Annotated in this window: 46 protein-coding genes (2 of these 46 only partly in view); 18 read left to right on the top strand and 28 right to left on the bottom strand. The window is 70.8% G+C overall.

All coding sequences use genetic code 11. From position 1 onward, the window contains the following. On the bottom strand, window positions 1-25 hold the beginning of the coding sequence (locus tag ACZ4EG_RS01585; protein ID WP_390706687.1) for a chaplin. Its footprint begins 203 nt before the window's first position; the window shows 25 of its 228 coding nt (coding positions 1-25); the start codon lies at window positions 23-25; its stop codon lies off the left edge, out of view. Window positions 26-234: 209 nt separating this feature from the next. Then, window positions 235-645 (bottom strand): rodlin, encoded by a 411-nt coding sequence (locus tag ACZ4EG_RS01580; protein WP_363295252.1) that lies wholly within the window; start codon window positions 643-645, stop codon window positions 235-237. Window positions 646-866: 221 nt separating this feature from the next. Here ACZ4EG_RS01580 and ACZ4EG_RS01575 point away from each other — a divergent pair, with 221 nt between their 5' ends. Both ACZ4EG_RS01575 and ACZ4EG_RS01570 read left to right on the top strand, forming a co-directional pair. Further along, on the top strand, window positions 867-1,277 hold the full coding sequence (locus tag ACZ4EG_RS01575; RefSeq protein ID WP_363295253.1) for a rodlin: 411 nt from the start codon (window positions 867-869) through the stop codon (window positions 1,275-1,277). 224 nt (window positions 1,278-1,501) lie between these two features. Beyond that, window positions 1,502-1,909, top strand: a complete 408-nt coding sequence (locus ACZ4EG_RS01570) for a rodlin (protein ID WP_363295254.1) — start codon at window positions 1,502-1,504, stop codon at window positions 1,907-1,909. Window positions 1,910-1,980: 71 nt separating this feature from the next. Here the strand turns inward: ACZ4EG_RS01570 and ACZ4EG_RS01565 are convergent, their stop codons facing one another. From ACZ4EG_RS01565 to ACZ4EG_RS01550, 4 genes are all read right to left on the bottom strand, one after another. Further along, window positions 1,981-3,900, bottom strand: a complete 1,920-nt coding sequence (locus ACZ4EG_RS01565) for an AMP-dependent synthetase/ligase (RefSeq protein WP_467789152.1) — start codon at window positions 3,898-3,900, stop codon at window positions 1,981-1,983. A 114-nt stretch (window positions 3,901-4,014) separates the two neighbouring features. Beyond that, window positions 4,015-5,556 (bottom strand): vWA domain-containing protein, encoded by a 1,542-nt coding sequence (locus ACZ4EG_RS01560; RefSeq protein ID WP_467789151.1) that lies wholly within the window; start codon window positions 5,554-5,556, stop codon window positions 4,015-4,017. Between the two features lie 147 nt (window positions 5,557-5,703). After that, on the bottom strand, window positions 5,704-6,576 hold the full coding sequence (locus tag ACZ4EG_RS01555; RefSeq protein WP_467789150.1) for an ABC transporter permease: 873 nt from the start codon (window positions 6,574-6,576) through the stop codon (window positions 5,704-5,706). Then, window positions 6,573-9,227: a CocE/NonD family hydrolase gene (locus tag ACZ4EG_RS01550; RefSeq protein ID WP_467789149.1), complete on the bottom strand. Its 2,655-nt coding sequence runs from the start codon at window positions 9,225-9,227 to the stop codon at window positions 6,573-6,575. The genes ACZ4EG_RS01555 and ACZ4EG_RS01550 overlap by 4 nt, the downstream gene beginning before the upstream one ends. A gap of 115 nt (window positions 9,228-9,342) precedes the next feature. Between ACZ4EG_RS01550 and ACZ4EG_RS01545 the strand changes: the two genes are divergently transcribed. Next, on the top strand, window positions 9,343-9,804 hold the full coding sequence (locus tag ACZ4EG_RS01545; RefSeq protein ID WP_467789148.1) for a GNAT family N-acetyltransferase: 462 nt from the start codon (window positions 9,343-9,345) through the stop codon (window positions 9,802-9,804). A gap of 7 nt (window positions 9,805-9,811) precedes the next feature. Here ACZ4EG_RS01545 and ACZ4EG_RS01540 read toward each other — a convergent pair whose 3' ends face one another. Then, on the bottom strand, window positions 9,812-11,212 hold the full coding sequence (locus ACZ4EG_RS01540) for an APC family permease (protein WP_467789147.1): 1,401 nt from the start codon (window positions 11,210-11,212) through the stop codon (window positions 9,812-9,814). Window positions 11,213-11,574: 362 nt separating this feature from the next. Here ACZ4EG_RS01540 and ACZ4EG_RS01535 point away from each other — a divergent pair, with 362 nt between their 5' ends. Next, window positions 11,575-12,420, top strand: a complete 846-nt coding sequence (locus ACZ4EG_RS01535) for an SCO4651 family lipoprotein (protein ID WP_453552537.1) — start codon at window positions 11,575-11,577, stop codon at window positions 12,418-12,420. 66 nt (window positions 12,421-12,486) lie between these two features. Here the strand turns inward: ACZ4EG_RS01535 and mmsA are convergent, their stop codons facing one another. Genes mmsA through iolC form a run of 5 tightly spaced genes read right to left on the bottom strand, consistent with a single transcriptional unit; the run spans window position 12,487 to window position 18,603 of the window. Then, entirely contained in the window at window positions 12,487-13,989 is a 1,503-nt protein-coding gene (mmsA, locus tag ACZ4EG_RS01530; RefSeq protein ID WP_467789146.1) for a CoA-acylating methylmalonate-semialdehyde dehydrogenase, read from the bottom strand. Window positions 13,990-14,003: 14 nt separating this feature from the next. Next, window positions 14,004-15,887 carry a 3D-(3,5/4)-trihydroxycyclohexane-1,2-dione acylhydrolase (decyclizing) gene (gene iolD / locus ACZ4EG_RS01525; protein ID WP_467789145.1) on the bottom strand — a complete coding sequence of 628 codons (1,884 nt, stop codon included), beginning with the start codon at window positions 15,885-15,887 and terminating at the stop codon, window positions 14,004-14,006. After that, window positions 15,884-16,708 carry a 5-deoxy-glucuronate isomerase gene (gene iolB, locus ACZ4EG_RS01520; RefSeq protein ID WP_467789144.1) on the bottom strand — a complete coding sequence of 275 codons (825 nt, stop codon included), beginning with the start codon at window positions 16,706-16,708 and terminating at the stop codon, window positions 15,884-15,886. Before iolB ends, iolD begins: the two co-directional genes overlap by 4 nt. A gap of 9 nt (window positions 16,709-16,717) precedes the next feature. Continuing rightward, window positions 16,718-17,593, bottom strand: coding sequence for a Cgl0159 family (beta/alpha)8-fold protein (locus tag ACZ4EG_RS01515; protein WP_467789458.1), 876 nt, complete (start codon window positions 17,591-17,593; stop codon window positions 16,718-16,720). A 59-nt stretch (window positions 17,594-17,652) separates the two neighbouring features. After that, the gene (gene iolC, locus ACZ4EG_RS01510) at window positions 17,653-18,603 is read right to left on the bottom strand and encodes a 5-dehydro-2-deoxygluconokinase (RefSeq protein WP_467789143.1); all 951 of its coding nucleotides are present in this window, start codon (window positions 18,601-18,603) and stop codon (window positions 17,653-17,655) included. A gap of 307 nt (window positions 18,604-18,910) precedes the next feature. Between iolC and ACZ4EG_RS01505 the strand changes: the two genes are divergently transcribed. Then, the gene (locus tag ACZ4EG_RS01505; protein ID WP_263208920.1) at window positions 18,911-19,111 is read left to right on the top strand and encodes a helix-turn-helix transcriptional regulator; all 201 of its coding nucleotides are present in this window, start codon (window positions 18,911-18,913) and stop codon (window positions 19,109-19,111) included. Between the two features lie 65 nt (window positions 19,112-19,176). Here the strand turns inward: ACZ4EG_RS01505 and ACZ4EG_RS01500 are convergent, their stop codons facing one another. Continuing rightward, window positions 19,177-20,220 carry a zinc-dependent alcohol dehydrogenase family protein gene (locus ACZ4EG_RS01500; RefSeq protein WP_467789142.1) on the bottom strand — a complete coding sequence of 348 codons (1,044 nt, stop codon included), beginning with the start codon at window positions 20,218-20,220 and terminating at the stop codon, window positions 19,177-19,179. Window positions 20,221-20,251: 31 nt separating this feature from the next. Then, a complete protein-coding gene (locus ACZ4EG_RS01495; RefSeq protein ID WP_467789141.1) occupies window positions 20,252-22,462 on the bottom strand; it encodes an MMPL family transporter in 2,211 nt (736 codons plus the stop codon). Window positions 22,463-22,622: 160 nt separating this feature from the next. Between ACZ4EG_RS01495 and ACZ4EG_RS01490 the strand changes: the two genes are divergently transcribed. The 4 genes from ACZ4EG_RS01490 to ACZ4EG_RS01475 all read left to right on the top strand — a co-directional run bounded on the left by ACZ4EG_RS01490 (window position 22,623) and on the right by ACZ4EG_RS01475 (window position 27,124). Then, window positions 22,623-23,294, top strand: coding sequence for a TetR/AcrR family transcriptional regulator (locus tag ACZ4EG_RS01490; RefSeq protein WP_467789140.1), 672 nt, complete (start codon window positions 22,623-22,625; stop codon window positions 23,292-23,294). 178 nt (window positions 23,295-23,472) lie between these two features. Continuing rightward, window positions 23,473-24,423: a PrsW family intramembrane metalloprotease gene (locus ACZ4EG_RS01485; RefSeq protein ID WP_467789139.1), complete on the top strand. Its 951-nt coding sequence runs from the start codon at window positions 23,473-23,475 to the stop codon at window positions 24,421-24,423. Window positions 24,424-24,496: 73 nt separating this feature from the next. Beyond that, window positions 24,497-24,736, top strand: coding sequence for a heavy-metal-associated domain-containing protein (locus ACZ4EG_RS01480; protein WP_453552555.1), 240 nt, complete (start codon window positions 24,497-24,499; stop codon window positions 24,734-24,736). Window positions 24,737-24,850: 114 nt separating this feature from the next. Further along, the gene (locus ACZ4EG_RS01475) at window positions 24,851-27,124 is read left to right on the top strand and encodes a heavy metal translocating P-type ATPase (protein WP_467789138.1); all 2,274 of its coding nucleotides are present in this window, start codon (window positions 24,851-24,853) and stop codon (window positions 27,122-27,124) included. Between the two features lie 598 nt (window positions 27,125-27,722). On the opposite strand, the gene ACZ4EG_RS01470 is transcribed toward ACZ4EG_RS01475, so the two are convergent. Beyond that, window positions 27,723-29,012 carry a citrate synthase gene (locus ACZ4EG_RS01470; protein WP_390730372.1) on the bottom strand — a complete coding sequence of 430 codons (1,290 nt, stop codon included), beginning with the start codon at window positions 29,010-29,012 and terminating at the stop codon, window positions 27,723-27,725. A 197-nt stretch (window positions 29,013-29,209) separates the two neighbouring features. Further along, window positions 29,210-31,468 carry an SF1B family DNA helicase RecD2 gene (gene recD2, locus ACZ4EG_RS01465; protein WP_467789137.1) on the bottom strand — a complete coding sequence of 753 codons (2,259 nt, stop codon included), beginning with the start codon at window positions 31,466-31,468 and terminating at the stop codon, window positions 29,210-29,212. Between the two features lie 164 nt (window positions 31,469-31,632). Between recD2 and ACZ4EG_RS01460 the strand changes: the two genes are divergently transcribed. After that, window positions 31,633-32,535, top strand: coding sequence for a ribokinase (locus tag ACZ4EG_RS01460; RefSeq protein ID WP_467789136.1), 903 nt, complete (start codon window positions 31,633-31,635; stop codon window positions 32,533-32,535). 190 nt (window positions 32,536-32,725) lie between these two features. Here ACZ4EG_RS01460 and ACZ4EG_RS01455 read toward each other — a convergent pair whose 3' ends face one another. From ACZ4EG_RS01455 to ACZ4EG_RS01445, 3 genes are read right to left on the bottom strand one after another with little or no spacing between them, the layout of a single operon-like run. Next, a complete protein-coding gene (locus ACZ4EG_RS01455; RefSeq protein WP_467789135.1) occupies window positions 32,726-33,559 on the bottom strand; it encodes a sugar phosphate isomerase/epimerase family protein in 834 nt (277 codons plus the stop codon). 29 nt (window positions 33,560-33,588) lie between these two features. After that, window positions 33,589-34,740 carry a dihydrodipicolinate synthase family protein gene (locus tag ACZ4EG_RS01450; RefSeq protein WP_467789134.1) on the bottom strand — a complete coding sequence of 384 codons (1,152 nt, stop codon included), beginning with the start codon at window positions 34,738-34,740 and terminating at the stop codon, window positions 33,589-33,591. Continuing rightward, window positions 34,737-35,888 (bottom strand): Gfo/Idh/MocA family protein, encoded by a 1,152-nt coding sequence (locus tag ACZ4EG_RS01445; RefSeq protein WP_467789133.1) that lies wholly within the window; start codon window positions 35,886-35,888, stop codon window positions 34,737-34,739. Before ACZ4EG_RS01445 ends, ACZ4EG_RS01450 begins: the two co-directional genes overlap by 4 nt. Before the next feature lie 306 nt (window positions 35,889-36,194). Between ACZ4EG_RS01445 and ACZ4EG_RS01440 the strand changes: the two genes are divergently transcribed. The 5 genes from ACZ4EG_RS01440 (at window position 36,195) to ACZ4EG_RS01420 (ending at window position 41,470) form a co-directional block, all read left to right on the top strand. Beyond that, complete coding sequence (locus tag ACZ4EG_RS01440; protein ID WP_467789132.1) at window positions 36,195-37,241, top strand: LacI family DNA-binding transcriptional regulator; 1,047 nt, start codon at window positions 36,195-36,197, stop codon at window positions 37,239-37,241. A gap of 552 nt (window positions 37,242-37,793) precedes the next feature. After that, window positions 37,794-38,225, top strand: a complete 432-nt coding sequence (locus ACZ4EG_RS01435; protein ID WP_467789131.1) for a hypothetical protein — start codon at window positions 37,794-37,796, stop codon at window positions 38,223-38,225. A gap of 89 nt (window positions 38,226-38,314) precedes the next feature. Then, window positions 38,315-39,274, top strand: coding sequence for a bifunctional helix-turn-helix transcriptional regulator/GNAT family N-acetyltransferase (locus ACZ4EG_RS01430; RefSeq protein WP_467789130.1), 960 nt, complete (start codon window positions 38,315-38,317; stop codon window positions 39,272-39,274). Window positions 39,275-39,290: 16 nt separating this feature from the next. Beyond that, window positions 39,291-40,091 (top strand): sugar phosphate isomerase/epimerase family protein, encoded by an 801-nt coding sequence (locus ACZ4EG_RS01425; protein ID WP_467789129.1) that lies wholly within the window; start codon window positions 39,291-39,293, stop codon window positions 40,089-40,091. A 128-nt stretch (window positions 40,092-40,219) separates the two neighbouring features. Further along, window positions 40,220-41,470 carry an MFS transporter gene (locus ACZ4EG_RS01420; protein WP_453552574.1) on the top strand — a complete coding sequence of 417 codons (1,251 nt, stop codon included), beginning with the start codon at window positions 40,220-40,222 and terminating at the stop codon, window positions 41,468-41,470. Here the strand turns inward: ACZ4EG_RS01420 and ACZ4EG_RS01415 are convergent. Both ACZ4EG_RS01415 and aroA read right to left on the bottom strand, forming a co-directional pair. Further along, window positions 41,445-42,047: an RBBP9/YdeN family alpha/beta hydrolase gene (locus ACZ4EG_RS01415; RefSeq protein ID WP_467789128.1), complete on the bottom strand. Its 603-nt coding sequence runs from the start codon at window positions 42,045-42,047 to the stop codon at window positions 41,445-41,447. The two genes, ACZ4EG_RS01420 and ACZ4EG_RS01415, sit on opposite strands and share 26 nt — an antisense overlap. Further along, window positions 42,044-43,294: a 3-phosphoshikimate 1-carboxyvinyltransferase gene (gene aroA, locus ACZ4EG_RS01410; RefSeq protein WP_467789127.1), complete on the bottom strand. Its 1,251-nt coding sequence runs from the start codon at window positions 43,292-43,294 to the stop codon at window positions 42,044-42,046. Before aroA ends, ACZ4EG_RS01415 begins: the two co-directional genes overlap by 4 nt. A 409-nt stretch (window positions 43,295-43,703) precedes the next feature. On the opposite strand from aroA, the gene ACZ4EG_RS01405 reads away from it, so the two are divergent. Further along, window positions 43,704-45,536: a glycoside hydrolase family 3 protein gene (locus ACZ4EG_RS01405; protein WP_467789126.1), complete on the top strand. Its 1,833-nt coding sequence runs from the start codon at window positions 43,704-43,706 to the stop codon at window positions 45,534-45,536. A 113-nt stretch (window positions 45,537-45,649) separates the two neighbouring features. After that, entirely contained in the window at window positions 45,650-46,270 is a 621-nt protein-coding gene (locus ACZ4EG_RS01400) for a hypothetical protein (RefSeq protein ID WP_467789125.1), read from the top strand. 30 nt (window positions 46,271-46,300) lie between these two features. Here the strand turns inward: ACZ4EG_RS01400 and ACZ4EG_RS01395 are convergent, their stop codons facing one another. From ACZ4EG_RS01395 to ACZ4EG_RS01375, 5 genes are all read right to left on the bottom strand, one after another. Then, the gene (locus ACZ4EG_RS01395) at window positions 46,301-47,734 is read right to left on the bottom strand and encodes an aminopeptidase (RefSeq protein WP_467789124.1); all 1,434 of its coding nucleotides are present in this window, start codon (window positions 47,732-47,734) and stop codon (window positions 46,301-46,303) included. 84 nt (window positions 47,735-47,818) lie between these two features. Beyond that, complete coding sequence (locus ACZ4EG_RS01390; RefSeq protein WP_363295287.1) at window positions 47,819-48,208, bottom strand: hypothetical protein; 390 nt, start codon at window positions 48,206-48,208, stop codon at window positions 47,819-47,821. Between the two features lie 112 nt (window positions 48,209-48,320). Further along, window positions 48,321-52,064 (bottom strand): ABC transporter ATP-binding protein, encoded by a 3,744-nt coding sequence (locus ACZ4EG_RS01385; RefSeq protein ID WP_467789123.1) that lies wholly within the window; start codon window positions 52,062-52,064, stop codon window positions 48,321-48,323. Window positions 52,065-52,174: 110 nt separating this feature from the next. Further along, window positions 52,175-53,200: an esterase-like activity of phytase family protein gene (locus ACZ4EG_RS01380; RefSeq protein ID WP_453552588.1), complete on the bottom strand. Its 1,026-nt coding sequence runs from the start codon at window positions 53,198-53,200 to the stop codon at window positions 52,175-52,177. A 53-nt stretch (window positions 53,201-53,253) separates the two neighbouring features. Next, a complete protein-coding gene (locus ACZ4EG_RS01375; protein WP_467789122.1) occupies window positions 53,254-54,177 on the bottom strand; it encodes a serine hydrolase in 924 nt (307 codons plus the stop codon). A gap of 240 nt (window positions 54,178-54,417) precedes the next feature. Here ACZ4EG_RS01375 and ACZ4EG_RS01370 point away from each other — a divergent pair, with 240 nt between their 5' ends. Then, window positions 54,418-54,669 (top strand): hypothetical protein, encoded by a 252-nt coding sequence (locus ACZ4EG_RS01370; protein WP_467789121.1) that lies wholly within the window; start codon window positions 54,418-54,420, stop codon window positions 54,667-54,669. Here ACZ4EG_RS01370 and ACZ4EG_RS01365 read toward each other — a convergent pair. After that, on the bottom strand, window positions 54,601-56,286 hold the full coding sequence (locus ACZ4EG_RS01365; protein ID WP_467789120.1) for a thiamine pyrophosphate-binding protein: 1,686 nt from the start codon (window positions 56,284-56,286) through the stop codon (window positions 54,601-54,603). The genes ACZ4EG_RS01370 and ACZ4EG_RS01365 overlap by 69 nt on opposite strands. Window positions 56,287-56,309: 23 nt before the next feature. Then, window positions 56,310-56,989, bottom strand: partial view of an agmatinase gene (gene speB / locus ACZ4EG_RS01360; RefSeq protein ID WP_467789119.1) — the 3' portion only. It continues 289 nt past the right edge of the window; 680 of the gene's 969 nt are visible here — the last part of the coding sequence; its start codon lies beyond the right edge, outside the window; the stop codon is at window positions 56,310-56,312.

Raw genomic sequence — 56,989 nt, 5'->3', positions numbered from 1 at the left:
CGGCGACGACAGTGGTCTTCTTCATGAACTTTCCCTTCTCTGCGGTCATGCCTATGACGGCCGAAACCGAGCGAGCACAACTTGTACGGCTCGCACCATGACCGACAGGCTGTAGAACGAGGGATAGACGGTCGAAGAAACTGCGGAACGCGCGGCACCCAGGAATTCACCCTAACGCCCTTACAGAATTGACAAAGCGTTAGTGAAACGCTCTTCCTGGGCGGCGGGAAATTCTCAGCTGTTGCCGGTGCCGTTGGCGGACAGCGCCGAGATGTCGTCCGCGATGTGCGACAGCGCCTCGTCGCCCTTGGCCTGCGTCGAGTTCTCGGCGCACTGCTGGTTCTGGGGCGTCGCCAGGACGTTGACGTCCTGGACGGCGACCGGGACGAGGCCGACGAGCGAGCCCGCGTTGGCCTTGGCCGGCAGGCCGACACAGAGCTTGTTCAGCGACCCCTGGACCGCCGAGAGCTGCGGGCTCATGGCGCCGCCGGTGGCCGAGTTGCCGAACGACTGCGTGGCGCCGACGCCGCTGGCGGAGGTGGTGCCCGTGTCGTTGCCGGTGGCAAGCGCCTCGGGAGCCGCTGCCGCCGACGCACCGACGACGGATGCGGCGACAGCCGCCGCGGCCATTGCCTTCTTGAGCATTTCGCTTTCCTTTCCTGTCCTGGCTCCTCGCCAAGACGCACGTTCCTGCCTCCACTTCAACCGGGAGCGCCGTGAATGGTTGCGGCCCGTCACCCGAACGGACCTGTTTGGCGCATTGAATTCGTTTGGGCCGACCGGGTGAATTGCAGCAACCATGCGACCCGGTGCCAGTTGAAGCAGGGCGCTCCGGTGGACGGGGTTTCTCCAGAAGGGAACTGCAAGTGATCAAGAAGGTTCTGGCCTCCGCAGCGGTCGCCGCTTCCGTCGTGGGTGCCTCGGCCGCCGCCGCCTCACCCGCGCTCGCGACCGGCAACGACACGGGCACCACCTCCGCCAGCGGCGTCGGGGCCGCCCAGTCGTTCGGCAATTCGGCCACGTACGGCAACATGAGCCCCCAGATGGCGCTCATCCAGGGCTCCCTCAACAAGCCCTGCGTCGGTCTGCCCGCCAAGGCGAACGTCGGCTCGCTCGTCGGCCTCGTCCCGGTCGCGGTTCAGGACGTCAACGTCCTGTCGTCCCCGCAGAACCAGCAGTGTGTCGAGAACTCGACCCAGGCCAAGGGCGACGAGCCGCTGTCGCACATCCTGGACGACATCTCGGCGCTGTCCGCCAACGGCACGGGCAACAGCTGATCGGACGCTTCCCGGACCCCCTTCCGGGTTGTCACCAGCGGGCCGCCGAGTTTTCGGCGGCCCGCTGGCTTACGTTGCGTCACGCCCAGGGGACACGGGGGCGCCTTTTCCCATGATCGGACTGAGCTGGGCCGATCGGAGCAGCCCCCGCAACCTCAACCGCTCCGAACAGTTGACGATCATGCAGCTCCTCCCCGGAGTCCGCTTTTTCGAAGGGAACGAACATGAAGAAGCTGTGGGCAACCGCGGCTGTCGCCGCCTCCGTCGCCGGTCTCGCGGGCGCGGCCGCCCCGCAGGCGCTCGCCATCGGCAACGACAACGGCACCACGTCCGCCAGCGGCACCGACGCCACGTCGATGTTCGGCAACTCGGCCACCGCCGGCGACATGAGCCCGCAGCTGTCGCTGGTCCAGGGATCGCTGAACAAGCCCTGCGTCGGTCTGCCCGCCAAGGTGAACGCGGGTTCCCTGGTCGGCGCCATCCCGGTCGCCGTGCAGGACATCAACGTCCTTTCCTCCCCGCAGAACCAGCAGTGCGTCGAGAACTCGACCCAGGCCAAGGGCGACGAGCCGCTGTCGCACGTCCTGGACGACATCTCGGCCCTGTCCGGCAACGGCACCAGCAACGGCTGAGCCTGCGCTCCGCCTCGGCGGGTCACCGGTCCCTTCCGGTGGCCCGCCGTTCGCGTGTCACGGGCGGCGTGTCACGGGCGGTAGATCGACTCGATCTGCTCCGCGAACGCGGCCGTCACCGCGTGCCGTTTGACCTTGAGGGACGGTGTCAGCATCCCGTTGTCCTCGCTGAACTCCCCCTCGACCAGGGCGAAGGCGCGGATGGACTCGGCGCGCGAGACGGCCTCGTTGGCGTAGTCGACGGCCTTTTGCACATCGTCGCGCAGCCGTGGGTCCCGGACCAGTTCGGACAGCGGGGTGTCCGCGGGCAGCTTCCGTACGGACAGCCAGTGGGCGACCGCCTCGGGGTCGAGGGTGATCAGGGCGGCGACGAAGGGACGGTTGTCGCCGACGACCAGGCACTGGCCGACCGGGGAGCGGCTGCGCAGCCGGTCCTCCAGGACGGCCGGGGAGACGTTCTTGCCGCCGGAGGTGACGAGGATGTCCTTCTTGCGGCCGGTGATGGTGAGGTAGCCGTCGTCGTCGAGGGAGCCGAGGTCGCCGGTGGCGAACCAGCCCTCCCGCAGCACCGCCTCGGTCGCGGCCGGGTCGTTCCAGTACGCCCCGAAGACCAGCCCGCCCTTGATCAGCACCTCGCCGTCCTGAGCGATGCGGACGGCCGCTCCGGGTACCGGCTGGCCGACCGTGCCGGGGCGGGGCCCCAGCGGGGGCACGATGGTGGCGGCGGCGGTGGTCTCGGTGAGGCCGTAGCCCTCGTAGACGATGATTCCGGCCGCGGAGAAGAACAGGTTGAGGTTGCGGTCGAGCGGGGAGCCGCCGCTGATGGCGTACCGCAGGCGGCCGCCGAGCTCCTTGCGGATACGGCGGTAGACCAGCAGGTCGTACAGTGCCCAGGCGGCGTACAGGCCGGGGCCGGGGCCCTTGCCGGTGCCCAGGAATCTGCGCAGATACGCCTCCCCGAAGCGCACGGCGATCCGGTCGGCGCGGTCGAAGGACGCGCCCCGGCCGATCCGCTCGGCGGTCGCGCGCCCGGCGTCGTGGATCTTCTCGAAGAGGTACGGCACCCCGACCAGGAAGGTGGGGCGGAACTCCCGCAGCGCCGGGCGGAGTTCGTCGGGCTTGACGCTGGGGAAGTGGCCGATCTCGATACGGGCCATCAGACAGGCGATCTGCAGGGTGCGGCCCATGATGTGGGCGAGCGGCAGGAAGAGCAGGGTGGAGGCGGTCTGCCCGGTGACCGCCTGGAAGACGGGGTGGAGCAGTTCGACCGTGTTCGCGGCCTCGGCGTGCAGATTGGCGTGGGTGAGGACGCAGCCCTTGGGCTTTCCGGTGGTGCCGGAGGTGTAGCAGACGGTGGCCACGGTGTCGGGGGTCAGGGTGCCGCGGCGCTTGGCGACCTCCTCGTCGGCGATGTCCCGGCCGAGGGCGGTGAGTTCGACCAGGGCGTCCGCGTCGAGCCGCCAAACGCGCGGGGGTTCGGGGTGGCCGGCGGTGCCGGTGGTGACGGTGGCCGCGTTCTCGGCTGTTTCGGCGACCACGTAGCGGGCGCCGGAGTCGCGCACGATCCACTCCACCTGCTCGGCGGAGGAGGTCGCGTAGATGGGGACGGTCTGGCCGCCGGACGCCCAGATGGCGAAGTCCAGGACGGTCCACTCGTAGCGGGTGCGGGACATGACGGCGACCCGGCCGCCCGGTTCGAGGCCCGCCGCGATCAGTCCCTTGGCCGCGTCCGTGACGTCGCGGGCGAAGGCGGCCGCCGAGACCGGGTGCCAGACGCCGCTCTCACGGCGGCGCAGGACCACGGCGCCCGGGGCCTCGGCCGCGTTGGTGAAGGGCAGGTCGGCGGTGGAGCCGGTCGTCGTGGCCGCCGCGAGCGCCGGGGTGCGGGCCTCGCGTACGACGCCGTGCTCGTCCCTGACGGTCTCGACCCGGATGCGCGCCGCCAGATCGGTGCGCCGCCGTGCCCGCTTCAAGTCCCTGCGTACGCCCATGACGGCTCCCGTCGCGGCTGTTGGCTGCCCTGCTGCCGAACGCACCTACCGGGTGGTCAACTTACTCACGCGTAAGCCTAGGTCAATGGGTCCGGCAGCACCGGGAAGCGCGCGCTAGTCCAGTCCGCGTCCGGCCTGCTCGATGGCCTGGGCCAGCTGCCGTACCGCCTCGTCCTCGGTGGTGCGGGCCAATCGGGCGGCGTGGCGGTGGAGTTCGCCGAGTCCGGGGTCGCCGGGCAGCGTGGTCCAGCGGTCGTCCCCCTCGCGGAGGGCGTCGGCGAAGTAGGCGGCCACCGCGGTGACCTGGAAGCGGGGGCTCGCGCTCCAGACGGAGTCCTGCAGGGCGCCGGTCTCCAGTTCGCCGGACTCCTCGTGCGGGTCGCGGGTGCCGGGGTCGAGCCAGCGGACGGTGGCCGTGGCGAGATGGCCGTCGGTGCCGGGCCTGGTGCGGACGGCGTACAGGGCGGTGACGGTGTGGCCGGGGCCGACTTCGCCGCCGTCGACGTGGTCGTTGCGGAAGTCGTCGTCGGCGACCCTGCGGTCGTCGTAGCCGACCAGACGGAACTCGGCGACCGTGTGGGGGTCGAAGGCGACCTGGGCCTTGGCGTCGCGGGCGGTGAGCTCGATGTTCTGCGGGAGCTGCTCGCAGAACACCTTGCGGGCGTCCTCGGTGTCGGACACATACACCGTGTGCCCGTCGCCCTTGTCGGCGAGGCGCTCCATCAGGGCGTCGCCGTAGTCGCTGCCCACGCCGACGCCGAAGAGGGTGATGCCGTGCTCGCGCCGGGCGGTGGAGATGCGTTCGAGGATGGAGTCCGGGTCGGTGTCGCCGGTGTTGGCGAGCGCGTCGGAGACGAGGACGACCCGGTTGGTGGCACCCTTGCGCAGGCCCTCGACGGCGGTGGCGTACCCGGTCTCGACGCCCGCGCCGAGGTCGGTGGAGGACAGCGCCTCCAGACCGTCGATCGCGTCGTGGATCTCGCCGCGGTGGCCGCCGAGCCGGGTCATCGGCAGCACGGTCTCGGCCTCCGAGCTGAAGGTGACGATCGCGACGGAGTCGTCGTCGCGCAACCGGTCCGTCATCGTGCCGAGGGACTGCTTGGCGAGGTCCAGCCGTCCCGGTTCGCTCATGGAACCGGAGACGTCGACGACGAACGTCAGGGCGGCGGGCGGACGTTCACCGGTCTGCCCGGCGGCGCGGGTGGCCAGGCCGACCCTGACCAGGGACCAGTTCGGCTTGTCGGTGCGGGCGCCGTCGACCGTGACGGAGAAGCCGTTGCCGTCCGGGCGCCGGTAGTCCTGGCGGAAGCTGTTGACGAACTCCTCGGGGCGGATGGTCGACGGGTCGGGTCGCTGCCCGTCGGCGAGCGTGCGGCGCGCATAGCCGTAGGAGGCGGTGTCCACGTCCAGGGCGAAGGTGGAGAGGTAGTCGGCCGAGGGGGTGTTCCACTCGTCGCCCTGTGCCTTCCGTGAACCCTCGCTCTGCGCGGGGGCGGGCGCCGGAGCCGGAAGCCCGCCGTTCTTCGAACCGCCGTTGTTCGCCTCGCGGTGGGAACCGTCCGCGCTGCCGCCCGAGCAGCCGGTGAGCAGCAGGCCGCCCGCCGCCGCGAGGGCGATCAGCACACTCCGTGTCCGCCGTGTCCTGTGCCGCTCCATCTCGTCTGCCCCCTGTGCCCGTTGACGTCGATATCTGTGACTGTGACGGCGCCACGGGCGGGAACGTGCGGTACGGAGCGTTGCGGATGCGTCTCGAAGCGGCCACGGAGCGGGCCCGCCGAGACCGGTGGGTGATCTTCCGGTGACCTAGGAGACCACGTCCTTGCGCGCGAAACCCCGGAAGGCCAGGGCGAACAGCACGAGCGCGTACGTTATGGAAATCGCGGTGCCCTGGATCATGCCGGACCACTCGGGATGCGGCTGTACGGCGTCGGCCCAGGCGAACTGCCAGTGCGCGGGCAGGAAGTCGCGCCAGTGGCCGAGGGCGGTGACAGCGTCCAGGACGTTGCCGACGATGGTCAGGCCGACCGCGCCGCCGACCGCGCCGAGCGGGGCGTCCGTCTTGGTCGACAGCCAGAACGCCAGGCCCGCGGTGACCAGTTGGGACACAAACACATACGCGACGACCACCACCAGGCGCTGGGCGGCGGTGCCCGAGTCGAGCGCGCCGCCGGTGGGGATCTCCAGTGGCCCCCAGCCGTAGGCGGCCGTGCCGACCGCGAGCGCCACGACCGGCAGCAGCACCATCGCGGCCAGGCTGAGCCCGAGCCCCACAACGAGCTTGGACCACAGCAGGCGGCCCCGGGGCACGGGCGCGGCGAGCAGATAGCGCAGGGAGGACCAGCTGGCCTCCGAGGCGACCGTGTCCCCGCAGAACAGCGCCACCGGGATCACCAGCAGGAAGCCCGCCGAGACGAACAAATTCACCGCGGCGAAGTTGGCGCCGGAGGCGGTGGCCGTGTCCATCAGCGTGACCTGGCCGTTGCGGCTGCCCGGGTCACCGCCGATCGCGAAGGCGATGACCAGCACGAACGGCAGTACGGCGAGGATCCCGCCCATGATCAGCGTGCGGCGCCGCTTGAGCTGGCGGACCAGCTCGACCCGCAGTGGCAGCGTGCGCCCGGCCCGGTAGCCAAAGGCCGCCTCGACGGGCTCGGTGTGCTCGGTGAGCGTGCTCACGCGGAACCTCCGATCAGGGTGAGGAAGGCGTCCTCCAGTCGGCGGTGGGGACCGACCGACTCGACGGGCACATCGAGCCGTACGAGTTCGGCGACCAGCCGCTGTGCGCTTCCGCCGGGCTCCAGGCGGACGAGGAGGCCGTCCTCGGTGCGGACCGCGGAGGCGACGCCGGACAGCGCGCCCACCTTCTCGACGACGGGCTCCTCCACGGGTGCGGCGGTGCCGACGAGCAGCGTGTCGCCGGAGCCGATGATCTCCCCCACCGGGCCGGCCTGGACGAGCCGGCCGCGGTCCATCACCACCAGGTGGGTGCAGGACTGCTCGACCTCGGCCAGGAGGTGGCTGGAGACGATCACCGTGCGTCCCGCGGCCGCGTAGCGGATCATCACCTCGCGCATCTCGCGGATCTGTGGCGGGTCGAGACCGTTGGTGGGCTCGTCGAGGATGAGCAGATCGGGCAGGCCGAGCATGGCCTGGGCGATGGCGAGACGCTGGCGCATGCCCTGCGAGTAGGTGCGCACCGCGCGGGCGAGCGCGTCACCGAGGCCCGCGATCTCCAGGGCCTCTTCCAGGTGCGCGTCCTCGGCCGGGCGGCCGGTCGCCTGCCAGTACAGCTCCAGGTTCTCGCGGCCCGAGAGGTGCGGCAGGAATCCCGCGCCCTCCACGAAGGCGCCCACCCGGGACAGGACCGGCGCGCCCGGTCGGATCGCGTGCCCGAAGACCCGTATCTCGCCGCCGTCCGGCTTGATGAGGCCCATCAGCATGCGCAGGGTCGTCGTCTTGCCCGCGCCGTTCGGCCCGAGCAGGCCCAGCACCTGGCCCTTCTCGACGCGGAAGGACAGCTCGCGCACCGCGTACCGGTCCGCGGACTTCGCGTATCGCTTGCTCAGGTCCGTTATCTGGAGCGGGACTTCGGCCAGAGCGGGGTCGGGCGCGGGGACCGCCGTACGGCGGCGGCCGGTGACCAGCAGAGCGAGGGCGAACAGCGCGCCGGCCGGCGGCAGCCACCACACCCAGGAGGGCAGCGCGGCGGCCGCTGTCGTGACGGCCGGGGCGGTGGGCACGCCCAGGTCTCCCTTCAGGGAGACGGTGTAGGTGGCCGGGGCCGCCGGGGAGGCGTAGCCGAGGTCCGTGGAGGCGAACACCAGGCGCAGCCGGTGGCCCTTCTGCAGCTCGTGGTCGATCGCCGGGAGCGTGACCGTGACGTCCTTGCCCGCCTTGGCGCCCTCGACGCGCAGGGGCGTGACCAGCTGGGAGGGCAGCACCTGCTGGGTGCCGCCGGGCCCGGCGTCGTACACCTTTCCGAACAGGACGGCGTCGTCACTGGTCGAGGTCACATGGACGGTGACCGTCGGCGAGCCGGTGATCCGTAGGTCGGAGGTGACGGGCGCGGAGTCGAACTTCGCGTACTGGCCGGGGAAGTCGAGGGAGATGCCGACGCCGAGGGCGGACAGCTGGGCGAGGCCGCCGCCGCTGCCGCCGCCGATGCCGGGCAGGGCGGAGACGGCGGGCGGGCTGGCTCCGGCCGGGTTGCCGAAGCGCTGCTCGCCGCCGCGCAGGGCGATGGACCGCCGGTGGTTCTCCAGGCCGGGGTAGGCGTCGGCGCTCGCGCCGCGCAGCTGGGCGGCGCCGTCGGTGGAGTCGACGCCTCCGGTGCGGGTGATCCGGAAGGCGGGGCCGGTGTCGGCCTTCTTGTCGCCCTTGAGGTAGCGGTCGAGCCAGGCTGTCACCCGCGCCTGCACCCGGCTGGACTCCATGTCACCGCCGTCGTGCCCGCCCGCGATCCAGTCGACGTCGACCGGGGCGCCGTTCGCGCGGATCGCCTTCGCGGCCGCGTCGGACTGGGCGAGGGTGAAGAGGGAGTCGGTCTGGCCCTGCACCAGGAGGGTGGGCACCTTGATGCGGTCGGCGACGGCGGACGGCGAGCGCTCCTCCAGCAGTCTGCGTGCGGCCGCGTCTGGTTTGCCCGACTCGGCGACCCGGTCGTACATCCGGCACAGCGCGGGTTCGAACCGGTCGCAGCCGCCGCCGGAGTTGAAGAAGATCCCGGCCCAGAGCCTCTTGAACACACCGTCCGGGAACAGGGCGTCCGCGAGGTTCCAGTAGGTGATCGCCGGGGCGATGGCGTCCACCCGGTCGTCGTGTCCGGCGGCGAGCAGGGAGATGGCTCCGCCGTACGAGCCGCCGGCCACGCCCACGCGCGGGTCGCCGTTCCTGTCGAGCTGCACCTGGGGCTGCTTCGCCAGCCAGTCGATGAGCCGGGAGACGTCGGCGACCTCGCCCGCGGGGTCGTTCAGCCCGATCTTCCCGGTCGACCTGCCGAAGCCGCGCGCGGACCAGGTCAGCACCGCGTACCCGTCCCGGGCGAGGTCCTCCGCCTCCTGCCGTACGTCGTTCTTGCTGCCGCCGAAGCCGTGCCCCAGCAGGACGGCCGGGCGGCGGCCGGCGGTGGCGGAGGTGAAGTACGAGGTGTCGATGCGCACCCCGTCGCCGGTCGTGACGACCCGGTCGGCCCGGCGCACCGGGGGCGGGTCGTCGGAGGCGACCGCCGTCCACGTACCGGCGCCGGCGAGCACGACGACGGCCGCGGCGGCCATCAGCCGCCGCGGCCCCCGAAGCAGCCCCCGGAATCCGGGCACTCGAAGATCCATGACTCAACGGTACGGGCCGTCACCGACAACGGATGCAGCCGCCGGGTTGAACCCCTTGCCCTCCTGTGGGAGTAGAGGGCTCCTCCGGCGTACTTCGGTCGTGGTACGAAGGCGCATGGACATCCGTCGTGCCACCACGGTCGCCGAAGTCGCCGCGGCCGAGCACTTGTTCGACCATCCGGTCCGCACGGAGTGGGCCGAGCGCTTCCTGACCGCCGCCGGACACCATCTGTTCCTCGCTTATGAAGCCGGCAACGACGGGGATGACGGGGATGACGGCGAGAACAGCACGCCCGGCGGCCCCGCCCCCGTCGGATTCGTCAGCGGCGTGGAGACCATCCACCCCGACAAGGGCACCGAGATGTTCCTGTACGAGCTCGCGGTCGCGGAGCCGTACCGGCGCCGGGGCATCGGGCGGGCGCTGGTGGGCCGGCTCGCCGCGCTGGGCCGGGAGCTGGGCTGCTACGGCATGTGGGTGCTGGTCGACACCGGGAACGACGTCGCCCTTGCCGCCTATCGCAGTGCGGGCGGCAAGGACGACGGTACGTGCTCGGTGGTGACCTGGGACTTCGGCTGAGCCGGCGTTACGCCTGCGCGTCCTCGGGGATCGACACCAGCCAGCGGGTCTCGCCGCGCGGGCGGAGGTAGAAGACCCAGTAGAGGGTGGCGACGGCGGTGATGCCGCCGGTCCACAGCAGGTAGACGGTCTCCTGCTGGCTGAGGACGTAGGCCAGGACGGCGATGAGCAGGACCGGCATCGCGGGCCACAGCGGCATGCGCCAGGCGGGCGTGTGCTTGTGGTGCCCGCGGCGGGCGAGCAGGGCGGCGACCGCGACGAGCAGGTACATGCCGGTCACCGAGACGCCCGTGACGCCGTAGAGCGTGTCCAGGTTGACGAAGCAGAGCAGCGCGCCGGGGACGCCCACCGCGAGTGTGGCGACCCAGGGGGAGCCGAAGCGGCCGAGCTTGGAGAAGACGTTGTTGACCGGCTCGGGCCAGGCCTTGTCGCGGGCGGAGGCGAACAGGACGCGGGAGTTCTGGATGACCATGACGATGCCCGCGTTGATGATCGCGAGGGCCACGCAGAGGCTGACGAAGGTGCCGACGGCCGAGTTGGACCAGGCGGTGACCATGGTGCTGATGTCGCCGCCGGTCAGCTCCTTGATGTCGGAGGCGCCCATGGTGATGGCGACGACCGGGACCAGGATGATCACGGTGGAGATGGCGAGGGTGGTCAGGACCGTGCGGGCGACGTTGCGGCGCGGGTGCTCCAGCTCCTCGGAGAGGTAGACGGCGGTGGAGAAGCCCTGGGTGACGAAGAGGGCGATCGCCAGGCCGGAGACGACCAGCATGGCCGTCACGGTGTCCGTGTGTCCGTTGCCGCCCGCGACCTGCATCGAGGTGAGGCTGCCGAGGCCGCGATGGCCGTGGGTGAAGCCGAGCATGGCCACGACACCGGCGGCGATGACCTCCAGGACCAGGAAGACGCCGGTGATCCAGGCGTTGGCCCGCAGGTCGAGCAGGCCGGCGAGGGTGGCGAGGAGCATCACGCCGGCGCCGGTCATCGCCGGGTCGAGGTGCACGATCGGCGCGAGGTAGTCGGCCGTGCCCATCGCGATCACCGGCGGGACGATCATCACGACCAGCAGGGACAGCACGAAGACCAGCCAGCCCGCCAGGCGTCCGGCCATCGTGGAGACCATGGCGTACTCGCCGCCGGCGCTGGGGATGAGGGTGCCCAGCTCCGAGTAGCAGAACGCCACGGCGATACAGAGGAGGGAGCCGATGGCGATCGTCAGGGCGGTCGCGGTGCCGAGCGAGCCGAACAGGTCCGGGACCACCACGAACAGCGTGGAGGCGGGCGTCACGCACGACAGGGTCAGCAGGGTGCCGCCGACCACTCCGATGGATCGCTTGAGCTTCTGAGGGGCGTCCGAGCTCCCGTCCAGGACGGCGGTCTCGACGGGGCGGAGCGTGTCGGTCATGCGGCGGTTCCGATCGACTCGTGCGGTGGTGGTTCGGGCGGGAGCGCTATCGCCTCCGGCGGCTCGCGTCGTACGTGTTTCTGTCGCTCCCGGCGCTGATGGAACCCCGACGAAAACCGGCGCGTCAATGGGTGTTTACCTACGGAATTCGAAGATCAACAGTCACTTTGATCACGTAAACAGCAGCTTGGTGCAGGCAATTCGGCACCTGGGGTCCATACGAGAATCGCAGGACGAACGGCAAAAAAAGTAGCAGCGTCCGGTATACGGACGCCGTAAAGCGGTCGCACGACTGTCGGTGGGGCCCGCTAGAGTCAAGGAATCACGAACAGCACACAGTAAATTCAGGGGTGGGGAACACCATGAAGCTGAAGCACACCGTGGCCTGGGTGGGGTGTACGGCGGCGGCACTGCTGGCGACCTCCGCGTGCGGCACCGAGGGCGCGAAGTCGGCGGCCAAGGCCGTGGACAACGCCGACAAGGCGATGGCGGCACTGGCGCGGGCGACGGACCGGACGGAGAACCTCGGCTCTGCCGAGGTGAAGATGAGCACCGACCTGGGCACGGGCACGGGCCCGGTGGCCATGGAGGGCACGTACTCCTGGGGCGACGGTTTCGCCTTCGACGTCGACATGGACACCAAGGCCGTCCAGATGCAGACGCTGACGAGCTCGCCGACGGTCCGCATGCTCTTCGTGGACGGCGCTTACTACTACGACGTCGACCCGCAGCCCTCCGGCCCGCTCAAGGGCAAGGAGTGGATGAAGATCGACGGCTCGGCCGTGTTCGGCGAGAAGGGCGGCCAGGCGATGGCCGGGGGCACCGGCGGCGGCAGCCCGGTGGCCTCCATGAAGGCCCTGAAGTACGCCAGCGACGTCGACGACCTCGGCAAGCAGACCGTCGACGGACAGAGCACGACCCACTACCACGCCGTGGTGAAGGCGGACCAGATGGGCAAGCTCAAGGACGTCTACGGCGACCAGAACAACATGCTCAGCCAGATGACCGGCGCCAACGGCTCGATGACCATGGACATCTGGGTCAACGACAAGGACCTGCCGGTCCGCATGAAGCAGGCGTTCGGCTCCGCGACCGTCACCATGGACTTCAAGAAGTTCGGCAAGACGGCCACGGTCAAGGCCCCGCCCGCCGCGCAGACCGGTGACCTCACCGAGCTGATCAAGCAGCAGCAACAGCAGAAGCAGTAGGGCAGGGCCCGGGCACGGCGGCGCCCCGCCCTCTCCCATGCGGAGGACGGGGCACGCCGTACGGGCTCAGTGATTGCGCGGGAAGCCCAGGTCCACGCCCGCCGGGGCGTCGGCCGGGTCGGGCCAGCGCGTGGTGACGACCTTGCCGCGGGTGTAGAAATGCGTGCCGTCGTTGCCGTAGATGTGGTGGTCGCCGAAGAGCGAATCCTTCCAGCCACCGAAGGAGTGGTAGCCCACCGGCACCGGGATCGGCACGTTCACGCCGACCATGCCGGCCTCGATCTCCAGCTGGAAGCGACGGGCCGCGCCGCCGTCCCGGGTGAAGATCGCGGTGCCGTTGCCGAACGGCGAGGCGTTGATGAGGGCCACGCCCTCCTCGTAGGTGTCGACGCGCAGCACGCACAGCACCGGGCCGAAGATCTCGTCCTGGTAGGCCTTGGCGCTGGTCGGCACCTTGTCGAGCAGCGAGATGCCGAGCCAGTGGCCGTCCTCGAAACCGTCCACGGTGTAACCGGTGCCATCGAGGACCACCTCGGCGCCCTCGGCCGCGGCGCCCTCCACGTAGGAGGCCACCTTGTCGCGGTGCACCTTGGTGATCAGCGGGCCCATCTCGGAGGCCGGGTCGTTGCCGGGGCCGATCTTGATCTTCTCGGCGCGCTCGCGGATCTTCTCCACCAGGTCGTCGCCGATGGAGCCGACCGCGACGACCGCGGAGATCGCCATGCAGCGCTCGCCCGCGGAACCGTAGGCCGCGGACACGGCGGCGTCGGCGGCCGCGTCGAGGTCGGCGTCGGGGAGGACCAGCATGTGGTTCTTGGCGCCGCCCAGCGCCTGGACGCGCTTGCCGTTGGCGGAGGCGGTGGTGTGGATGTAGCGGGCGATCGGGGTCGAGCCGACGAAGGAGACGGCCTTGACGTCCGGGTGCTCCAGCAGGCGGTCCACGGCCACCTTGTCGCCGTGGACGACGTTGAAGACGCCGTCCGGCAGACCGGCCTCGGCCAGCAGCTCGGCGATCTTCAGGGAGGCCGACGGGTCCTTCTCGGACGGCTTCAGCACGAAGGTGTTGCCGCACGCGATCGCGATCGGGAACATCCACATCGGAACCATCGCCGGGAAGTTGAACGGCGTGATGCCCGCGACGACACCCAGCGGCTGCCGGATCGAGGCCACGTCGACGCGGCTGGCGACCTGCGTCGACAGCTCGCCCTTCAGCTGCACGTTGATGCCGCAGGCCAGGTCGACGATCTCCAGGCCGCGGGCCACCTCGCCGAGGGCGTCGCTGTGCACCTTGCCGTGCTCGGCGGTGATCAGCTCGGCGATCTCGTCGCGGTGGGCGTCGAGCAGCGCGCGGAACTTGAACAGGATCGTGGTGCGCTGGGCCAGCGAGGACTGGCCCCAGGTGGCGTAGGCGTCCTTGGCGGCGGCCACCGCCGCGTCGACCTCGTCCACGGAGGCGAACGCGACCTTGGTGGTGACCGCGCCGGTCGCCGGGTCCGTGACCGGCCCGTACGAACCCGACGCGCCTTCGACGGTCTTACCGCCGATCCAGTGGTTGACGATCTTCGTCATGCCCGGTTACTCCTTCACAGATGGCGGCGTCGGGTAGAGACGTGCCGTTCGTACAGCTCACGTGCCTTGACCGCGGAGGATCGGGTCGCGGTCTCGGCCACAGGAACATCCCACCAGGCCTGCGCCGGAGGCGCGCCCGACACAGTGTCTGCGGTTTCGGTCTCCACGTAGACACAAGTGGGAGTGTCGGCGGCCCGCGCCTCGGCGAGTGCCGTGCGCAGGTCACCGACGGTCTTCGCGCGCAGCACGCGCATGCCGAGGCTGGCCGCGTTGGCGGCCAGGTCGACGGGCAGCGGGGCGCCCGTGTAGGTGCCGTCCTCGGCCTGGAAGCGGTAGGCGGTGCCGAACCGCTCGCCGCCCACCGTCTCGGACAGCCCGCCGATCGAGGCGTACCCGTGGTTCTGCACGAGCAGCAGCTTGATCGCGACGCCCTCCTGCACGGCGGTCACGATCTCCGTCGGCATCATCAGATACGTCCCGTCGCCGACCAGCGCCCACACGGGCCGGTCGGGGGCGGCGAGCTTCACACCGATCGCGGCCGGGATCTCATAGCCCATGCAGGAGTAGCCGTACTCCAGGTGGTACTGGTCCCGCGACCGCGACCGCCACAGCTTGTGCAGGTCGCCGGGGAGCGAACCGGCCGCGTTGATGATCACGTCCGTCTCGTCGACTATCCCGTCCAGCGCGCCCAGCACCTGCGGCTGCGTCGGCCGTACGTCCGGCTCGTCGGCCTCGTAGCAGGCGTCGACGCGCTGCTCCCAGCGCTCCTTGTCCTCGGTGTACTCCGTGGCGTACGCGTCGGACACCCGGTGGGCGTGCAGCTCCAGTGCCTCGGTCAGCTCCTCCAGGCTGCTGCGGGCGTCCGCGAGCAAGGGCGTGCCGGAGAGCTTGTGGCCGTCGAAGGGCGCGACGTTGAGGTTGAGGAAGCGCACGTCCGGGTGGGCGAAGAGGGTGCCGGAGGCGGTGGTGAAGTCGGTGTACCGGGTGCCCACGCCGATCACCAGGTCGGCGGTGCGGGCGAGTTCGTCGGCGGTCGCGGTGCCGGTGTGGCCGACGCCGCCGACGTCCTGGGGGTGGTCCCAGCACAGGGAGCCCTTGCCGGCCTGGGTGGAGGCGACCGGGATGCGGGTGGCAGCGGCGAACTCGGCGAGTGCGTCCTCGGCACGGCTGTGGTGGACCCCGCCGCCCGCGATCACCAGCGGCCGCCGCGCCGCCCGGATCGCCTGCACGGCCTCGGCGAGTTCGACCGGGTCGGGGCCCGGCCGCCGTACGGTCCACACGCGCTCGGCGAAGAACTCGTCCGGCCAGTCGTACGCCTCCGCCTGCACGTCCTGCGGGAGGGCGAGGGTGACGGCGCCGGTCTCGACCGGGTCGGCCAGCACGCGCATGGCCTGGAGGGCGGCCGGGATCAGGACCTCGGGCCGGGTGATCCGGTCGAAGTACTTCGACACCGGGCGCAGACAGTCGTTGACCGACACGTCGCCCGCGTACGGGACTTCGAGCTGCTGCAGGACCGGGTCGGCGGGGCGGGTGGCGAAGACGTCGCCGGGCAGGAGCAGGACGGGGAGGTGATTGACGGTGGCCAGGGCGGCGCCGGTCACGAGGTTGGTGGCGCCGGGGCCGATGGAGGTCGTCACCGCGTGCGTGGACAGGCGGTTGGACTGACGTGCGTAGCCGACCGCCGCATGCACCATGGACTGCTCGTTGCGGCCCTGGTGGTACGGCATGTCGCCGCCGTACTCGATGAGCGCCTGGCCGATTCCGGCGACGTTGCCGTGGCCGAAGATGCCCCAGGTGGCGTCGATCAGCCGGCGGCGTACGCCGTCCCGCTCCGTGTACTGCGCGGCCAGGAAGCGGACTAGCGCCTGCGCGACCGTGAGCCTCGTCGTTGAGGTCATCGGTAACCCTCTGTACTTTCTAGGTGGGCCGGATGGAAGCAGATCCGCCACTCCCGCGTCTCACCCGGACCGGACATGACGTTCAGGTAGTACATGTCGTGCCCGGGCTGGGCGATCGACGGTCCGTGCCATCCGTCGGGGACGAGGACGGCGTCGCCGGAGCGGACCTCGGCGAGGACGTCGGTTCCGCCCTCACGGGAGGGGAATACGCGCTGATAGCCGAAACCGTTCGGGCCGTCGATCTCGAAGTAGTAGATCTCCTCCAGCTCCGACTCCTCGCCGGGCCGGTGTTCGTCGTGCTTGTGCGGCGGGTACGAGGACCAGTTGCCGCCGGGTGTGATCACCTCGACGGCGATCAGCCGGTCGCAGTCGAAGGAGTCGGCCGAGGCGAAGTTGCGGACGCGGCGCGAGCAGTTGCCACTGCCGCGCACCTCGACGGGGACCTCCGGCGCGGGGCCGTAGCGGGCGGGGAGTCGTCGCTCGCACTTCGCTCCTGCCAGGGCGAAGCGGCCTCCCGCGCCGGAGGCGATCTGGACCCGGGCGTCACGGGGGGCGTAGGCGAAGTCGGAGGCTCCGCCGAACACGCTTTCCCTGCCCAGGAGTTGGAACTCGTTTCCCTCTGTCCGGACGGTACATCCGCCTTCCAGCGGAAGCACGATCCACTCGCTGTCACCGGTGGTGAAGATATGCGTGCCGCCGGGCTCCAGCTCGACGATGCGCAGACTGCTGTACGTCCATCCGGCCCGTTTGGGATCGATGTCGACGACATACTGGGCGCCCGCGGTCGAGCCCTTGCGGAGGTGCAGGTCATTGCTGGTCATATGGCCCCCTCACAGCAGTCCTACGGCGGTGTCCACGGCGGCGGCCACATCGCCGTCCGCCGGGTACAGCAGTGAACGTCCCACCACCAGGCCCCGCACGGTGGGCAGTTGGAGGGCGCCGCGCCACTTCTCGTACGCCGCCTCCTGGTCGTCCCCGACCTCGCCGCCCAGCAGTACCGCGGGGAGCGTGGAGGTCTCCATGACCCGGGCCATGTCGTCGGGGTTGTCGGTGACCGGCACCTTCAGCCAGGTGTAGGCCGAGCTGCCGCCCAGGCCCGAGGCGATGGCGATGGACCTGGTGACCGCCTCGGCGGACAGGTCGTTCGTCACCTTCCCGTCCGGGGTGCGGCGGCTGATGAACGGCTCCACGAAGACCGGGAGCCGGCGGGCGGCCATGTCGTCGATGACCCGGGCGGTGGACTCCAGGGTGGTCAGGGAGCCCGGGTCGTCGTAGTCGATGCGCAGCAGCAGCTTGCCCGCGTCGAAGCCCAGCCGCTGGATGTCCTCGGGGCGGTGGCCGGTGAAGCGGTCGTCCATCTCGAAGGACGCGCCCTGCAGACCGCCGCGGTTCATCGAGCCCATGACGACCTTGTGGTCGAGTGCGCCGAGCAGCAGCAGGTCGTCGAGGATGTCGGCGGTGGCGAGCACGCCGTCGACCCCGGGCCGCGACAGCGCGAGGCAGAGGCGTTCGAGCAGGTCGGCGCGGTTGGCCATGGCCAGTCTGCGGTCGCCGACACCGAGGGCGCCGCGGGCCGGGTGGTCGGCGGCGACGATCATCAGCCGGCCGTCCTCGTTGAGGAGGGGCCGACGGGCGCGGCGGACGGCGGCCTCGGCGATCGCCTCGGGGTGGTGGGTACGGGTGTGTACCAGCGCGGAGACGTCCACGCGCGCGTGCCCGATGCCCGCCCCGCCCTCGTGGTGGGCGCCGCCCACCTTGCCGGCCCTCACAGCACCGCTCCCGCAGCGAGGGCGGCGGCCACCTCGTCCTGGGTGGGCATCGCGGAGGAGCACTCCAGCCGGGAGGCGACGATCGCGCCGGCCGCGTTGGCGTGCCGCATGATCTTCTCCAGGTCCCAGCCGGCCAGCAGGCCGTGGCAGAGCGAGCCGCCGAAGGCGTCACCGGCGCCGAGTCCGTTGAGGACGTCGACCGGGAGCGGCGGGACCTCGGCCGACTCGCCCTCCCGGTTCACGGCGAGGACGCCCTTCGGTCCCTGCTTGACGACGGCGAGTTCGACCCCGGCGTCGAGGAGCGCGCGGGCGGCGGCGTGCGGCTCACGCACGCCGGTGGCGACCTCCACCTCGTCCAGGTTGCCCACGGCGACCGTGGTGTGGCGCAGGGCCTCGGCGTAGAAGGGGCGGGCGCTGTCTGGGTCCTGCCAGAACATGGGGCGCCAGTCGAGGTCGAAGACCGTCGTACCGGACTTGGCCCGGTGCGCGAGGGCCGCCAGCGTCGCCGTACGGCTGGGTTCCTCGCTCAGTCCCGTACCGGTGACCCAGAAGATGCCCGCCTCGCGGATGGCGTCGAGGTCCAGCTCATGGGCGTCGATCTCCAGGTCGGGCGCCTTGGGCTGGCGGTAGAAGTAGAGCGGGAAGTCGTCCGGCGGGAAGATCTCGCAGAAGGTGACCGGCGTGGGCAGTCCGGAGACCGGGGTGACCCAGCGGTCGTCGACTCCGAAGCCGCGCAGGGCCTCGTGCAGATAGGCGCCGAAGGCATCGTCACCGGTGCGGGTGACGACGGCGGTGCTCCGGCCCAGGCGGGCCGCGGCGACGGCGACGTTGGTGGCCGACCCGCCGAGGAACTTGCCGAAGGACGACACCTGGGCGAGTGGAACACCTGTCTGCAGCGGATAGAGGTCCACTCCGATCCGCCCCATGGTGATCAGGTCGTACGCCATCGGTTTCCCTTCGTCACGGCTCTCCCCCGGTTTGTAGTCCCGTAACCAGAGCCCTGTCAATGGTTTGTCCGGACATTCGGACCAGTGTCGGCGTGTGGCTTTGCCACGGCCGTGTCACAAACACCTCCCGCGTGTCACATACGTCACGCGTACGCGGGCCCTCGGTCACACTCGGCCGACAGGCACTGCCCGTTGCTCACTTTGCGTCGTTGACCGTGCACAGGCTTGGTGATCGCCAGCGAAGCGCCCGGCTCCCCCGACGGCCGTCCCCGGCCGCCCCCGCGGTGCGCGCACGGAGGTGCAGCTCATGACCGACCGACGGCTCTGGTCCTACAAGGAGATCGCGGCCCACATCCGCGTCCAGCCCGACACCGTGCGGTCCTACCGCAAGCACGGGCTGCTGCCCCCGCCCGACCATGTGGAGGGCGGCAAGCCCTATTGGTACGCCGACACCGTGCGGGCCTGGGTCGCCTCTCGGCCCGGCAACCGCGGGCGCAGACAGGCCTGAACCCGCCCGACGCGCCCGGTGTCCCGCCGGCGTGGGACACCGGCGACACGGGCACCTCTTCCGGCTCAGCTCCAGGGTTCGACGACCGTGACGCCCGCGCCCGGTGCCGTGTCCATCGCCGCGAGTGCGGCCGGGGCCGCGTCCAGTGGGATCGTCGAGGTGACCAGCAGGTCGGGGCGGAGGACTCCTGCGCGGACCAGCTCCAGCATCGCCGGGTAGGTGTGCGCGGCCATGCCGTGGCTGCCGAGGAGTTCGAGTTCCAGGGCGATCGCGCGGGCCATGGGGACCGGGGTCGTACCGTCCGGGGAGGGCAGGAGGCCGACCTGGACATGGCGGCCGCGGCGGCGCAGACCGTTCACCGAGGCGGCGCAGGTGGACGGGGAGCCGAGCGCGTCGAGGGAGAGGTGGGCGCCGCCCGAGGTGAGGTCGAGGACGGCCGCCGCCGTGTCCGGCACCTGCATCGCGTCCACGCACTGCGCCGCGCCGAACTTCCGCGCCAGGTCCAGGGCTTGGGGTGACACGTCGACGGCGACCACCCGGGCTCCCGACGCCGCGGCGATCATCACCGCCGACAGGCCCACGCCCCCGCAGCCGTGCACCGCGACCCACTCCCCCGCCGACACCCGGCCCTGCTGGACCACCGCGCGGAAGGCGGTCGCGAAGCGGCAGCCCAGGGAGGCCGCGGTGGCGAAGGACATGCCGTCCGGGACCGCGACCAGGTTCACATCGGCGTGGTCGAGCGCCACGTACTGGGCGAAGGAGCCCCAGTGGTGGAAGCCCGGCTGGGTCTGCCGCTCGCACACCTGCTGGTCGCCCGCAGCGCAGGCGGGGCAGCTGCCGCACGCGCAGACGAAGGGCACGGTGACTCGGTCGCCGGGGCGCCACCCGGTCACCCGGGGGCCCACCGCCTCGACGACACCGGCGAGTTCGTGCCCCGGCACGTGCGGGAGCCGGATGTCCGGGTCGTGCCCCATCCAGCCGTGCCAGTCACTGCGGCACAGCCCGGTGGCCTCGACCCGGACCACGACCGCGTGCTCGGCGGGCTCCGGGTCGGGCACCTCCCGCACCTCGGCCGGCTCCCCGTACTGCTCGAACACCACGGCTCTCATGTGCCACAGCTTCGCAGAACACCCCCGCCGGTCACACCGTCGCGGCCTCCTTCTCCTCGTCCGCCTCGGTGGGCGCGGCCGACTCTCCCTCGCTCAGTCCGAACCGCTGGTGGAAGCGGCGCAGCGGACCCGGCGCCCACCAAGTGGCGCGGCCGGTCAGGCGCATGATCGCCGGGACCAGCAGGCTGCGCACGACCATCGCGTCCATCACGACGGCGAGCGCGATGCCCAGGCCGAGCATCTTGGTGTTGGTCACCCGGGAGGTGCCGATCGCGACCATCACCACGGCCAGGATGACCGCCGCCGCGGTGATCAGCCCGCCCGTGCGCTGCAACCCGTGTCGCACCGCCTCGTTGTGGTCGCCCGTGCGGTCGTGCTCCTCCTTGATGCGGGAGAGCAGGAACACGCCGTAGTCCATGGAGAGACCGAAGGCCACACAGAACATCAGGACCGGCAGGGTCGTCTCGATGGAGCCGGGGCTGGTGAAGCCGAGCGGGCCGGAGAGATGGCCGTCCTGGAAGACCCAGACCACCGCACCGAACATCGCCGTCAGGCTGAGCGCGTTGAGCACCACGGCCTGGACCGGTATCAGCACGCTGCCGGTGAGCAGGAAGACCAGGAACAGGGTGACGATCGCGATGAACGCGGCCGCCCACGGCAGGCGCTCGGCTATCGCGTGCTTGGAGTCGACCAGGACGGCGGCCGTGCCGGTCACCTTGGTGTCGAACGGGGCGTCCATGGCGCGCAGGTCACCCACCAGGCTCTGGGCCGCGTCGTCGACGGCCTCGCCCCTCGGCAGCACCGTGAAGTACGCCGAGTCGCCCTTCACCAGCGGGCCGTCGACCCGTGCCACCTCCGGCAGGACGGAGACCCGCTGCGCGTACGCGGCGTACTGCGCCTTGGTCGCCTTCCCCTCGGCCAGCACCTCGAGTCCGCCGCCGGGGCTGCCGGGGAAGCCGTCCCGGACGTGCTGCTGCACGACGTGGGACTCGGCGCCCGACGGCAGCTGGCGGTCGTCCGCCGTGCCGAACTTCACGCCCAGGAACGGCAGTCCGAGGAGGATCAGGAGCGCCGTGGTGCCGAGGGCGAAGAACGGGGCGCGGCGCATCACCAGCGTCGCGGTGCGCGACCAGGCCGTGCCTTCCTCGCCCGAGACCTTCGGCTCCCGGCCGCGGCGGAACAGTCGGCGCAGGTCGAGGGAGTTCACCCGGTGGCCGAGCAGCATCAGCGCGGCAGGAAGCAGGATCAGGGCGGCCGCGGCGGCCAGCAGCACGACCGCTATGCCCGCGTAGGCGAAGGAGCGCAGGAAGTACTGCGGGAAGAGCAGCATCGCCGCCAGGGACACCGCGACCGTGAGCGCGGAGAAGAGCACGGTGCGCCCTGCCGTGCGCAGGGTGGTGCCGACGGCCGTCAACGGATCGGCGCCCGTGGACAGTTCCTCGCGGAAGCGGCGGACGATGAAGAGTGCGTAGTCGATGGCGAGGCCGAGGCCCAAGGCCGTGGTGAGGTTCAGCGCGAAGACGGAGACGTCGGTGAGCTCCGTCAGGCCGCGCAGCACCGCGTTCGTCCCCAGGATGGCGACGATGCCGATGCCCAGCGGCAGCAGGGCCGCAACGGCGCTGCCGAAGACCATCACCAGCAGCAGGAGTGTCACCGGAAGGGCGATCAGCTCGGCCCGGGCCAGGTCCTCCTTGATGATCGTCTGCATCTCGTGCCGTACGGCGACGATGCCGCCGACCTTGACCTTCACCGGACCGTGCGCCCCGCGGTAGTGGGGCGCGATGCGGTCCAGGGTGTCGCCCATCGCCTTCTCGTCGCCCGTGATGCGGGCGGCTATCAGCGCCTCGTGGCCGTCCTTGGCGCGCAGGGCCGGAGCCGCCGAAGGATCGGCCTGCCAGTAGGAGCCGACGCCCACGACGCCCTTCTCACCGGACAGGCGCTCGACGAGGGTGCGGGCCTGGGCGGCGACCGCCGGATCGTCGACCGAGGCCCGGCCGGAGTCGACGAGGAGCAGGAGGTTGGGCTGGGAGTCGGGGAACTCGCGCTCCAGCGCCTTGGTCGCATAGGTGGACTCGGCGTTCGGGTCCTCCCAGCCGCCGCTGCCGAGGCGGTCGGCGACGCCGCTGCCGGCCAGCACCGCGAGCACGGTGAGCACCAGGGCCGCGAGCAGCGACAGCCGCGGCCGGGCGGTCACGAAGCGGGTCCACCCTCCGACCCGGGGCGGCCTGTTGACTTCGGTCATCGTGCGGTGTCCCCTTCACCGTGACCCGTGCTGTACGCAGGCAGGCAGCATGGATCGGTCATTGCCATAGACTGACAAACACGAGAGATCGCTCGCGTTTCTCCAGAATGCGAGCGAGCACTCGCGTTTGTCAATCACGCTCGGAAGCTGGGGATAAGCCGTGCCCGAAAAGCCGGGGAAGGAACAGGGCAAGGAGCAGCCGCGCCGCCGCCAGGCCCGCGGCGAGCGGCGCATCGCCCAGTTGCTGGAGGCCGCGGCCTCCGTCTTCTGCACGACCGGCTACACGGCGTCCAGCACCAACGCCATCGCCCGCGAGGCGCGCGTCTCACCGGGCACGCTCTACCAGTTCTTCCCGAACAAGGAAGCGATCGCGATCGAACTGGGCGACCGGCTCATGCACGAGATGCGGGAGACCTACGGCGAGGCGCTCGCGCCGGTCGGCCCCGACACTCCGCTGGAGGAGGCCGTCTCCGCGGCCGTCGACCGCTTCATGGCCTTCAACACCGAGCACCCCGTCTTCTTCGCGCTCATGCACGGCCCCGACATCCCCGGCCGGATGGCCGAGCAGCACGACGCGCTGCACTCCACCCTCGTCGGCCGCATCGAGGGGCTGATCTCCTCGTACCTCCCCGACACGCCCCCGGCCGACGTCACGCGCACGGCGCAGATCTGCCTCGGCATCTACAAGGCGGGCCTGGAGCTGGTCCTCACCCATGAGGGTGCGCAGCGCGAGGCGTACATCCAGGAAGTGAAGAACGTCCTCATCCGCTATCTGGAGCCCCTGGTCGGCAGCCGACTCGGCGTCAGCGACAGCCGCCGGGCAGCGACATAGGGCGCACCCCCGCGCACTCCGCACACCCGGCGCACCCCACGCACTCCGGACCGCGACAAGGCACACATCCCACCAGACGGCCGCATTCACTGCATTCCCCTCGGCCTGCGGCACAAGGCACATCTGCTTAAGGTGCGGATGAATCGCCTCAGCCAGCAGGAGCACGAGGGGACTTGCCGTGACCCACTCTCCGCCGCCCGGCGCACCCCGCGCCCGCATCCCCGGCCCCAAGCAGCCCCCACCGCCCTACCCCCGCATCCGCGCCGGTCTGTGGCGGCGCTGCCTGGCCGGCGGGCTCGGCCTGTGGGTGCCGACCGCGCTGGTGACGTACGCGACGAGGAGCTTCGCGCTGCTGCCCACCCTGATCCTGCTCGGCGGCTTCCTCGTCCCCGTCACCTTCGTGCTCTGGGCCTATGAGCGGCACAGCCGCGACCTGGGGGTCAGCGCGATCCTCGGCTGCCTCCTGGCCGGCGGCGCACTCGGCGTGCTCGGCGCGTCGGTGATGGAGCACCACCTGCTCCGCCCCTCCCTGTCGCTGTTCGTCGGCGTCGCACTGATCGAGGAGGCGGCGAAGCTCGGCGCGCTGGTGTTCGTGCTGCGCCGGCAGCCGGGGATCCGCGGCACCCGGGCCGGGATGGTGCTCGGCGCGGCCGTCGGTCTCGGCTTCGCGGCGCTGGAGAGCGTCGGCTACGCCTTCGACGCGGCCGTCGCCGCCGACGGCGTCGATCTGCGCGCACTGCTCGAAACCGAACTCCTGCGCGGGGTGGTGACGCCCTTCGGGCACGGCCTGTGGACGGCGATCACGGGCGCCGTCCTGCTCTCCCACCGCCGCCCGAACGGCCGCTTCCGGTTCGTCTCCCCGGTCGTCGCCGCCTACGCGGGCGTCTGCCTGCTGCACACCCTGTGGGACTCCACGCACGGCGCTGCGGCCTGGATCGTGGCCCGTCTGGTCGACACCGGACCGGACCGGCAGCCGCTCGCCCAGGGGTACCTCCCCGCGCCCACCGAGGTGCGGGACCACCTCTTCGCGCTCTTCTCGATCGGCGGTCTGGCGCTCGTGTCGCTGCTCGGCGTCGGCTGGGCGGGCACGCTGGCACGCCGGGACACCTCTTGGAGAAATACCCCCTAGGGGTATAGTCTGAGAAATGAGGGCCTCATCGTGGGCCCCACCGGCCTCACACGCCTCGACGAGGAGCAACAACATGACCACCCAGACCGACACCCCGGGCTCCGTCACCACCGTCTACAAGGTGAGCGGGATGAGCTGCGGACACTGCGAGGGCTCCGTCTCCAGTGAGATCTCCCAGATCCCCGGCGTCGACTCGGTGAAGGCCGTCGCCTCCACCGGCGAGGTCACTGTGGTCTCCGCCGCCCCGCTCGACGAGGAGGCCGTCCGCGCCGCCGTCGACGAGGCCGGCTTCGAGCTCGTCGGCAAGGCCTGACCTTCCGGGCCCGGCACAGCGAGCGGGGCCCGAAACCTTTCACCTCCGACCGGGCCGTACCGACCAGCTGATACTGGCTTCCGTACGGTCCGGTCCGATGTCTGGAGTCCGGACATGACCAGCAGCACCACAGATACGACCAGCAGCACCACGGATACGCCGATACACACCGGGACCGCCGAGGTCGAGCTCGTCATCGGAGGGATGACCTGCGCCTCCTGCGCCGCCCGGGTCGAGAAGAAGCTCAACCGGATGGACGGGGTCACCGCCACGGTGAACTACGCGACGGAGAAGGCGAAGGTCTCGTACGCCGAAGGCGTGCAGGTCGCCGATCTGATCGCCACCGTGGTGAAGACGGGGTACACGGCCGAGGAGCCCCCACCGCCGCGCCCCGAACCCGAGGCCGGGCCCGAGAACGCGGAAGCGCCCGAGGCGGACCCCGAACTCACCGCCCTCCGTCACCGTCTGCTGGTCTCCGCCCTGCTCGCCGCCCCGGTGGTGCTGCTGGCCATGGTCCCGGCGCTGCAATTCGACAACTGGCAGTGGCTCTCGCTCACCCTCGCGGCCCCGGTCGTCGTATGGGGCGGCCTGCCCTTCCACCGCGCGGCCTGGACCAACGCCCGGCACGGCGCCGCCACCATGGACACGCTCGTCTCGGTCGGCACGCTGGCCGCGTTCGGCTGGTCGCTGTGGGCGCTGTTCTTCGGCGACGCGGGCATGGCGGGCATGCACGACGAGTTCCGGTTCACCGTCTCCCGCATGGACGGCGCATCCACCATCTACCTGGAGGTCGCCGCCGGAGTCGTCGCGCTGATCCTGCTCGGCCGCTATCTGGAGGCCCGCTCCAAGCGGCGCGCCGGGGCGGCGCTGCGGGCGCTGATGGAGCTGGGCGCCAAGGACGTCGCCGTCCTGCGGGACGGCCGTGAGGTGCGCGTTCCGGTGGCCTCCCTGGCGGTCGGCGACCGGTTCGTCGTACGGCCCGGCGAGAAGATCGCCACCGACGGCACCGTGGTCGAGGGCGTGTCCGCGGTCGACGCCGCCATGCTGACCGGCGAGTCGGTGCCGGTGGACGTGTCGGTCGGCTCCACCGTGACGGGCGCGACGGTCAACGCCGGGGGCCGGCTGGTCGTCGAGGCGACCCGGGTCGGCGCGGACACCCAGCTCTCGCGGATGGCGAAGCTGGTGGAGGACGCGCAGAACGGCAAGGCGGAGGTGCAGCGGCTGGCCGACCGGGTCTCGGCGGTGTTCGTGCCGGTGGTCATCCTCATCGCGCTGGGTACGTTCGGCGTGTGGCTCGGCGTCACCGGGGACAGCGTGGCCGCCTTCACCGCGGCCGTCGCCGTGCTGATCATCGCCTGCCCGTGCGCGCTGGGCCTGGCCACGCCGACCGCGCTGATGGTCGGCACCGGCCGGGGCGCCCAGCTCGGCATCCTGATCAAGGGCCCGGAGGTCCTGGAGTCCACGCGCCGCGTCGACACGGTCGTCCTGGACAAGACCGGCACGGTCACCACCGGCCGGATGACCCTCCAGGAGGTGTACGCCGCCGAGGGCACCGACGAGAAGGAGCTGCTGCGGCTCGCGGGCGCCCTGGAGCACGCCTCCGAGCACCCGGTCGCCCGGGCGGTCGCGGCGGGTGCCGAGAAGCGTGTCGGGACGCTGCCGGACGTCGAGCACTTCGAGAACGTCCCCGGGCGGGGCGTGCGCGGGCGCGTGGCGGGCCATGAGGTGGCCGTGGGCCGCCTTTTCGAGACGCTTCCGGAGGACGTGGCCCGCGCCCGGGACGAGGCCGAGAAGGGCGGTCGTACGGCCGTCGTGGTCGGCTGGGACGGAACGGCCCGCGGTGTTCTCGCCGTCGCCGACGCGGTCAAGCAGACCAGCGCGGAGGCGGTGCGCGAGCTGCGCGCGCTCGGACTCACGCCGGTGCTGCTCACCGGGGACAACCGGGCGGTGGCCGAGACGGTGGCGCGTGCCGTGGGGATCGACGAGGTGATCGCCGAGGTGCTGCCCGAGGACAAGGTGGCGGTCGTACGACGGCTGCAGGGCGAGGGACGGACGGTCGCCATGGTGGGTGACGGCGTCAACGACGCGGCCGCGCTCGCCACCGCCGATCTGGGTCTTGCGATGGGCACCGGTACGGACGCGGCGATCGAGGCGGGCGATCTGACGCTGGTGCGGGGGGATCTGCGGGTGGCCGCGGATGCGATCCGGCTGTCGCGGCGGACACTGAGCACGATCAAGGGCAACCTGGTGTGGGCGTTCGGCTACAACGTCGCCGCGCTGCCGCTGGCCGCGGCCGGGCTGCTGAATCCGATGATCGCGGGGGCGGCGATGGCCTTCTCGTCGGTGTTCGTGGTGACGAACAGCCTCCGTCTCCGTACGTTCCGCTGAAGTTACCGACAGTACGGCCAAGTCGAAGTAAGAGTCCCCCTAGAGTCCAACGCGCGCCTCACATAAGCTCTTCACAAGGCTCGCGCATCATCCTTACGCTTGGGCTTCGATCGTCGTATCGGGGCTCTTGCGTATCTAACGGACATATGCAAGAGACGCAGATCACAGTGATGTGAACGTAACCATCGAAGGGGTTCGAAGGTCTAAGTTGGCGATGTCGTACAGCGTCTTGGGGGGCGTTGGACGGCATCTGGGGATGTCTTGGGGGACTTCCTCAGAAATGCGTTGCCGGGGCGCGTACTTCGGGAAGCTTTGAGCGGCCCTCCCGATCGGTACGGGTCCCGGCAGATCGCACCGCATCACTGGAGCACGACCGGGTACGGCGAGTTCTGCTCGTTGTGCTCAATCAGCGATTCAGGCGCTGACCTCGCAAGCGCCCGGCCGGATCCCGTGGGGGGAATCCGCACCGGGACATGGGAAGGCGCCCTGGTCGTCGGCCCGTGGGGGGACCGACGCTCCAGGGCGCCTTCTGTCTGTCTTTTTTGCTTTCACCCAGCAGCAGGGGCACCAGCGAACCGGCGCCCCCCACCGGCAGGTGTCAGCGTTCCTCGACCGGGATGAAGTCGCGCTCCACCACGCCCGTGTAGATCTGGCGCGGGCGGCCGATGCGGGAGCCCGGCTCCTTGATCATCTCGTGCCACTGGGCGATCCAGCCCGGCAGCCGGCCGAGGGCGAACAGGACCGTGAACATCTCGGTCGGGAAGCCCATGGCCCGGTAGATCAGACCGGTGTAGAAGTCGACGTTCGGGTAGAGGTTGCGCGAGACGAAGTAGTCGTCGGAGAGCGCGTGCTCCTCCAGCTTCAGCGCGATGTCCAGCAGCTCGTCGGACTTGCCGAGGGCGGAGAGGACGTCGTGCGCGGCGGCCTTGATGATCTTGGCGCGCGGGTCGAAGGACTTGTACACCCGGTGGCCGAAGCCCATCAGGCGGACGCCGTCCTCCTTGTTCTTCACCTTGCGGATGAAGGAGTCGACGTCGCCGCCGTTCACCTGGATGCCCTCCAGCATCTCCAGGACGGACTGGTTGGCGCCGCCGTGCAGCGGGCCCCACAGGGCGGAGATGCCGGCCGAGATCGACGCGAACATGTTCGCCTGCGACGAGCCGACCAGGCGAACCGTCGACGTCGAGCAGTTCTGCTCGTGGTCGGCGTGCAGGATGAGCAGCTTGTCGAGCGCGGAGACGACGACCGGGTCCAGGTCGTAGTCCTGCGCCGGGACCGAGAAGGTCATACGGAGGAAGTTCTCGACGTAGCCGAGGTCGTTGCGCGGGTAGACGAACGGGTGACCGATCGACTTCTTGTACGCGTAGGCCGCGATCGTCGGGAGCTTGGCGAGCAGGCGGATCGTCGAGAGGTTGCGCTGCTTCTCGTCGAACGGGTTGTGGCTGTCCTGGTAGAAGGTGGACAGCGCCGAGACGACCGACGACAGCATCGCCATCGGGTGGGCGTCGCGCGGGAAGCCCTTGTAGAAGTTCTTGACGTCCTCGTGCAGCAGGGTGTGCTGCGTGATGTCGTTCTGGAAGGAGGTGAGCTCGTCGATGGTCGGCAGCTCACCGTTGATCAGCAGATAGGCCACCTCGAGGAAGGTGGAGCGCTCGGCCAGCTGCTCGATCGGGTAGCCGCGGTACCGGAGGATGCCCGCCTCGCCGTCGAGGTAGGTGATCGCGGATTTATAGGCGGCGGTGTTGCCGTAGCCGCTGTCCAGAGTCACCAGACCGGTCTGGGCGCGGAGCTTCCCGATGTCGAAGCCCTTGTCGCCGACGGTGCTGTCGATCACCGGGTAGGTGTACTCGCCGTCGCCGTACCGCAGTACTACAGAGTTGTCGCTCACGTCTTCCCTCACCGACGTAGTGCCTCATCTTCGAGGTGCCCTGACTGTCTCTACCATCCCCCATTTGGCTCAGGAGAGTGCACTCGGGGTCGACCATTGGGCCTACTGGCGGCACTCAGTGCCGCCAACCTGCTCATCCTGCCCGGTTGTTTCCCCATCTGGAAGTGCTCTGTGACCTTCGCGACTCATTTGATCGATCATTTTTTGGGATCGAGCCGGAAGTCCAGTGCCGTACAGCGTCGCCCGGCCGACACCGTGCGCACCGCCTGACCGATCGCCTTGCGTGAACCGACGAGGACGACCAGCTTCTTGGCGCGCGTGACCGCCGTGTAGAGCAGGTTGCGCTGCAGCATCATCCAGGCACCCGTGGTGACCGGGATCACCACCGCCGGATACTCACTGCCCTGCGAGCGGTGGATGGTCACCGCATACGCATGCGCCAGTTCGTCCAGCTCGTCGAATTCGTACGGAACCTCCTCGTCCTCGTCCGTCAGCACCGTGAGGCGCTGGTCGACCGGGTCGAGCGAGGTGACCACGCCCACGGTGCCGTTGAAGACACCGTTCTTGCCCTTCTCGTAATTGTTGCGAATCTGGGTGACCTTGTCGCCGACACGGAACACCCGGCCGCCGAACCGCTTCTCGGACAGGTCGGGGCGGCCGGGCGTGATGGCCTGCTGGAGCAGGCCGTTGAGCGTGCCGGCGCCCGCGGGGCCGCGGTGCATGGGCGCCAGGACCTGGACGTCCCGGCGCGGGTCGAGCCCGAACTTGGCCGGCACGCGCCGGGCCGCCACATCCACGGTGAGCCGCCCCGCCTCCTCCGTGTCGTCCTCGACGAAGAGGAAGAAGTCCTTCATGCCGTCGGTGAGCGGATGCTGCCCCGCGTTGATCCGGTGCGCGTTGGTCACCACCCCTGACTGCTGCGCCTGACGGAAGACCCGGGTCAGACGGACCGCCGGGATCGGGCTGCGGTCGGCCAGCAGATCCCTCAGCACCTCGCCCGCGCCCACGCTGGGCAGTTGGTCCACGTCCCCCACGAACAGCAGATGGGCCCCCGGAGCCACCGCCTTGACCAGCTTGTTGGCGAGCAGCAGGTCCAGCATGGAGGCCTCGTCCACCACCACCAGGTCGGCCTCCAGCGGACGGTCCTTGTCGTACGCCGCGTCGCCGCCCGGCTTGAGTTCGAGGAGCCGGTGGACGGTGGACGCCTCCGCTCCGGTCAGCTCGGCCAGGCGCTTGGCGGCCCGGCCGGTGGGCGCGGCGAGCACGACCCTGGCCTTCTTGGCGCGGGCCAGCTCCACGATCGAGCGGACCGTGAAGGACTTGCCGCAGCCGGGCCCGCCGGTCAGGACGGCGACCTTCTCGGTCAGCGCCAGCCTGACCGCGGCCTCCTGCTCCGGGGCGAGTTCGGCGCCGGTACGGGACTTCAGCCAGCCCAGCGCCTTCTCCCAGGTCACGTCCCGGAAGCCCGGCATCCGGTCCTCGTCGGTGCGCAGCAGGCGCAACAGCTGGGCGGCGAGGGAGAGTTCGGCGCGGTGGAAGGGGACGAGGTAGACGGCGGTGACGGGCTCGCCGCCGTCCGGGCCCGGGACCTTCTCCCGTACGACACCGGGATCGGACCCGTCCTCGGGCGGCTCCGCCAGCTCGGCGAGGCACTCGATGACCAGCCCGGTGTCGACCTGCAGCAGCTTCACCGCGTCGGCGATGAGCCGCTCCTCGGGCAGATAGCAGTTCCCCTGGTCGGCGGATTGCGAGAGCGCGTACTGCAGCCCGGCCTTGACGCGCTCCGGGCTGTCGTGCGGGATGCCGACGGACTGGGCGATCTTGTCGGCGGTGAGGAAGCCGATGCCCCAGACGTCGGCGGCCAGTCGGTACGGCTGGTTCTTCACGACCGAGATCGAGGCGTCGCCGTACTTCTTGTAGATGCGCACCGCGATGGACGTCGAGACCTCCACCGTCTGCAGGAAGAGCATGACCTCCTTGATCGCCTTCTGCTCCTCCCAGGCGTCGGCGATCTTCCTGGTCCGCTTGGGCCCCAGGCCGGGGACCTCGATCAGCCGCTTGGGCTCCTCCTCGATGATCCGCAGGGTGTCGATGCCGAAGTGCTGGGTGATGCGGTCGGCGAAGACCGGTCCGATGCCCTTGACCAGCCCGGATCCGAGGTAGCGCCGGATGCCCTGGACCGTGGCCGGCAGGACCGTCGTGTAGTTCTCGACGGTGAACTGCTTGCCGTACTGGGGATGAGAGCCCCAGCGGCCCTCCATGCGCAGGGACTCGCCGACCTGGGCGCCGAGCAGCGCGCCGACGACGGTGAGGAGATCGCCGGCGCCTCTGCCGGTGTCGACCCGGGCGACCGTGTAGCCGTTCTCCTCATTGGCATACGTGATCCGTTCGAGCACGCCTTCCAGCGTGGCCGATCGCCGCTCCCCGGGCTGGGCAGCCCCCGCCTGATTGGACATGATCCGACGCTACAGGGGGCCTGTGACAGTCCGGGAAGCCCGCGGGCAACGGGCGGGAAGTGCAGGCGCGCTATCCACGTCCGAGGTACCGCGCTCTTCGTCGTAACAGTCGTAACAGTCGTGACAGTCGGAACAGTCGGAACAGTCAGGACAGGAGCCCTCACATGTACGACTACGACCTCCTGGTCGTGGGATCGGCCAACGCCGACCTGGTGATAGGTGTCGAGCGGCGTCCCGGCGCCGGAGAGACGGTGCTCGGCGGAGACCTGGCCGTCCACCCCGGCGGCAAGGGCGCCAACCAGGCGGTCGCGGCCGCCCGGCTCGGGGCCCGTACGGCCCTGCTGGCCCGGGTCGGGGACGACGCCCACGGGCGGCTGCTCCTGGAGTCCCAGCGGGCGGCCGGTGTCGACACGGTGGGGGTGCTGGTCGGCGGCGCGCCAACCGGGGTCGCGCTGATCACGGTGGACCCGTCCGGGGACAACAGCATCGTGGTGTCACCGGGTGCCAACGGTCGGCTGACGCCGACGGACGTGCGGGCCGCGGGGAGCCTCTTCCACGCCTCCCGGGTGGTGTCGGCGCAGCTGGAGATCCCGCTGGAGACGGTCGTGGAAGTCGTACGCAGCCTCGCCCCCGACAGCCGCTTCGTCCTGAACCCCTCCCCGTCGCGCCCCCTCCCGGCCGAGGTGCTGGCCGCCTGTGACCCGCTGATCGTGAACGAGCACGAGGCGAAGGTCGTCCTGGGGGACGCCTGCGTGAGCGAGAAGCCCGAGGACTGGGCGCGGCTGCTGCTGGCGAAGGGTCCGCGGTCGGTGGTCCTGACGCTGGGCGCGGAGGGCGCGCTGGTGGCCGACACCCAGGGCGTGGCGCGTGTCCCGTCGGTGAAGGTCGCCGCCGTGGACACCACCGGCGCGGGCGACGCGTTCACCGCGGCACTGGCCTGGCGCCTGGGGACGGGCGCCTCCCTCACGGAGGCGGCGGCCTACGCGGCCCGCGTGGGAGCCGCCGCCGTGACGAGGCGGGGCGCACAGGAGTCGTTCCCGACGGCAGAAGAGGTCGCGAGGCTCTGAGAGAAGGCGCCGGACACTTCAGCAGGCGCCGGACAGCTTCGAGGGGGCCCGGTCCGTCGACCGGGCCCCCTCGGCTCTTCCCCTCCGTATCAGAACCCCCGCGATCCCCCCGGATCCCCCTCCAGAAGCCCTGATGCCACGTACGACACGGCAGGTGGGAGAAGGGTTGTACGGGAATTCCAAGATTTTTTCAGCCGAGGGGCGCCACACGTCGGCCACGTGCTGATGGGAACACGTGTTCAATGAACCGCGCCGCCGTCTCCGCGAGGACCTCTCGTCCGTCCCGTGCCCACAGCTCCTCGTTGAACAGCTCGACCTCGATGGGACCGGTGTAGCCGGCCGCCTCCACGTACCGCGTCCACTCCCGCATGTCGATCGAGCCGTCCCCGAGCTGCCCGCGTCCGTTGAGGACGCCCTCCGGCAACGGGGTGGTCCAGTCGGCGAGTTGGAAGCTGTGGATACGGCCGCCCGCGCCCGCCCGCTCGATCTGCGCGGGCGCCGAGTCGTCCCACCAGATGTGGTAGGTGTCCACCGTGACGCCCACCTGGTGCGCGGGGAAGCGTTCCGCGAGGGCCAGGGCCTGGGCGAGGGTGGAGACCACACAGCGGTCGGAGGCGTACATCGGGTGGAGGGCCTCGATGGCCAGCCGTACACCCCGGGACTCCGCGTACGGGCCCAGCTCCGCGAGCGCGTCCGCGATGCGCTCGCGGGCGCCGTGCAGGTCCCGGGAGCCGGCCGGGAGGCCGCCCGAGACCAGCACCAGGGTGTCCGTGCCGAGCGCGGCCGCCTCGTCGACGGCACGGCGGTTGTCGGCAAGGGCGACGGCACGCGCGTCCGGGTCGATGTCCGTGAAGAAGCCGCCCCGGCACAGGGTGGTCACCGTCAGACCCGCGTCACGGACGAGCTTCGCGGTCTCCTCCAGGCCGTACGTCTGCACGGGGTCCCGCCACAGGCCGACGTTGCCGATGCCCAGCTCGCGGCAGGCGTCGACCAGTTCGGGCATCGACAGTTGCTTCACGGTCATCTGGTTGATGCTGAAACGCTCAAGACCGGTCACTGGTTCACCCCGTACAGACAGAGCAGACTCTTCATCCGCTCCTCCGCAAGCTTCGGGTCCGGGAACAGACCGAGGCCGTCGGCGAGTTCGTAGGCGCGGGCGAAGTGCGGCAGGGAGCGGGCCGACTGGAGGCCGCCGACCATCGTGAAGTGCGCCTGGTGCCCCGCGAGCCAGGCCAGGAAGACGACCCCGGTCTTGTAGAAGCGGGTCGGGGTCCGGAAGAGGTGGCGGGACAACTCGACGGTCGGGTCGAGCAGCGCACGGAACCCGGCCCGGTCGCCCGTGTCGAGGACCCGGACCGCCTCCACCGCCAGGGGACCGAGCGGGTCGAAGATGCCGAGCAGTGCGTGACTGAAGCCCTTCTCGTCGCCCGCGATCAGTTCGGGGTAGTTGAAGTCGTCGCCGGTGTAGCAGCGCACCCCCTGCGGGAGCCGGCGGCGCAGATCGATCTCCCGCTGGGCGTCCAGCAGAGAGACCTTGATTCCGTCGACCTTGTCCGGGTGCGCGGCGATGACCTCCAGGAAGGTGCCGGTGGCGGCGTCGAGATCGGCCGACCCCCAGTAGCCCTCCAGCGCCGGGTCGAACATCGGCCCGAGCCAGTGCAGGATCACCGGTTCGGAGGCCTGCCGCAGGAGATGGCCGTACACCTCCTGGTAGTCCTCGGGCCCTTCGGCGGCCGCCGCCAGCGCCCGCGAGGCCATCAGGATCGCCTGCGCCCCGGACTCCTCGACGAGCGCGAGCTGCTCCTCGTACGCCGCGCGGATCTCCACGAGTGACCCGCCGGCGATCTGATCGGTGCCGACTCCGCAGGCGATGCGCCCGCCGACTGCCTTCGCCTCGGCGGCGGACCGCCGGATCAGCTCGGCGGCGCCCGCCCAGTCCAGTCCCATTCCGCGCTGGGCGGTGTCCATGGCCTCGGCGACGCCCAGCCCGTGGGACCACAGATGGCGGCGGAAGGCGAGGGTGGCGTCCCAGTCGACAGCAGCCGGCGAGTCGGGCGACACGTCGGCGAACGGATCGGCGACGACATGCGCGGCAGAGAAGACCGTACGGGAGGTGAAGGCAGCACCCCCGGTGAGCGCGAGCGGCTCCGCACGCGGCTCGTAGGCCCGCAACCGACCACCAGGACCAGGGAGTCGAATGGTCACAGCGAGATCTCCGGGACGTCGAGACGGCGGCCCTCGGCCGAGGACTTCAGGCCCAGTTCGGCGAGTTGGACGCCACGGGCTCCGGCGAGCAGGTCCCAGTGGTACGGCGCGTCGGCGTACACGTGCTTGAGGAACAGCTCCCACTGCGCCTTGAAGCCGTTGTCGAACTCGGCGTTGTCCGGCACCTCCTGCCACTGGTCGCGGAAGACCTCGGTGGCGGGGACGTCCGGGTCCCACACGGGCTTGGGGGTGGCGGACCGGTGCTGGACGCGGCAGTTGCGCAGCCCGGCGACGGCCGACCCCTGCGTCCCGTCGACCTGGAACTCGACGAGTTCGTCCCGGTTGACCCGCACCGCCCAGGAGGAGTTGATCTGGGCGACGGCACCGCCCTCCAGCTCGAAGATGCCGTAGGCGGCGTCGTCAGCGGTGGCGTCGTAGGGCTTGCCGTCCTCGTCCCAGCGCTGCGGAACATGCGTGGCGGCGAGCGCCTGCACAGTCACAACCCGCCCGAAGAGCTCGTGCAGCACATACTCCCAGTGCGGGAACATGTCGACGACGATGCCGCCGCCGTCCTCGGCACGGTAGTTCCAGGAGGGCCGCTGGGCGGACTGCCAGTCGCCCTCGAAGACCCAGTATCCGAACTCGCCCCGGACGGACAGGATCCGCCCGAAGAACCCGCAGTCGATGAGCCGCTTCAGCTTGAGCAGCCCCGGCAGGAAGATCTTGTCCTGTACGACACCGTGCTTGATCCCCTTCTCATGGGCGAGGCGGGCGAGTTCGAGGGCGCCCTCCAGCCCTGTGGCGGTGGGCTTCTCGGTGTAGATGTGCTTGCCCGCGGCGACGGCCCGCTTGATGGCCTCCTCGCGGGCGGAGGTGACCTGGGCGTCGAAGTAGATGTCGACGGTCGGGTCGGCGAGGACCGCGTCCGCGTCCGTCGACCAGTGCTCCAGCCCGTGCCGCTCGGCGATCTCGCGCAGGGCGTGCTCGCGGCGGCCGACGAGGATCGGTTCCGGCCACAGCACGGTGCCGTCGCCGAGGTCGAGGCCACCCTGGTCGCGCAGGGCGAGGATCGACCGGACGAGGTGCTGGCGGTAACCCATACGCCCGGTCACGCCGTTCATGGCGATACGCACGGTCTTGCGTGTCACGTCATTCCCTTCGTAGGCGTTCGACGCCTGGATACCGGTCTTCTCTTGCCTTCCCCGGTACTACTGGTAGACCGCACAGCAAGCGCTTTCTACCACAGGAGAAGCTAGCCTCTGACCCATGGTCCGGACAAGGCCGTGTCCACATCGAGTTGTTCGAGGGGGCGAACAAGAGGGGTCCTGGGCCGTAAGGTCTGCTCGAACTGCACAAAACCGAGGCCGTGGAACCGTGACCCGTGCGCGGCCTGTGTATGACGACGTACGCCGCACGTGGACGTACGACGAGAAGCGCGACCGGAGGACGACGAGATGACGGTGACCCTGGCGGACGTGGCGGCCCGCGCCCAGGTCTCGCCCGCGACGGTGTCGCGCGTGCTGAACGGCAACTATCCCGTGGCCGCCTCCACGCGGGAGCGGGTGCTGCGGGCGGTCGACGAGCTGGACTACGTCCTCAACGGCCCGGCGAGTGCCCTCGCGGCGGCGACCTCGGACCTGGTCGGCATCCTGGTCAACGACATCGCGGACCCCTTCTTCGGCATCATGGCGAGCGCGATCCAGGGCGAGATCGGCGGCCCCGGCGGCCGCGCGGGCGGCGAGAGGCTGGCGGTCGTCTGCAACACCGGAGGCTCCCCGGAGCGCGAACTGACCTATCTGACCCTGCTCCAGCGGCAGCGGGCCGCGGCGGTGATCCTGACGGGCGGCGCGGTGGAGGACGAACCGCACGCGGCCACCATGACGGCCAAGCTCCGCAAACTGACGGAAGCCGGAACACGGGTGGTCCTGTGCGGACGCCCGCCGGCCCCCGACACCCAGGCCATCGCCCTCACCTTCGACAACCGCGGCGGCGCCCGCCAACTGACCGAGCACCTGATCGGCCTGGGCCACCGCCGCCTCGGCTACATCGCCGGCCCCGAGGAGCGGACCACGACCCGCCACCGTCTGGAGGGACACCGGGCGGCGCTGGAGGCGGCGGGCATCGAGGAGGACGTACGCTGGACCGTCCACGGCCGCTACGACCGCCGGTCGGGCTACGAGGCGACGCTCGAACTGCTGCGCAGGGACCCGTCCCTGACGGCGGTGGTGGCCGCGAACGACTCCGTCGCCCTGGGCGCCTGCGCGGCCCTGCGCGACTCCGGCCGCCGCATCCCCGAGGACGTCTCGGTGGCGGGCTTCGACGACCTGCCCTTCAGCCTCGACGCGGTACCGTCCCTGACGACGGTACGCCTCCCCCTCTCCGAGGCCGGAGCCCGAGCGGGCCGCATCGCAATGGGCCGAGAGGAACCCCCGCCCGGCGGAATCGCAACGGTACGCGGAGAACTGATGGTCCGAGCCTCTTCCGGAGTACCGCGGGCCTAGCACCGCAGCACCCCGCAACTCGGTCCGCCCTGCCTACTCCAACAAAGACAGAGTGGAAGCTCTGGGCCACCCACACCCCTCCACCCCGCTCCTCCCCGACCCCCACCTGACCCATTCCTTCCACTCGCACCCATGCACGTGACCGGTGGGGCCGATGTGACGCGGGAGGCGGGGGCGCGGGCGGGCGCCGGCGTCGGGACGCGCCACCACCCACCACCCGCACCCACCGACCGCAAGCCGCCAAACCCACCCGGCGTGCAGGCGAGGCGCGACCGCGCCCCCACCACCCCGGCCCAGAACGCAGCCCACCCAAGGGCCCGACCCACCCAAGCCGGCCACTTTCCCCCGGCCGCCCGCTCGCTTCTCACCCGTGTTTCCACGGCCCTGGTCAAGGGTGACCCGAAGGGTCATCGCCGAAGGCGACGCGGAGCGACAGCGGAGCGCCCTTTACTCGGGCCACGGAAGCACGACACTGACCAAGAAGCGGGCGGCCCAACAGCCACCGGAAACTCCGCAGGAAAGCCCCGGGAAAGCCCCAGGAGACCCACCGCCATGCCCCCCACCCCCTGCCACCAGTCCATCACTGAGCCCACCACCTGCCGGGACTGCGGAGCCGTAGCCCAATGGCACGGCGTGCAAGTGCTGCTGGAGGACGGCTCGTTGCGCTGGGACACCGAGGTGGAGTGCTCCAGCTGCGGAAGCGCGACTGCCATATGCGGCCGGGAGATACCGCCCGACACACGCGAGCGGATGCTCACCGCGCACGGCCCGACCATGCTGCGGTTGCGGCCGCCGATCGAACGAGCGACCACCATGCGCGTACTCCGGCAGACGCTCGGAATCGCTCTGGCCGACGTCAGGGTCGTACTGCAGCAGATCCTCGCCGCCGAATACGGCGGAACCCTCCCCGAAACGGAGTTGCTCGCTCGAAAGTTGCGCAGCGCAGGTGTCGATGCGGTGGCCGTACACCCAAGCGGGTCCTAGCCCCGGCATGGACGCCCCCCACCCTCGTGCCCTAGCCTCGAACCGGCGGTATCTCTGACTGAGTCAAACATCCGGGGAGCCGAGCGATCATGAGTGTTCAGGACATCCGTGACATCCACGATATCCGTGACATCCGTGCCTTCAACCGCTTCTACACGAACGTCATCGGCGCCCTCGACTACGGCCGCCACCTCTACGCCCCCTACACCCTCACCGAGTCCCGCGTCCTGTACGAGCTGGCGCACTCCCCTCGTACCGACGCGGTCGATCTGCGCACCGAACTCTCGTTGGACGCCGGTTACTTGAGCCGGATCCTGAACAAGTTCGAGCAGGACGGACTGGTCGAGCGCTCGGCCTCCGACACGGATCCGCGGCGGCGGCGCATCTCGCTCACCCCGCGGGGGCGGGAGGCCGCCGAGCTGCTCGACGAGCGGGCCCGGGAGAGCGTCGGCTCGCTGCTCGGCACCGTGCGCCCCGGTGACCGGCCGCGCCTCGCGGAGGCGATGCGGACCATCCGTACCCTCCTGGGAGACGAGAACGCCCCAGGCCCGGGCGAGGTCGTGCTGCGCGAGCCCGGTCCCGGTGACCTCGGCTGGATCGTGCAGCGCAACGCCGCGCTGTACGCCGCCGAATACGACTGGAACGCGGACTACGAAGGGCTGGTCGCGCGTATCGTCGCCGACTTCGCGCAGGACCACGACCCGCATCTGGAGCGGGTGTGGATCGCCGAGCTGGGCGGGCGGCCCGTGGGATGCGTGATGTGCGTACGGGACGAAGCCCCGGCCACCGCCCGCCTCCGCCTCCTTCTCGTCGAGCCCGACGCGCGCGGGCTCGGCATCGGCGACCGGCTCGTCGAGGCCGTCATCGACTTCGCGCGCGGTGTCGGCTACCGCGAGCTGGTCCTGTGGACCAACGACGTTCTCTCCGCCGCCCGCCGTATCTACCAGCGCCACGGCTTCGCCCTGGTCACCGAGGAGGCCCACCGCTCCTTCGGCAAGGATCTGACGGGACAGGACTGGCGTCTGGATCTGCACGGATCGGGCGATTGACGAGTAGGGTCCAAACATGAAGCTCGCCTTCTCCACCCTCGGTGTTCCCGGTCTGCCCGTACCTGAGGTACTGGCGCTCGCGACCGCGCACGGCTATCACGGCGTCGAGCTGCGCGCCCATCCGGAGGAGCCGGTGCACGTCGGCCTCGGACCGGACGAACGGACCGATGTGGCCGCCGAGTTCAAGGCGGCGGGGGTCGAGATCATGGGGATCGCCGGGTACACGCGCGTCGCCGCGCCGGGTGACGACGAGCCCGTGCTCGACGAGCTCCGCGGACTCCTCGATCTCGCCCATGACCTGGGCGCCCCCTTCGTCCGGGTCTTCCCGGGCGCCGCACCCGACCAGCCCCGGGACGAGGCCGACGCCACGGCCGCCCAGCGGCTGGGCACCGCCGCCGAGCACGCCTCCGCCCTCGGCGTCCGCATCCTGCTCGAAACCCACGACTCGCACCGCACCGGCGCCGACGCGATCCGCATCCTGGGCCGAGTCGGCCACCGCCAGGTCGGCGCGCTGTGGGACGTGATGCACACCTGGCTGGGCGGCGAGCAGCCCTCGGAGTCCTACGCGGCGCTCGCCCCGTATCTCGGATACGTCCAGGTCAAGGACATCGCCTCGGCCGACGACACCACCCCGCTGCCGCTCGGCGCCGGAGTGCTGCCGCTCACCGAGTGCGTGGACGTGCTCTGCCGGCACAGCTGGGAGGGCTGGCTGTGCTGGGAGTACGAAAAGCGGTGGTACGAGGCGGCACCGCCGCTCCCGGAGCTGCTGGACAGGGGCCGGGAGCATCTCGTACGACTGCTCACCGACGCCGCCTGAGACTCCCTCCCCGACTGAGCTGACCCAGTAGGTGACCGGACCCGTAATTCATTGGCCCACCCCCCAGGCCCCGGCTAGCCTCCCCCGGTGACTCACCCACCCACCTCGCCGCACCCCGTCATGCCCTCATGAGCCTGACGCGCCTGACGCGTTCCCTCATCGACGTCAGGCCCCTGCGCACCTCCCCCGTCTTCCGGCGGCTGCTGATCGGCCGGACGGTGTCCTCGCTCGGTGGCTTCATGACCATGGTCACCGTCATGTACCAGGTCTGGGACATGACCCACAGCGCGGCCTGGAGCGGTGCGATCGGGCTGGCGCAGGCGCTGCCGCTGGTGGTGTTCGGGCTGTTCGCCGGGGCCTGGGTGGACCGGGCCGACCGGCGCCGGGTCTTTCTGACGGCGACCGTCGGCCAGGCGGCCTGCTCCGTGCTGCTCGCCGTGCAGGGCTTCACCGGGCACGTCCCGGTGACCGCCGTCCTCGCCCTGGTGGCCACGCAGTCGGCCTTCGGCGCGCTCGGCGCACCGGCGGCGGGCGTCTTCGTCCCCCGTCTGCTGCCCAAGGACCAGGTGGCCGCGGGACTGGCCCTCAACCAGATCACCGGCAAGTCGATGATGCTGGCCGGCCCCGCGCTGGGGGGTGTCCTGCTGGGCTGGCTGGGCATCGGCGCCTGCTACCTCCTGGACGCCCTGAGCTTCGCCCTCGCCTTCTACGGCGCCTTCGGCCTGCCCGCGCTGCCACCCGAGGGCGAGCCGTCGCGGGCGGGCTTGCACGGGGTGCTGGACGGGCTGCGCTTTCTGGCCCGGCACCGGGTGGTGCGGGGCGCGCTGATCACCGACCTCGCCGCGACCGTGCTGTCCTTCCCGACCAGCCTCTTCCCCCTGGTCAACGCCGAGCGCTTCGGCGACAACCCGCGCACGCTGGGCCTCCTCCTCTCCGCGATGGCGATCGGAGGCATCGGGGCGACGGCCCTGTCCGGCTCGGTGACCCGGCTCGGCCGGCCGGGCCGGGTGATGCTGTGCGGGGCGGGGACCTGGGGCGCCGCACTCGTCCTGTTCGGCATGTCCACCGACCCGTGGACCGGCCTCGGCCTCCTGGTCGTGGCCGGAGCGGCCGACGCCCTGTCCGTCGTCTCGCGCTCGACGATCGTGCAGACCCGTACCCCCGACGCCCTGCTGGGCCGGGTCACGGCGGCGGAGACGATCGTCGGCCAGGCGGGCCCCAGCCTCGGCAATGTGCGCGGCGGCCTGGTGGCCGGCTGGACCTCCGGTGCCACCGCCCTGATCACCGGCGGCCTGCTGTGCCTGCTGGCGGTCGGCGCAGTGGGCGCCACGACACCGGAGCTGCGCGACGGGGCTAGTGCGCCGCCGGACGAGCGGTGAGCGGCGCGGAGGCGTCCAGGCACCACTCCAGTACGGCGGGCCAGGAGCCGTAACCCGCGACGAGGTCGAGATGGCCGGCGCCCGGGACGATCTCGGTGGGGATGCCGAGCGGGTCGCCGTAGAGGGTGCGCGCGCCCTCGGGGCAGTACGGGTCGTCGTCGCCGGCGACGAGCCGGGTGGGCCCGGGGAGGGCGAAGTCCGGGGCGGGCGGCGCGAACTCGGCGATCTCCGGATGCCGTACGAGCACGGAGGCGGACGGCGGGGCGACGAGCAGCGCCCGGTCCACGTCCCGCTGCTCCTTCATGCCGCGGGCGGCCGCGTGCAGCCAGAGCACGGCGGAGGCGCTGTGGGCGAGGACGACCCGTTCCCCGGCCGGGTCGAGCCCGCCGAGGTGGCGGGCCAGTTCGCCGAGCCAGACGTCGAGGTCCGGGTCGTCGGGGTCGGGCAGCTGCGGATAGGTGACCCGGTGTCCCAGCTCGGTGAGCCGGTCGGCCAGCCAGTGCTGCCAGTGGTCCGCGGGGCGGCGGTTCTGCCAGCCGTGCAGGATGAGGTAGGAGCCCGGAGCGTGCTTGGTCATGCGTTCGATGATCCCAGTGCGGCCCTCAGGTTCCCGAAGGCCTCGTGGAACCCGGGGAACGTCTTCCGTACGCACCCGGGGTCGTCGAACGACACTCCCGGCACCCGAAGTCCCGTCACCGCGAAGGACATGACGATGCGGTGGTCACCGTAGGACTTGATCTGTACGTCGGGCAGGGGTTCGCCGGGCTCGATCTCGATCCGGTCGGGGCCGGTGGACACGGAGATCCCGAGCCGCCGGAGGTTCTCCGCGCAGGCGTCCAGCCGGTCGCACTCCTTCACGCGCGTATTGGCCACGTCCTCGATGCGGACCGGGCCGGAGGCGAAGGGCGCGATCGCGGCCAGCGTGGGCATCGTGTCGGAGATGTCCCGCATGTTGACCGTCAGACCCCTCAGCACTCCCGTCCCCCGCACCGTCGTGCGGTCGGGACCGATCTCCGCCTCGGCGCCCATCCTGCGCAGTACGTCCACGAAGCCCAGGTCTCCCTGGAGGGCACCGGCGCCCAGCCCGGGGACGGTGACCTCCGCGCCCGGGGTGACGGCCGCCGCGGCGAAGAAGTAGCTCGATGTCGACGCGTCCGGCTCCACCGCGTACGTCGTGGCCCGGTAGCCGCCCGGCCCGACCACGAAGTCGTCGCCCTCCCGCCGTACCTCGGCCCCGAACTCCCGCATCATCGCGATGGTGATCTCCACGTACGGCGCCGAGACCAGGTCCGTCACCCGGATCCGCAGGCCCTTGCGGGTCAGCGGGCCCAGCAGGAGCAGGGCCGTCAGGTACTGGGACGACTGGCCCGCGTCCAGGACCACCTCGCCGCCCTCGACACCCGCCGCCTCGATCCGCAGCGGGTGGTGCCCCTCCGCCTCCTCGTGCCGCAGGTCCACGCCGAGGTCGCGCAGGGCCCGGGTCAGCGGGGCCAGGGGACGGCGGCGCATCTGGGGCGAGGCGTCGAAGCGGTAGCTGCCGTGGCCGGCCGCGGCCAGGGTGGGCAGGAAGCGGGCCGTGGTGGCGCCGTCGCGGCAGTAGACGTCGGCCTCGGGCAGCGCGGGGCCCTCGGGGCGGCCGTCGATCTGCCAGGTGTCCGGGGTGCGGCCCACGCGGTAGCCGAGCCGGGCCAGGCCCTCGGCGAAGCCCTCGGTGTCGTCCGAACGAAGCGGTCGTACGAGGGTGGTGACTCCGTCGGCCGCTGCCGCGAGGAAGAGGGCGCGGGCGGTGATGGACTTGGAACCGGGGATGTCGACTACGGGCATGCCCACATGATCCGACGGCGGGCCCGGCGTGTGCCGGTGCGTCCGCCGACTGGACCTGCGCGCCGTCGCACGCGCCTCCGCCCGGCACCCCTGGCACCCCCGCCACCCCTTCACCGACTTGCGGGAATCCACCCGGGCCGGGGAACCCTGCCCCACCCCGGTCCGTCCAACCCGTAGGCTGCCGGACGAGTCTCCGCGGTGCGGTGTCGGCCTCGCTGCTGGCTGCGATCGCTGACCACCCTCTCCGCCGCACTGCGGCCGGCAGCACGCCGTCATCGGCGCGCCCCCCTCCAACTGCGCCGATGGCGGCCCCGGTCTGGTTACTGTGCATTCCCTTGACTGGCAGAAACTTCCTGGATATGGGTGACTTCTCGGAAGTTTCCTTCAGTGATCTCCGAAAGGAGCGCACGTGCCCGACACCAGCACGGGAAGCACAGGAAGCACCGCACGTCCGTCCAGACGTACCGTCCTCGCCGCCACCGCCGGCGTCACCGCCTCGCTGACGGTCGGCGGTACCGCGAACGCCGCCGGTCCCGGCGAAATGAAGCTCCGTGCCCTCGTCTCCCGCATGACGCTGGAGGAGAAGGTCGGCCAGCTCTTCGTGATGCGGGTCTACGGCCACTCCGCCACCGCCCCCGACCAGGCCGACATCGACGCCAACCTCAAGGAGATCGGCGTACGCACGGCCGTCGAACTCATCGCCAAGTACCGCGTCGGCGGCATCATCTACTTCACCTGGGCCCACAACACCCGCGATCCCCACCAGATCGCCGATCTGTCCAACGGCATCCAGCGGGCCTCGCTGGAACAGCCCCGCGGGTTCCCCCTCCTCGTCGCCACCGACCAGGAGCACGGCATCGTCTGCCGGGTCGGCAAGCCCGCCACCCTCTTCCCCGGCGCCATGGCCATGGGGGCCGGCGGCTCCCGCACCGACGCCCGCGCCCTCGGCCGGATCTCCGGCGCCGAACTGCGCGCCATCGGCATCAACCAGGACTACTCACCCGACGCCGACGTGAACGTCAACCCGGCCAACCCGGTCATCGGCGTACGGTCCTTCGGCGCCGATCCGGACGCGGTCGCCGGGCTGGTGGCGGCCGAGGTGACGGGGTATCAGTCGGCGCGGGTCGCGGCCACCGCCAAGCACTTCCCCGGGCACGGCGACACCGCCGTGGACAGCCACTACGGCTTCCCGGTCATCACGCACAGCCGGGAGTTGTGGGAGCGGCTGGACGCGGTGCCCTTCCGGGCGGCGATCAGGGCGGGCATCGACTCGATCATGACCGCGCACATCCAGTTCCCGGCGCTGGACGACTCGGGCGACCCGGCCACCCTCTCCCACCCCATCCTCACCGGCATCCTCCGTGAGGAACTGGGCTACGACGGAGTCGTCGTCACCGACTCGCTCGGCATGGAGGGCGTACGCACGAAGTACGGGGACGACCGGGTGCCGGTGCTCGCCCTGAAGGCGGGAGTCGACCAGCTCCTCAACCCGCCGAATCTGAACGTGGCGTGGAACGCCGTCCTCAAGGCCGTACAGAACGGCGAGCTCACCGAGGCACGGCTCGACGAATCGATCCTGCGCATCCTGCGGCTGAAGGCGAGGCTGGGGATCCTCGACCAGCCGTACGTCAGCCTGTCCGGCATCGACCACGTGGTCGGTACGGCGGCGCACCTCGCGATGGCCGACCGTATCGCCGAGCGGACGACGACCCTCCTGGTCAACGAGGGCGGAGTCCTGCCGCTGTCCGGTCGGACGCACCACAAGATCCTGGTCGTCGGCGCCGATCCCGCCTCCCCGTCCGGCACCACGGGCCCGCCCACCTCGGTCCTGGCCGCCGCCCTCACCGAACTCGGCTTCACGGCCACCGCCCTGCCGACCGGCACGGCCCCCTCCGCGGCGACCATCGCCAAGGCGGTCACGGCGGCGCGGGACGCGGACGCGGTGGTCGTCGCGACGTACAACGTCACGGCGGCCGGCAGCCAGAAGACGCTGGTGGAACAGCTGGTGGCGACCGGGAGGCCGGTGGTGGCGATCGCGGTCCGCAACCCGTACGACGTCGCCCAGCTCCCCTCCGTCCCGGGCTGCCTGGCCACCTACTCCTGGACCGACGTCGAACTGCGCGCCGCCGCGCGGGTCGTCGCCGGGCGGGTCGCGCCGCGCGGGAAGCTGCCGGTACCGGTGCAGCGGGCGGACGATCCGACACAGGTGCTGTACCCCATCGGCCACGGACTGTCGTACTAGGCGTACGTCGCACACCGGGCGTAACGCGGCCAACAGGCGGAAAGCCTCCCACACCGCTGGCGTGAGCCCGCCGTCGCGGGCCACGCTGGGCGGGGGTGTCTGGGGGAATCGCCATGCGTGGGAGACGGTCGGTGGGGGTGGTGTGCGCACTGCCGGTGCTGGTCGTCGCCCTGGTGGCGACGGGCTGCCAGCGATCGCAGGTCCCCGGCGAGCCCGTCGCGAAACCGACGCCCGCCCAAACCTCCGGATACGGCGTCCAGTTCCTCGCGGCCGACGAGTGCAGTTCCTTCGGCACGACGAGCTTCACCGAGGTCCCCTGCACCAGTGAGCGTGCGGCCGCCCGGGTCGTCGCCCGCTACGACGGCAGGATGGGCGACGGCCCCCTCTGCCCGGCCACGACCGACTTCGTGCTCCACATCAGCGAGCAGCGCCCGTCGAGCGACGAGGACGGCGACGGGACGATCCCGTCGGGCTACGCCTGTATGCGCAACCTCGAACCGCCGCACCCCGGCGACCCCGGCGGCGGAGGCGGCCCCCGCACGATCGTCGGCGACTGCGTCTACGGCTCCGGCGACGGCCAGGTCCGGGAGACGGCCTGCGACGGCTCGGGCAGACGGAAGCCGCAGTACAAGGTCGTCGAGGCGGTGGCCGGCCGCACCGAGTGCCCCGCGTCGACGGCCCTGTACGTGCAGCTCGGGGGTCCGGAGCCGGTGGGATGCGCACGGCCCGTGTGACATCCCACCGGTCCCCTCAACGGCACACTGCTACGGCCGCAGCACGGGCTCCCGCTCCACGTCGGCCCTGTCCAGCTTCGCGTCGTAGCGGGCCAGCGGCTTCGCCGCCGACGGGTTCGCCTGTACCGCGGGCGACGCGACCCCCGCCCACTCAAGGATCCGGGCCGTGGCCAGGGCCTTCTGGTCGGGCACCAGGCCCGCGACGTTCGCGCCGTGGTTCAGGCCGGGCGCGGTGAAGACGTAGGAGTCACGCGCGCCCGCGCCCAGCCGGAAGCGCTCCGAACCCCACGGGTCGTTCTGGCCGTAGACGAACAGCATGTGGTGGGCGCGGTGGCGGACCCAGGTGTCCACATCGCGCATGACGCCCGGCTGCCAGCGCATCGGGATCGAGCGCGGTACGAAGTTCCGCGGGGGCTGGTAGCCGTAGCGGATCAGGCGCTTCTCGATGTGCGGGAAGTGGATCGTGGGCGCGCCGAGCTGCGTACCGGCCTGGTAGTAGTACGGGGTGTAGGTCTCCAGGCCCTGGTCGGCGTAGGCGGAGAAGCCGGAGATCGTGTCGATGGAGGTCCAGATCTCGTCGTCGGTCGCCTGCGCCGCGTTCGCGGGGATCTTGTCGCAGTCGGACAGCAGGCTGTACTGCCAGAAGCCCCAGACGTAGTCGAGGACGACCGCCTCGTAGGCGCGGTCCAGGCCGCCGACGGTGGTGAAGGTGAGGCCGTTGCCGGCAGCGTACGCCTCGTACTTCTTCTCCAGGGGCGCACGGCGCACCAGCGCCTCCCGCTGGACCGCGTTCAGCCGGTCCCGGCACTCCTTGGTGCCGACGTTCTCGAAGAAGCGGTCGTAGGCCGAATCCTCTTTGTTCACGACGTCGTTGGGGGCCACGTACGCGACCACGCCGTCCATGTCGCGCGGGTAGAAGCGCTCGTAGTAGGTGGCGGTCATGCCGCCCTTCGAGCCGCCCGTCGCCAGCCAGTTGCCCGTGTAGAGCGGCTTGAGGGCCTCGAAGACGCGGTGCTGGTCGCTCGCCGCCTGCCAGATGTCGAGCTTGGTCCAGTCGGCGGGGTCGGGGCGGGACGGGGTGAAGAAGCGGTACTCCAGGGAGACCTGGTTGCCGTCCACGATCTGGGTCGGCTCGCGGCGGCCGGGGTTCGTGGAGACGTTGTAGCCGCTGGTGTAGAAGACCGTCGGGCGGCTGACGTCCTTGTGCAGCACGGTGATCCGCTGCTGGAACGTGCCCTTCGACGGGTGTCGGTGGTCGATCGGCTGGGTGTAGTTCAGGACGAAGTAGCGATAGCCGTCGTACGGCTTCTCCTGGATCAGGCTGATGCCCGGTATCGCGAGCAGCCGGTCCTTGATGTCGACGTCCGTGCCGCCCGTGGCGTCGGCGGCGGTGGCCGCTCCCGCCGTGCTCAGCGTGCCTAGGAACACCATGAGCGCGAGCAGCCATCTGAGCGCCTTGCGCATGCACACTCCCCTGTGAGACAGATGTGCGCCGGAAACTATCGGAGCAACATCCGTCACACCAGGGGTAATTGAGCTACCGCGGCCTCAGCACAGGATCCAGCCGGAACTCACCTTGCCCGCGCCCACCGAACCCTTCACCCATACGCAGCGGTGACCGGCGTGCACCGTCACCGGGCCCGCGCGGTACGCGAAGCGGCCCTTGTCGACGACCGGGCGGTTGCCGCGGGCCTGCACGCTGACCGACATCGAGCGCTTGGTCCCGGGATGGTCGGGCACGGTGACGGCGCAGACGTAGCCGTTGCTCCGGTAGACGAGCACGGTGCCGGTGGAGAAGGGCAGGGTCTTCACCTTGCGCCCGGTGCAGGAGCCGTCCGCCGCCTGGGCGCTGCCCGGTGCCACGAGCGCGAGCACCCCGGACGCGGCCAGCACGGCCGCGCCGAGCGCCAGCCGTCGGCGTATCGCACCACTGTCCACTGTCGTCCCTCCCGTACCGCAGACTTGCATCCATCGATGTACGTACTGATGTACGGACGCACGACATATGTCGGATGGTTGCACGACCGTCGGAAGTGCCCGCCCCCGGACGTCAGCGGGACACGCCCACCGGCTCCTCGGGTTCGGCCCGGCCCACGAAAGTGCGCCACAACTCCGCGTAGTGTCCGCCGAGTCGGAGCAGCTCCTCGTGCGTCCCGTCCTCCACCACCCGCCCGTGGTCCATCACCACGACCCGGTCCGCACGGGCGGCGGTGGTGAGGCGGTGGGCGACGACCAGTGTCGTCCGACGGCCGGCGAGACGGTCCGTGGCCTGGTTGACCAAGGCTTCCGTGGCCAGGTCCAGGGCCGCCGTCGCCTCGTCGAGGAGCAGGACGTCCGGGTCGACCAGTTCGGCGCGGGCGAGTGCGATCAGCTGGCGCTGGCCCGCCGAGAGGTTGCGGCCGCGCTCGGCGACCTCGTGGAGGTAGCCGCCCTCCAGCGTGGCGATCATGTCGTGGGCGCCGACCGCCCGCGCCGCCGCCTCGACCTGGGCGTCGGTGGCGTCGGGCCGGCCGTAGGCGATGGCGTCGCGCACGGTGCCCTGGAAGAGGTACGCCTCCTGCGGGACGACGCCCAGGCGGTGCCGGTACGACGTGAGGTCGAGCGCCCGCAGATCCGTGCCGTCGACCGTCACCCGGCCGCCCGTCGGGTCGTAGAACCGCGCCACCAGCTTGACCAGGGTCGACTTGCCCGCCCCCGTCTCGCCGACGAAGGCGACGGTCTGGCCGGCCGGGATCGTCAACTCGATGCCGCTGAGCGCCTCTTCGTCGGCGCCGTACGAGAAGCGCACGTCCTCGAAGGCGATCTCGCCCCTCAGCGAGCGGACTTCGAGCGGCTCGTCGGCGGGGCCGGTGGAGGTCGGCTCCCGGAGCAGCTCCTGGATGCGGCCGAGAGAGACGGTGGCCTGCTGGTAGCCGTCGAAGACCTGGGAGAGCTGCTGGACGGGGGCGAAGAAGAGGTCGATGTAGAGCAGATAGGCGACCAGTGCGCCCGTGGTGAGCGTCGCCGCCTCGATCCGGCCGGCGCCCGCGATGAGGACCGCGGCGGCCGCGACCGACGACAGCAGCTGGACGAAGGGGAAGTAGACGGATATCAGCCACTGGCCGCGGATCCGGGCGCGCCGGTAGGCGTCGCTGCGCTCCGCGAACCGCCGTCCGCCGTCCCGTTCGCGCCGGAAGGCCTGCACGATCCGCAGCCCGGAGACGGACTCCTGGAGGTCGGCGTTGACCACCGACACGCGTTCACGGGCGAGTTCGTACGCCTTCACGCTCGCCCGGCGGAAGAAGAAGGTGGCGACGATCAGCGGGGGCAGGGTCGCGAAGACGACCAGCGCCAGCTGTACGTCGAGCACCAGCAGGACGCCCATGATGCCGAAGAAGGTGACGACCGAGACGAACGCCGTGACCAGACCGGTCTGCAGGAACGTCGACAGCGCGTCGACGTCCGTCGTCATCCGGGTCATGATCCGGCCGGTCAGCTCGCGCTCGTAGTAGTCGAGGCCCAGCCGCTGGAGCTGGGCGAAGATCTTCAGGCGGAGGGCGTAGAGGACGCGTTCGCCGGTGCGTCCGGTGATCCGTGTCTCGCCGATCTGGGCCGTCCACTGGACGAGTACGGCGAGCAGGGCGAGCAGGGACGCCGACCAGACCCCGCCGAGGGCGAGCCGGGTGACGCCCTGGTCGATGCCGTGCCGGATCAGGATCGGCAGCAGCAGTCCCATGCCGGCGTCCACGGCGACCAGCAGCAGGCCGGCGAGGAGGGGCAGGCCGAAGCCGCGGAGCAGCCGGGTCAGCCCGTAGGAGTCCTCCGGCCGGACCGCCCTCGCCTCGTCTACGTCGGGGGTGTCGGTCGCCGGGGGCAGCGCCTCGACCAGGGTGAGGAGCTCGGGGGTGGCCGGGGAGTCGGCCAGCGCCTGGTCCTTGGGCCGGCGGTCGCCGGTCCACAGACGGGGGGTCACTGCGCGTTCGGCGTCGAACTCGGCGTCCAGCTCTTCACGGACGCTGGTGTCCTCGTGCGGCAGGGCGGGCTCGGCGTGGCCCGGGGAGACGCCGCCCAGCTCGTCGGGATCGGTGAGCAGGCGACGGTAGAGGGCGGATCGTTCCTGCAGTTCCTGGTGGGTGCCGATGTCGGCCAGCCGGCCGCCGTCGAGGACGGCGATGCGGTCGGCGAGGTTGAGGGTGGAGCGGCGGTGCGCGATCAGCAGGGTCGTACGCCCCTCCATGACCTGCTTCAGCGCCTCGTGGATCTCGTGCTCCACGCGCGCGTCCACCGCGGAGGTCGCGTCGTCGAGGACCAGCAGACGCGGGTCGGTCAGGATGGCGCGGGCGAGCGCGACGCGCTGACGCTGGCCGCCGGAGAGGGTGAGGCCGTGCTCGCCGACCGTGGTGTCGTAACCGTCGGGCAGCTCGGCGATGAAACGGTCCGCCTGGGCGGCGCGGGCGGCCTTCTCGATCTCCTCCTGTGTCGCGTCGGGGCGGCCGTACGCGATGTTGTTGCGCACGCTGTCCGAGAACAGGAAGGAGTCCTCGGGGACCAGGCCGATCGCGGCCCTCAGGGAGTCCAGGGTCAGCTCGCGCACATCGTGGCCGCCGACCAGGACTGCGCCGTGGGTGACGTCGTAGAAGCGCGGGAGGAGGAGGGAGACCGTGGACTTGCCGGAGCCGGAGGAGCCGACGACCGCGAGGGTCTCGCCGGGGCGGATCTCGAAGCTGAGCCCTTCGAGCACCGGGCCGGCTGTGCCGGGGGCGTCGCCGTATCCGAAGGAGACGTCGTCGAACTCGACCGTCGCGGGCGCGTCCGCGGGGAGGGTCTTGGTGCCCTCCTTGAACGTCGGCTCGGTGTCGATCAGCTCCAGCACGCGCTCGGTGCTCGCACGGGCCTGCTGGCCGACCGTGAGGACCACGGCGAGCATCCGGACGGGGCCGACGAGCTGGGCGAGATAGGTGGAGAAGGCGACGAAGGTGCCGAGGGTGATGTGCCCGCGCACGGCGAGCCAGCCGCCCAGCGCCAGCATCGCGACCTGGCCGAGCGCGGGGACGGCCTGGAGGGCCGGGGTGAACCTGCTGTTCAGCCGGATGGTGCGCAGCCGCCCGGCGAAGAGGCGGCGGCCGACCTCCCGCAGCTTCCCGGTCTCCTGGTCCTCCTGTCCGAAGCCCTTCACCACGCGTACGCCGCTGACGGCGCCGTCGACCACACCCGCGACGGCGGCGGCCTGGGCCTGGGCGTACCAGGTGGCGGGGTGGAGGCTGGTGCGGCTGCGCCTGGCTATCCAGCCCAGCGCGGGCGCCACGGCGAGGGCGACCAGGGTCAGCGGGAGCGACAGCCAGGCCATGATCACCAGGGAGATCAGGAACAGCAGGACGTTGCCGATGGTCATCGGCAGCATGAAGAGCAGGCCCTGGATCAGCTGGAGGTCGCTGGTGGCGCGGCCGACCACCTGGCCGGTGGACAGCTCGTCCTGGCGGCGGCCGTCGAGGCGGGTGATCGTGCCGTACATCTCGGTCCGCAGGTCGTGCTGGACGTCGAGGGCGAGACGGCCGCCGTAGTAGCGGCGGATGTAGGTGGAGACATAGACGAGGACGGCGGCGCCGATCAGGGCGCCGGCCCAGGGGGCCATGGAACGCCTGTGGTCGCCGATCACATCATCGATGATCACCTTGGTGATCAGCGGGACCAGCGCCATGACGGCCATACCGGCCAGCGAGGAGCCGAGGGCGAGGACCACGTCCTTCGGGTAGCGCCAGGCATAACCCACGAGTCGCCGTGCCCAGCCCTGTGTATCCCCCTGCTGCGCTGCCACGCCGGTGCCCTCCGTTGAAAACGATGTCCCGGAAGGCACCAACGCACACAGAAGCGGATTTCATCCCTCCGCAACACCCGGAAACGGCCGGACGCGTATCCGCAGGTGGGTCAGACGCGTATCCGCAGGTAGTAGAACCGCGTCGTCTGTGCGGCGTTCTGGTTGTCGTCGCTGACCAGCAGGACCTTCAGACGTCCGGTGTGGTCACGTCCCGTGATCGTCATGCCCTCGATGTTGTCCAGCAGGGGGTTCGGCTGGGGCTGCTTGGCCGTGGCGCCGAGGGACGGGCAGCCGGCGATGTCCGCGAGCAGGGTCTTCTTGATCAGGTGAACGTCCGGCTGCCCCGTCAGGTTCTCGACGCCGCTGGTGTCCGTGGCGTGGCTGAGGTCGGCCCGGTAGAGGCGGACGGTGTTGCCGACGCCCGCGGTGAAGCCGCGCTCCAGGACGAGAACGCGGCCGTCGGGGGTGGCCTGGACCTCGGGGACGCCGAGGCCGGCGTCGGTGCGGTAGGCGTACTGGGCGGCGAGTTCGAAGCGGCCGTGGTGACGCTTCCAGGTCTGGAAGCGGACGATGCCGGCGGAGTCCCCGGAGATCGCGTACTCCATGGAGGCGAGCAAGGTGCGGCCGCCGGGCAGCAGGGTCAGGCCCTCGAAGGTCTGGTTGCCGGTGGCGCGGCCGGCCGGGGCGACCAGCAGGGAGGACGGGACCGGGAGGCGGTCGAGGATCTTCCCGTCGCGGGAGTAGCGGCGGACGGAGGGCTCGGTCTCGGAGGTGATGAGCCGGGTGCCGTCCCGGTCGATGACGAGGCCCTCGGAGTCGAGGTCGGCGCCCTTCTCGTCGGCCAGGTGGACGGCCGAGGCCGGCTGGAGGGTCTTCGGGTCCAGGTTGAAGAGGGAGGAGCGGTCCTCCAGGGCGGCCAGCGAGCCGTCGCGGTCCATGGCGAGGGCGGAGAAGTTGCCGACGAAGGTGCCGTTGTACGTCGTCTTGTCGAGCGCGTCGGAGAAGCGGTCGATGGAGACGGAGGGCGAACAGGCGTTGTCCGCAACGGAGTCGGCACTGGCGGGCCCGGCGGCGGACAGACAAGTGGCCGCCGCCAGGCCGGCGGTGAGGGTGGCGAGTACGGTTCTCAGGCGCATGGGCGTCACCGTAGGGCGGCCCGATGACGGGCAGGAGACCGCCTCGTGAAGCGTCAGCCCTGCGGCGGCACCGCCACGAACGCCTCGCTCGGCGCGCTGGTCGGGGTGTAGCGCGTGACGGCGGACGTCGTCGGCACCAGGTCCTTGTGGATGGCCTTGGCCACGTTCTGGATGGTGGTGACGCCGTAGTCCATGGTGCTGTTGTCCTGCGTCAGCACCGTGATCATGTAGTCGTGGCCGGCGCCGTTGAAGGTGCCCAGGCTGTGCACCCGCCAGCCGTGCGTGGAGCGCTGCAGCCAGCCGTTCTTGACGTGCACGGCGACCGAGGAGGGCGCACCGGCGGGCGTGCCCCAGCGCTGCGACGAGATGACCTGGCCCATCAACTTCAGGATGTAGGCACGGGAGTTGTCGCTCAGCACGGTGTTCTTGGCGGTGATGAGCTTGAGCAGCTTCTGCTCGTCGGTGACGTTCTCCTGGGTCAGGCCCCAGTAGCCGTTGGCCCCCGGCGTGGTGTTCGTCATGCCGGCGGCGGCCAGGAAGCCCTTGATCTTCGTCATGCCCAGCTGCTTCCACAGCTTGCTGGTCGCGGTGTTGTCCGACTTGGTGATCATGGCGGTGGCGAGCGACTGCTCGGTGCTCGTCAGATACCGGTTGTGCTTCTTCGCGTCCCACAGCAGCGTGGCGAGGACGGTGACCTTGACCGTGCTGGCCGAGTCGTACGCGGTGGTGGGCCGCAGGGTACAGGTGGTTTTGGTGGAGCGGTCGTACACGCCGACCGCGACCGTGCCCTTGCGGTTCGCGAGCGCCGCCGTGATGTCCTTCTTCAGCTTGTCGGCCAGGCCCGCCTTGGCGGAGGTGCAGCTGACCGTCGGCGCCGCCGCGGCGGCCGGCGTGGCCGCGGCGATGCCCGGTATGAGCACTGCGGCGCCGACGGCGGCCGCCAGCACTCTGGCGCGTCTGGATGTCCGGTGAGTCATACCCGTGTTGACTCACACGTTCACCCGAATGGTTGTACGTGCGGAGCGTGTCGTTGGGCAAAGCCTTTGCAAGCCGTTGCCACACCTGAGCGTTTTCGCAGGAAGTCGCCAGGTTTGGCACAGCGCTCACCCACCGCTGTGCACGATGCGCCGTGTGACATCTGCCACCGATCCTCACCGAGCGGTGAGGGATTCGGTGGTGACTACTGGGAGTGGACGGCGCGCAGCGGTTGCCGTGACATGCCGCCCACTCTCCATGACAACGTCGGCTCCTTCGTCGCCAGTACCCGCGCCTGCTTCATCAACTGGGACCCGGTCGAGAAGCGGAACGTGTTCAACGGGGACTGGCGCTCCCAGTACTACGGCGACTTCGGCGGCCGTATCGACGGTGTGGGGCCGGGCGCCTGCCGATACGGCGTCCGTTCAGGCCAGATGCGTCGGCGCGAACATCCGCAGCACCGCCGGGAGCACGACCACCGACGGGCCGGGTGACGCGAGGGCCTTCGCCAGGTCCTCCTCCAGTGTCTCGGGGCTCGTGCGGGTACCCGGGACACCGAAGGACTCGGCGAGGGCCACATAGTCCGGGCGGGTAAGTTCCGTTGCCGTCGCCTGCCCGAACGCGTCGGTCATGTACTCGCGCAGGATGCCGTAGCCGCCGTCGTCGACGATCAGCCAGGTGACGTTCAGGTCGTACTGGCGGGCCGTCGCCAGCTCGGCGATCGAGTACAGCGCGCCGCCGTCGCCGGACACCGCCAGCACCGGGCGGGTCGGGTCGGCGGCGGCCCCGCCCAGCGCCGCGGGGAAGCCGTAGCCGAGGCCGCCGGCGCCCTGGGCGGAGTGCATCAGATTCGTGTCGCGCGGATCGAAGGCCGACCACGCCCAGTACGCCAGGATCGTCATGTCCCAGAAGGACGGGGAGTCGGCGGGCAGCGCCCTGCGCACCGACGCCAACACGCCCTGCTCCAGGGTCAGTTCCTGGGTAGCGATACGCCGCGCGACACGGGAGAGCAGGTCACGTACGCGCTCCGGCGCCGTCGGGTCCGTACGCTCCCGCACCGTCTCCAGGAGCGCCTGCAGCGCGAGGCGCGCGTCCGCGTGGATGCCCAGTGCCGGGTGGTTGGACTCCAGCTTGCCGAGGTCCGCCTCGACCTGGATCACTCGGCCGCGGGGCTTGAACGTGTGGTAGTTGGAGGAGAGTTCGCCGAGGCCCGAGCCGACGACGAGGAGTACGTCGGCGTCCTCCAGGAAGTCCGTGGTGTGGCGGTCCTCCAGCCAGGACTGGAGGGACAGCGGGTGCGTCCAGGGGAAGGCGCCCTTGCCGCCGAAGGTGGTGACGACCGGGGCGTCGAGCAGCTCGGCGAGCTGCCTCAGCTTGCCGGAGGCGTCCGCCCGTACGACTCCCCCGCCCGCGATGATCGCCGGACGGGCCGCATGCGACAGCAGGTCGGCCGCCACGGCGGTGAGTTCGGGGCGCGGAGCCGGCTCGTCCGGGGTCGCGTCGACCGCCGTCACGACCGGCAGCGAGGTCTCCGCCAGGAGCACGTCCTGCGGGATCTCCACCCACACCGGGCCGTGCGGGGCCGTCAGCGCCGACTTCCAGGCCGCCGCGATCGTGGACGGGATCTGGGAGTGGGTGCGGACCGTGTGGACCGACTTGACCACGCCCCGGAACGAGGCCGCCTGGTCCGGGAGTTCATGCAGATAGCCGTGCCGGCCGCCGCCGAGCCCCGCGGTGGGGACCTGGCTGCTGATGGCCAGGACGGGGGCGCTGGCCGCCGCCGCCTCCTGGAGCGCGGCCAGGGAGGTGAGGGCTCCCGGGCCGGTCGACAGCAGCAGCGGCGCGGCCTCGCCGGTGATCCGGCCGTATGCGTCCGCCGCGAAGCCCGCGTTGTTCTCCACGCGCAGGCCCACATAGCGCAGGTCCGAGCGGCGCAGGGCGTCGAACATGCCGAGGGCGTGCTGGCCGGGCAGACCGAAGACGGTTGTCGCGCCCAGCCCGGCCAGGGTCTCCACGACCAGGTCCCCGCCGTTGCGGCCGGGGGGAGGGTTCAGCGCGGCCTCCGTCTGCGCGGGCGTCGGGCGGAGCACCAGATCGTGGTCGTGCGTCACTGCTCTCGGTCTCCTAAGGAGCGTCAGGCGTTGCGGGCCGCCGCGATCTGGCGGCTCATGATGGTGGTCAGTTCGTACGCGGTGTGCGAGGCGGCCACCGACGTGATCTCCGCGTGGTCGTACGCGGGGGCCACCTCGACGACGTCCGCCGACACCAGGTTGCACGACGCGAGACCGCGCAGGATCTCCAGCAGCTCGCGGGAGGTCATGCCGCCGGCCTCCGGCGTGCCGGTGCCGGGCGCGTGCGCCGGGTCGAGGCAGTCGATGTCGATGGAGATGTACAGCGGGCGGTCGCCGATGCGCTGGCGCAGCTGGTCGGCGACCTCGTCGGCGCCGCGGCGGTAGATGTCCGCGGAGGTGACGATGCCGAAGCCCATCTTCTCGTCGTCGGTGAGGTCCTGCTTGCCGTACAGCGGGCCGCGGGTGCCGACGTGGGAGAGCGCCTCGGTGTCGAGGATGCCCTCCTCGACCGCGCGGCGGAACGGGGTGCCGTGCGTGTACTCGGCGCCGAAGTAGGTGTCCCAGGTGTCGAGGTGGGCGTCGAAGTGGAGCAGGGCGACCGGGCCGTTTTTCTTCGCGACCGAGCGCAGCAGCGGGAGGGCGATGGTGTGGTCGCCGCCGAGGGTCATCAGCCGGGCGCCGGTGCCGAGCAGCTCGTCGGCGGCGGCCTCGATGGTGTCCACGGCCTCGTTGATGTTGAACG

It is taken from the genome of Streptomyces sp. NPDC025638, assembly GCF_055558775.1.
The sequence above is the reverse complement of the archived record's forward strand: the minus strand, read 5'-3'. Positions and strand labels throughout refer to the sequence as shown.

Bases quoted from the DNA above. Each gene is read 5' to 3' on its own strand.
- ACZ4EG_RS01480 (WP_453552555.1), top strand. From the start codon at position 24,497: ATGACCACCCAGACCGACACCCCGGGCTCCGTCACCACCGTCTACAAG.
- ACZ4EG_RS01430 (WP_467789130.1), top strand. From the start codon at position 38,315: ATGAGTGTTCAGGACATCCGTGACATCCACGATATCCGTGACATCCGT.
- ACZ4EG_RS01425 (WP_467789129.1), top strand. From the start codon at position 39,291: ATGAAGCTCGCCTTCTCCACCCTCGGTGTTCCCGGTCTGCCCGTACCT.
- ACZ4EG_RS01565 (WP_467789152.1), bottom strand. From the start codon at position 3,900: ATGGGCGTACGCAGGGACTTGAAGCGGGCACGGCGGCGCACCGATCTG.
- ACZ4EG_RS01560 (WP_467789151.1), bottom strand. From the start codon at position 5,556: ATGGAGCGGCACAGGACACGGCGGACACGGAGTGTGCTGATCGCCCTC.
- ACZ4EG_RS01545 (WP_467789148.1), top strand. From the start codon at position 9,343: ATGGACATCCGTCGTGCCACCACGGTCGCCGAAGTCGCCGCGGCCGAG.
- ACZ4EG_RS01570 (WP_363295254.1), top strand. From the start codon at position 1,502: ATGAAGAAGCTGTGGGCAACCGCGGCTGTCGCCGCCTCCGTCGCCGGT.
- ACZ4EG_RS01415 (WP_467789128.1), bottom strand. From the start codon at position 42,047: ATGACCAAGCACGCTCCGGGCTCCTACCTCATCCTGCACGGCTGGCAG.
- ACZ4EG_RS01420 (WP_453552574.1), top strand. From the start codon at position 40,220: ATGAGCCTGACGCGCCTGACGCGTTCCCTCATCGACGTCAGGCCCCTG.
- iolC (WP_467789143.1), bottom strand. From the start codon at position 18,603: ATGGCGTACGACCTGATCACCATGGGGCGGATCGGAGTGGACCTCTAT.
- aroA (WP_467789127.1), bottom strand. From the start codon at position 43,294: ATGCCCGTAGTCGACATCCCCGGTTCCAAGTCCATCACCGCCCGCGCC.
- iolD (WP_467789145.1), bottom strand. From the start codon at position 15,887: ATGACCTCAACGACGAGGCTCACGGTCGCGCAGGCGCTAGTCCGCTTC.
- ACZ4EG_RS01400 (WP_467789125.1), top strand. From the start codon at position 45,650: ATGCGTGGGAGACGGTCGGTGGGGGTGGTGTGCGCACTGCCGGTGCTG.
- ACZ4EG_RS01550 (WP_467789149.1), bottom strand. From the start codon at position 9,227: ATGGATCTTCGAGTGCCCGGATTCCGGGGGCTGCTTCGGGGGCCGCGG.
- ACZ4EG_RS01375 (WP_467789122.1), bottom strand. From the start codon at position 54,177: ATGACTCACCGGACATCCAGACGCGCCAGAGTGCTGGCGGCCGCCGTC.
- iolB (WP_467789144.1), bottom strand. From the start codon at position 16,708: ATGACCAGCAATGACCTGCACCTCCGCAAGGGCTCGACCGCGGGCGCC.
- ACZ4EG_RS01505 (WP_263208920.1), top strand. From the start codon at position 18,911: ATGACCGACCGACGGCTCTGGTCCTACAAGGAGATCGCGGCCCACATC.
- ACZ4EG_RS01495 (WP_467789141.1), bottom strand. From the start codon at position 22,462: ATGACCGAAGTCAACAGGCCGCCCCGGGTCGGAGGGTGGACCCGCTTC.
- recD2 (WP_467789137.1), bottom strand. From the start codon at position 31,468: ATGTCCAATCAGGCGGGGGCTGCCCAGCCCGGGGAGCGGCGATCGGCC.
- ACZ4EG_RS01500 (WP_467789142.1), bottom strand. From the start codon at position 20,220: ATGAGAGCCGTGGTGTTCGAGCAGTACGGGGAGCCGGCCGAGGTGCGG.
- ACZ4EG_RS01460 (WP_467789136.1), top strand. From the start codon at position 31,633: ATGTACGACTACGACCTCCTGGTCGTGGGATCGGCCAACGCCGACCTG.
- ACZ4EG_RS01440 (WP_467789132.1), top strand. From the start codon at position 36,195: ATGACGGTGACCCTGGCGGACGTGGCGGCCCGCGCCCAGGTCTCGCCC.
- ACZ4EG_RS01580 (WP_363295252.1), bottom strand. From the start codon at position 645: ATGCTCAAGAAGGCAATGGCCGCGGCGGCTGTCGCCGCATCCGTCGTC.
- ACZ4EG_RS01380 (WP_453552588.1), bottom strand. From the start codon at position 53,200: ATGCGCCTGAGAACCGTACTCGCCACCCTCACCGCCGGCCTGGCGGCG.
- ACZ4EG_RS01535 (WP_453552537.1), top strand. From the start codon at position 11,575: ATGAAGCTGAAGCACACCGTGGCCTGGGTGGGGTGTACGGCGGCGGCA.
- ACZ4EG_RS01475 (WP_467789138.1), top strand. From the start codon at position 24,851: ATGACCAGCAGCACCACAGATACGACCAGCAGCACCACGGATACGCCG.
- ACZ4EG_RS01435 (WP_467789131.1), top strand. From the start codon at position 37,794: ATGCCCCCCACCCCCTGCCACCAGTCCATCACTGAGCCCACCACCTGC.
- ACZ4EG_RS01395 (WP_467789124.1), bottom strand. From the start codon at position 47,734: ATGCGCAAGGCGCTCAGATGGCTGCTCGCGCTCATGGTGTTCCTAGGC.
- ACZ4EG_RS01540 (WP_467789147.1), bottom strand. From the start codon at position 11,212: ATGACCGACACGCTCCGCCCCGTCGAGACCGCCGTCCTGGACGGGAGC.
- mmsA (WP_467789146.1), bottom strand. From the start codon at position 13,989: ATGACGAAGATCGTCAACCACTGGATCGGCGGTAAGACCGTCGAAGGC.
- ACZ4EG_RS01370 (WP_467789121.1), top strand. From the start codon at position 54,418: ATGCCGCCCACTCTCCATGACAACGTCGGCTCCTTCGTCGCCAGTACC.
- ACZ4EG_RS01455 (WP_467789135.1), bottom strand. From the start codon at position 33,559: ATGACCGTGAAGCAACTGTCGATGCCCGAACTGGTCGACGCCTGCCGC.